The organism is Paenibacillus dauci (genome assembly GCF_000971985.1).
GTDB lineage: Bacteria > Bacillota > Bacilli > Paenibacillales > Paenibacillaceae > Saccharibacillus > Saccharibacillus dauci.
The window spans coordinates 1-57,671 of sequence record NZ_LAQQ01000008.1 but is presented as its reverse complement, the minus strand read 5'-3'; the positions used below and the strand labels follow the sequence as shown (position 1 = coordinate 57,671).

At 43.6% G+C, this 57,671-nt stretch carries 38 protein-coding genes (1 of these 38 running past the window's edge); 26 read left to right on the top strand and 12 right to left on the bottom strand.

Annotated elements, in window-relative coordinates:
• The 5 genes in view from dndC to WH46_RS20650 are tightly spaced (at most 21 nt apart) and all read left to right on the top strand, a layout consistent with a single transcriptional unit that may run on beyond the window.
• Window positions 1-658, top strand: partial view of a DNA phosphorothioation system sulfurtransferase DndC gene (gene dndC, locus WH46_RS20670; protein WP_046228174.1) — the final stretch only. It extends 830 nt beyond the left edge of the window; the window shows 658 of its 1,488 coding nt (coding positions 831-1,488); the start codon falls outside the window, past its left edge; its stop codon occupies window positions 656-658.
• An 18-nt stretch (window positions 659-676) separates the two neighbouring features.
• Entirely contained in the window at window positions 677-2,677 is a 2,001-nt protein-coding gene (gene dndD, locus WH46_RS20665) for a DNA sulfur modification protein DndD (protein WP_046228173.1), read from the top strand.
• The gene (gene dndE / locus WH46_RS20660) at window positions 2,674-3,051 is read left to right on the top strand and encodes a DNA sulfur modification protein DndE (RefSeq protein ID WP_046228172.1); all 378 of its coding nucleotides are present in this window, start codon (window positions 2,674-2,676) and stop codon (window positions 3,049-3,051) included. Before dndD ends, dndE begins: the two co-directional genes overlap by 4 nt.
• A 17-nt stretch (window positions 3,052-3,068) precedes the next feature.
• Window positions 3,069-4,202 carry a cysteine desulfurase family protein gene (locus WH46_RS20655; RefSeq protein ID WP_046228171.1) on the top strand — a complete coding sequence of 378 codons (1,134 nt, stop codon included), beginning with the start codon at window positions 3,069-3,071 and terminating at the stop codon, window positions 4,200-4,202.
• Between the two features lie 21 nt (window positions 4,203-4,223).
• On the top strand, window positions 4,224-5,477 hold the full coding sequence (locus WH46_RS20650; RefSeq protein ID WP_046228170.1) for an SIR2 family protein: 1,254 nt from the start codon (window positions 4,224-4,226) through the stop codon (window positions 5,475-5,477).
• Between the two features lie 97 nt (window positions 5,478-5,574).
• Here the strand turns inward: WH46_RS20650 and WH46_RS20645 are convergent, their stop codons facing one another.
• The 5 genes from WH46_RS20645 to dptF are packed head-to-tail and all read right to left on the bottom strand — an operon-like array spanning window position 5,575 to window position 16,735.
• Window positions 5,575-6,729, bottom strand: a complete 1,155-nt coding sequence (locus WH46_RS20645; protein WP_046228169.1) for a DGQHR domain-containing protein — start codon at window positions 6,727-6,729, stop codon at window positions 5,575-5,577.
• Between the two features lie 3 nt (window positions 6,730-6,732).
• Window positions 6,733-8,313, bottom strand: a complete 1,581-nt coding sequence (locus WH46_RS20640) for a nucleotidyltransferase family protein (protein WP_046228168.1) — start codon at window positions 8,311-8,313, stop codon at window positions 6,733-6,735.
• Between the two features lie 26 nt (window positions 8,314-8,339).
• Entirely contained in the window at window positions 8,340-13,538 is a 5,199-nt protein-coding gene (gene dptH, locus WH46_RS20635; RefSeq protein ID WP_046228167.1) for a DNA phosphorothioation-dependent restriction protein DptH, read from the bottom strand.
• Window positions 13,519-14,925: a DNA phosphorothioation-dependent restriction protein DptG gene (gene dptG / locus WH46_RS20630; protein ID WP_046228166.1), complete on the bottom strand. Its 1,407-nt coding sequence runs from the start codon at window positions 14,923-14,925 to the stop codon at window positions 13,519-13,521. The genes dptH and dptG overlap by 20 nt, the downstream gene beginning before the upstream one ends.
• 4 nt (window positions 14,926-14,929) lie before the next feature.
• On the bottom strand, window positions 14,930-16,735 hold the full coding sequence (gene dptF / locus WH46_RS20625) for a DNA phosphorothioation-dependent restriction protein DptF (protein WP_052714317.1): 1,806 nt from the start codon (window positions 16,733-16,735) through the stop codon (window positions 14,930-14,932).
• A 345-nt stretch (window positions 16,736-17,080) separates the two neighbouring features.
• On the opposite strand from dptF, the gene WH46_RS20620 reads away from it, so the two are divergent.
• Entirely contained in the window at window positions 17,081-19,435 is a 2,355-nt protein-coding gene (locus WH46_RS20620) for an MrcB family domain-containing protein (protein WP_046228165.1), read from the top strand.
• Window positions 19,436-19,457: 22 nt separating this feature from the next.
• Complete coding sequence (locus WH46_RS20615) at window positions 19,458-22,115, top strand: DUF2357 domain-containing protein (RefSeq protein WP_046228164.1); 2,658 nt, start codon at window positions 19,458-19,460, stop codon at window positions 22,113-22,115.
• Window positions 22,116-22,572: 457 nt separating this feature from the next.
• Here WH46_RS20615 and WH46_RS20605 read toward each other — a convergent pair whose 3' ends face one another.
• Complete coding sequence (locus tag WH46_RS20605; protein WP_046228163.1) at window positions 22,573-22,806, bottom strand: hypothetical protein; 234 nt, start codon at window positions 22,804-22,806, stop codon at window positions 22,573-22,575.
• Window positions 22,807-23,427: 621 nt separating this feature from the next.
• Here WH46_RS20605 and WH46_RS20600 point away from each other — a divergent pair.
• Both WH46_RS20600 and WH46_RS20590 read left to right on the top strand, forming a co-directional pair.
• The gene (locus tag WH46_RS20600; RefSeq protein ID WP_046228297.1) at window positions 23,428-25,566 is read left to right on the top strand and encodes a glycoside hydrolase family 6 protein; all 2,139 of its coding nucleotides are present in this window, start codon (window positions 23,428-23,430) and stop codon (window positions 25,564-25,566) included.
• Between the two features lie 1,139 nt (window positions 25,567-26,705).
• Window positions 26,706-28,322: a cellulase family glycosylhydrolase gene (locus WH46_RS20590; RefSeq protein ID WP_046228161.1), complete on the top strand. Its 1,617-nt coding sequence runs from the start codon at window positions 26,706-26,708 to the stop codon at window positions 28,320-28,322.
• Between the two features lie 525 nt (window positions 28,323-28,847).
• On the opposite strand, the gene WH46_RS20585 is transcribed toward WH46_RS20590, so the two are convergent.
• Entirely contained in the window at window positions 28,848-30,005 is a 1,158-nt protein-coding gene (locus tag WH46_RS20585; protein WP_046228160.1) for a hypothetical protein, read from the bottom strand.
• Window positions 30,006-30,653: 648 nt separating this feature from the next.
• Window positions 30,654-31,502, bottom strand: a complete 849-nt coding sequence (locus tag WH46_RS20580; protein ID WP_052714315.1) for an alpha/beta hydrolase — start codon at window positions 31,500-31,502, stop codon at window positions 30,654-30,656.
• Window positions 31,503-31,920: 418 nt separating this feature from the next.
• On the opposite strand from WH46_RS20580, the gene WH46_RS20575 reads away from it, so the two are divergent.
• The 5 genes from WH46_RS20575 to WH46_RS20555 all read left to right on the top strand — a co-directional run bounded on the left by WH46_RS20575 (window position 31,921) and on the right by WH46_RS20555 (window position 37,283).
• The gene (locus WH46_RS20575) at window positions 31,921-33,612 is read left to right on the top strand and encodes an AraC family transcriptional regulator (RefSeq protein ID WP_082208473.1); all 1,692 of its coding nucleotides are present in this window, start codon (window positions 31,921-31,923) and stop codon (window positions 33,610-33,612) included.
• Window positions 33,613-33,720: 108 nt separating this feature from the next.
• The gene (locus WH46_RS20570; protein WP_046228159.1) at window positions 33,721-34,716 is read left to right on the top strand and encodes an ABC transporter substrate-binding protein; all 996 of its coding nucleotides are present in this window, start codon (window positions 33,721-33,723) and stop codon (window positions 34,714-34,716) included.
• Window positions 34,716-35,729 (top strand): FecCD family ABC transporter permease, encoded by a 1,014-nt coding sequence (locus WH46_RS20565; protein WP_046228158.1) that lies wholly within the window; start codon window positions 34,716-34,718, stop codon window positions 35,727-35,729. The genes WH46_RS20570 and WH46_RS20565 overlap by 1 nt, the downstream gene beginning before the upstream one ends.
• Entirely contained in the window at window positions 35,719-36,741 is a 1,023-nt protein-coding gene (locus WH46_RS20560; RefSeq protein WP_046228157.1) for a FecCD family ABC transporter permease, read from the top strand. Before WH46_RS20565 ends, WH46_RS20560 begins: the two co-directional genes overlap by 11 nt.
• Before the next feature lie 62 nt (window positions 36,742-36,803).
• Window positions 36,804-37,283, top strand: coding sequence for a hypothetical protein (locus tag WH46_RS20555; protein ID WP_046228156.1), 480 nt, complete (start codon window positions 36,804-36,806; stop codon window positions 37,281-37,283).
• Between the two features lie 155 nt (window positions 37,284-37,438).
• Here the strand turns inward: WH46_RS20555 and WH46_RS20550 are convergent, their stop codons facing one another.
• Together WH46_RS20550 and WH46_RS20545 are read right to left on the bottom strand one after the other, a co-directional pair.
• The gene (locus WH46_RS20550) at window positions 37,439-38,224 is read right to left on the bottom strand and encodes a Cof-type HAD-IIB family hydrolase (RefSeq protein WP_046228155.1); all 786 of its coding nucleotides are present in this window, start codon (window positions 38,222-38,224) and stop codon (window positions 37,439-37,441) included.
• 208 nt (window positions 38,225-38,432) lie between these two features.
• Entirely contained in the window at window positions 38,433-39,779 is a 1,347-nt protein-coding gene (locus tag WH46_RS20545) for a nucleobase:cation symporter-2 family protein (protein WP_046228154.1), read from the bottom strand.
• Window positions 39,780-40,288: 509 nt separating this feature from the next.
• Between WH46_RS20545 and WH46_RS20540 the strand changes: the two genes are divergently transcribed.
• Together WH46_RS20540 and WH46_RS20535 are read left to right on the top strand one after the other, a co-directional pair.
• Entirely contained in the window at window positions 40,289-42,814 is a 2,526-nt protein-coding gene (locus WH46_RS20540) for a rhamnogalacturonan lyase (protein ID WP_156172323.1), read from the top strand.
• 435 nt (window positions 42,815-43,249) lie between these two features.
• Window positions 43,250-44,947 carry a methyl-accepting chemotaxis protein gene (locus WH46_RS20535; protein WP_046228153.1) on the top strand — a complete coding sequence of 566 codons (1,698 nt, stop codon included), beginning with the start codon at window positions 43,250-43,252 and terminating at the stop codon, window positions 44,945-44,947.
• Between the two features lie 174 nt (window positions 44,948-45,121).
• Here the strand turns inward: WH46_RS20535 and WH46_RS20530 are convergent, their stop codons facing one another.
• Entirely contained in the window at window positions 45,122-46,207 is a 1,086-nt protein-coding gene (locus WH46_RS20530; protein ID WP_046228152.1) for a glycoside hydrolase family 64 protein, read from the bottom strand.
• Between the two features lie 243 nt (window positions 46,208-46,450).
• On the opposite strand from WH46_RS20530, the gene WH46_RS20525 reads away from it, so the two are divergent.
• From WH46_RS20525 to WH46_RS20495, 7 genes are all read left to right on the top strand, one after another.
• Window positions 46,451-47,062: a hypothetical protein gene (locus tag WH46_RS20525; protein ID WP_046228151.1), complete on the top strand. Its 612-nt coding sequence runs from the start codon at window positions 46,451-46,453 to the stop codon at window positions 47,060-47,062.
• A 594-nt stretch (window positions 47,063-47,656) separates the two neighbouring features.
• Window positions 47,657-48,025, top strand: a complete 369-nt coding sequence (gene nrdI / locus WH46_RS20520) for a class Ib ribonucleoside-diphosphate reductase assembly flavoprotein NrdI (RefSeq protein ID WP_017811601.1) — start codon at window positions 47,657-47,659, stop codon at window positions 48,023-48,025.
• Window positions 48,012-50,096 (top strand): class 1b ribonucleoside-diphosphate reductase subunit alpha, encoded by a 2,085-nt coding sequence (gene nrdE, locus WH46_RS20515; RefSeq protein WP_017811600.1) that lies wholly within the window; start codon window positions 48,012-48,014, stop codon window positions 50,094-50,096. Before nrdI ends, nrdE begins: the two co-directional genes overlap by 14 nt.
• Before the next feature lie 74 nt (window positions 50,097-50,170).
• Window positions 50,171-50,635, top strand: a complete 465-nt coding sequence (locus tag WH46_RS20510) for a VOC family protein (RefSeq protein WP_046228150.1) — start codon at window positions 50,171-50,173, stop codon at window positions 50,633-50,635.
• A gap of 190 nt (window positions 50,636-50,825) precedes the next feature.
• Entirely contained in the window at window positions 50,826-51,794 is a 969-nt protein-coding gene (gene nrdF / locus WH46_RS20505) for a class 1b ribonucleoside-diphosphate reductase subunit beta (RefSeq protein WP_017811598.1), read from the top strand.
• A gap of 420 nt (window positions 51,795-52,214) precedes the next feature.
• Window positions 52,215-52,694: a hypothetical protein gene (locus tag WH46_RS20500; RefSeq protein ID WP_046228149.1), complete on the top strand. Its 480-nt coding sequence runs from the start codon at window positions 52,215-52,217 to the stop codon at window positions 52,692-52,694.
• A gap of 28 nt (window positions 52,695-52,722) precedes the next feature.
• On the top strand, window positions 52,723-53,049 hold the full coding sequence (locus tag WH46_RS20495; protein WP_046228148.1) for a thioredoxin family protein: 327 nt from the start codon (window positions 52,723-52,725) through the stop codon (window positions 53,047-53,049).
• Here the strand turns inward: WH46_RS20495 and WH46_RS20490 are convergent.
• On the bottom strand, window positions 53,025-53,474 hold the full coding sequence (locus tag WH46_RS20490; protein ID WP_197088300.1) for a GNAT family N-acetyltransferase: 450 nt from the start codon (window positions 53,472-53,474) through the stop codon (window positions 53,025-53,027). The genes WH46_RS20495 and WH46_RS20490 overlap by 25 nt on opposite strands.
• 717 nt (window positions 53,475-54,191) lie before the next feature.
• On the opposite strand from WH46_RS20490, the gene WH46_RS20485 reads away from it, so the two are divergent.
• The 3 genes from WH46_RS20485 to WH46_RS20475 are packed head-to-tail and all read left to right on the top strand — an operon-like array spanning window position 54,192 to window position 57,475.
• Window positions 54,192-54,581 carry a GntR family transcriptional regulator gene (locus tag WH46_RS20485; RefSeq protein ID WP_017811594.1) on the top strand — a complete coding sequence of 130 codons (390 nt, stop codon included), beginning with the start codon at window positions 54,192-54,194 and terminating at the stop codon, window positions 54,579-54,581.
• Entirely contained in the window at window positions 54,574-55,479 is a 906-nt protein-coding gene (locus WH46_RS20480) for an ABC transporter ATP-binding protein (protein ID WP_046228147.1), read from the top strand. Before WH46_RS20485 ends, WH46_RS20480 begins: the two co-directional genes overlap by 8 nt.
• Entirely contained in the window at window positions 55,454-57,475 is a 2,022-nt protein-coding gene (locus WH46_RS20475; protein WP_046228146.1) for an ABC-2 transporter permease, read from the top strand. The genes WH46_RS20480 and WH46_RS20475 overlap by 26 nt, the downstream gene beginning before the upstream one ends.
• Window positions 57,476-57,671: the final 196 nt, after the last annotated feature.

The following is a 57,671-nucleotide window of genomic DNA, read 5'->3' as shown; positions in this document are numbered from 1 at the left end:
CTGGCTTCGTCCATTATATGATTTTAGAAGTTTCTTAGTTCAGATTAGAGAAGATCACTCTAAAAGACAAAAACAACGGATGAATGGCGAAGTATATCTACTTCCTTATAATGATGAGCCTGAAGAAGGACAAGTAATTATAACTAAAGCTGAAATCAAGCAGTATTTAGATTCTAACAATATCAATCTAGCTACTGTAGAAGATCTGAATATATTAGTTGAAGAAGAAGATGGTTCACTCAAACGCTTTGGTGTGGGTCCATTTACTTTGAAAGCTCGTGAAGAGATTCTAAGACAGCTTCTCCGTACGCAGAAACAAGTTCGTGAATTGTATGATCCTAATGTTGAATTGATTACCGTTGAAGAACTCAAAGCTATTCGCAAGTACTGGCATGATGACTTACAGTGGGAAGATCGCTTGCCATTGATTGTAGAAGAAGAAACAGGTGAGACATATGATTGGAATCATAATGATCGTCCTGTATTCAAAGAAGATCAATTGACTGATTTAGAGACGCTTTGCCAAGAAGAAGGCGTGAATTTGAGTGTTCTCAAACAATTGATCTCGGTAGAAAAAGATTACTCTGGCGTAAAAGTCAGACGTGGTCTGTTCCAAGCATTCGATAAAACTCTGAAGCAAGACTTCTTGCATCTTTAAAAGGTGGATTAGCTTTTCATGCAGATTACTAAATTACTGCTCCGCAACATAGGAGCCTATCATGGACCACATCATTTTGATTTCAATACTACCCCGGAGAAGAATGTTATTCTAATCGGTGGTAAGAATGGTGCAGGTAAAACGACAATTCTAGAGTCTTTGCGGATTGTATTATTTGGCTCGTTAGCATATGGCTTTGTTAATGATAACGAACCTTATTTCCGCAAAATTCATTCGCTGCTTAATCGCTCTGCTGTACAGAGTAATAGCAACGAGTTTCAAATCAAGCTGGAGTATACGGCTACAGAAGAGTTTGAAACTGTCGATTATGTATTAGTACGAGAATGGCGTTTTAAAAATGAGAAAATTAGAGAGAGCTTTAGTGTATTGAAAAATGGTCAGTATCTAACTACGCAAAAGCAATCTGATTTTCAAAATAGATTACGTGAAGAAATGCCTCCTCGTCTTTTTGAGCTTTGTCTTTTTGATGGAGAAGATATTTCAAGAATTGTTTCCGACGAAAAGATCCCAGAGTATTTGAATGATTCGGGTAAGATTTTGTTCAATTTAGATCTTTTTATGAATCTAGAAAAAGATTTGCAGGCTTATCGAATGCAATATGCTCAAAAAAATGCTAGTGCAGCTAAAGAGATTGCTGAGCAAGAAAGTCTGATTAATCAAATAAATGAATTACAGGTATTTATTGAGGAAAAACAATCTCTTATTTCACTAAGCGAAGATGAAACATTACGTTTGAACGATGAAATAAAACAGCATAAAAAAGACTTTGATGAACATGGCGGTTTGCTGCGTGATGAGAGACAACAGCTGTTAGCCAAAGTTAATACAATTGAGAATAAGAGAAAAGCAAATACAGAGCAAATTCGCTCATTTATAACTTCATTAATGCCTTTTTATATCACTAGAGATTTATTAGGCAGAGTAGTGAAGCAACTTGATTTAGAGAAAGAGAATGAATCTTTTGAATACGTAGCCTCTGCTTTAGATAAGAAAAAGCTAAATGATCTGATTCATGAGCTTCAACATACAGTTGGTCAAACGAATGTGACATACGATATTGATCATTTGCATAGAGGTATTCTAGCCATTATGCAGCCAGAGAACATTAAATTGATTCATAGAGCATCATTCGCGCAACGTAGCGAGATTCAAAACCTATTCAATCAGATTCAAAAGATTGATGCTCAAGAGTATATTAAGCTTTTTGACCAGAATGCAACGATGCTTGCAGAATCTCAAACCTTGCGCAAATCGATCGAGAATAATGATCAATCCAGTGAGTTCAAAGAAATTTTAGAACAAATTGAAACAAAAACGAAGCGTATCGAACAATTACGTTTGCTGATCGAGCAATATAATAAAGAGATCCAAGAAGCCAACGAGACAATTCGTTTGCATACTTTATCTTCTAACAAAATTACAGATAAAATCCGTGAATATCATAAAGCGGAGAATTCTTTTGTTATGACCGAAAAATTGCTGTTGGTTAGTCAACGTTTTAGAGAGCGCCAATGGCGTAAGAAGTTAGACGACGTAGCAAACGAAGCAACTAAAATGGTTAATATTCTTTTCCGCAAAAAGGAATATATTGATCGAATTCATATCAATCACTTAACTTTTGAATTGAATTTGTATAATCGTGAGCAGCATCATATTACCAAAGAACGTCTTTCTGCAGGCGAAAAAGAAATGCTTATGTTAACGATCATCTGGGCGATGTTTAAAGTATCAGGATGGAAGCTGCCGTTTGTTTTCGATACATTAATGGGACGTCTAGACCAAGATCATAAACGGGCACTTATTCAGCATTTTATTCCAAGATGCGGTGAGCAAGTATTGATGTTCACAACCGATTCTGAAGTTGGAGCAGAACAATTTGCTCTACTCAAAGACGTGGCAGCAAAATGTTACACACTAGAATTTAATCAAAGTACGCATAGCGCCGAAATTGTGAAAGGTCGCTACTTTACGATCAGTGAGGAGAGCAGCCAATCATGAACTTTACTCTAAGAACATCGAAATATGCGAAAGACAATCTAACTCAATTACATGCGTCGACAGGCATTACACCTAATATTTTAATTCGTTACGCGGTTAGCCTCTCCCTACGAAATAGTATTCTGGATGGAACGGTAGAGCCGGTAACCAAAGATTTTACAGATGGTCTAGTACTCAATCGGAACACAGTAACAGGGGAATACGATTATGTATTCAAAGCGTTAATTACCCAAGTGGCAGGTAAAGAATTGTCGGATGAAGAGTATTTCCCTGGTTATTTTAATGCTCACTTGGAACGTGGGATTCGTTCACTGGCTTCGGAATACAAGAGCGCGGGTAACTTCGAACGATTTGTCCGTGCCTTATTACTCTAAGAAAGTAGGGACTTGGTATGCTGTATTTAGACAATAGTGCAACGACTAAAATTCATCCAGAAGTATTAGAAGCGATGATGCCTTACCTTCAAGAAGAGTACGGTAATCCATCCAGCAAATTTTACTCACTAGCTGAAAATGCTAAAAAAGCAGTCGCCAAAGCCAGAGAACAGGTAGCTACTTTGCTAGGATGTGATCCGGATGAAGTCGTTTTCACCAGTGGTGCTACAGAAAGTAATAATATGATTATTAAAGGGATTGCGGACTATTATGGTCGTGATGAAGGAGCGAATAATAAGCTCTTAACCACTAAAGTTGAGCATCCCTCTGTCATTGAAACGTTTAACTTTCTTGGAGAGCGCGGCTATGACGTGTCTTTCTTGGACGTGGATCAGTATGCACGAGTAGGAGTAGAGCAAGTAAAAGAAGTGACTGCACGGATGCAGCCACTTCTAACTTCTATTATGTGGGGAAATAATGAGATTGGATCGCTTAACCCGATTGAAGAATTATCAAAGGTATTTGAAGAGAATGGGCAGTTCTTCCATACGGATGCAACGCAAGTGATTGGTAAAGTATCAGTAGATATGAGAAAAATGCCAGGGCTTCGTTTTCTTTCGATGTCTGGGCATAAGATTGGTGGTCCGAAAGGTATTGGGGCAGCTATTATTCGGAAGCAATCGAAAGAGATCTATACTCGCTTGACTCCACTTATGCATGGTGGAGGGCAAGAGAATAACTATCGTAGTGGTACGTTGGCTGTGCATAATATTGTTGGGTTAGGCAAAGCAGCTGAGCTTGCAGCGAGCAATTTAGAAAAGAATGCAGAAAAGCTTAAGGAGCTAGAAAAGTATTTATTAGGTATTTTTAAAACTAACTTGGAAGGAAAGATTATTTTTAATAATGATGAAGAGAACAAGATCCCTGGATTAATTAGCTTGCAATTTATCGGTGTTAATAATGAATTATTACTGAAAAAACTTTCTGCATATGCTGCACTTTCTTCTGGATCTGCTTGTAGTTCTAGCAAGCCTAGTCATGTATTAAATGCGTGTGGAAAAACTTTGGAAGAAGTAAGACAAACTATCAGGATTACTTTAAGTAGTCAAATAGACAAAAATGAACTGGGATTATTTGAGCAGATAAAATAATAATATATTTGGAGGTATACTTTGAAGATTTATGATGCTGCAATTTTAGCGCTTAAAGAGCTTAATAAACCCTCAAGTATAAATGAAATCTTGAAAGTCATTAAAAAAAATCACTGGTTTGTTTTTAATACTACAAATGAAATTGGTGTTTTAAGTTTAGCAATTAAGCGTAGAACGGAAGGATATGCAATATCTCAAGCTGTTAAAATAAAAAGCTTTCGAATAAGTAATAACTTGGTATCTCTAATAGAAGATCGAGAAATTGTGGACAACATGAATCAAATAATAGAAATAGCAGAATGGAAAGTTCGTAGAACTCATCATCTTCAAAAAATAAAACAAGATTTGAGATCAAACAAGCTAGCGCTCTTTTTGGGTGCAGGAGTTTCCAGATCTGCAGGAATACCTACTTGGGATATACTTTTGGAAAAAATTAATGCTTCTGTTTATCAAGAAATGAGAAAAAGTGAAGGTAAGCTTAAAAACTTTAAAACTACTCAAGAAGAAGATAAAATTTTAACAGACTTGCTAAGTCAATTAGGCGATGATTCTCCAATTATTAATGCTTCTTTTCTAGAATCAAATTTAGGAGCTATGTCCTTACCAAAGGAAGTTCATAAAGCTTTATATGGACGTACTAGAAAAAAGTTCACTTCTCCAACTTTAAAATGGTTGGCTAAGTTGTGTAATCATAGAGGAATATACCAAGTGCAGAATGTAATCACTTTTAATTATGATGATTTATTAGAGCAACATCTAAAAGATATACCTGTAACTTGTAAATCTATTTCTAAAGAAGAAGATGAAGTAGATAGCAATTGCCTACCTGTATATCATGTACATGGTTATTTACCTCAATTTAATAAGACTAATGAGTTGAATCCGATAGTTCTTACTGAAAAATCCTATCATGATATGTATACTAATTCATTTTCATGGTCTAATATTACACAATTAAGTATTTTAAAAGGAAATACTTGTTTATTTATTGGTCTTTCAATGAGTGATCCAAATATGAGAAGAATATTAGATATAGCTGCTAGTAAAAATCATAATAAGCTAAAGCACTTTGCTCTGATGCAAAGATTAGAACTAGAAATTGAAGAAAATCAATATGAGCAATTATTTCGTGATAACTCTTCTGAGTTATTAGAAGCATTTTTAGAATCATTTCATTTATCGAGAGAAAGGCACTATGCACAATTAGGTATTCAAATTGTATGGTTCGAGGATTTAGCAGAAATTCCACAATTAATAAAATCTTTAGTAGATTAAATTATGTAATTTATATTTCTCTGAAGAGTAAAACGACCTAACTTTTAACAAAGCTAAGTCGTTTTATTTATATTATTAATAAATTAGCTGAACAAATTTAGAAATCATATAAATTTATCTCATTTTTGATAAATGAAGCTATGTTTTTAAACCCTGCACGTGAATTGTATGACGACAGTATGCCACCAACTTTCCAATCTGTATATTCTACATGACTTTGATGGATCACTTCTTTAAAGTGATTTAGTGCAGCACTAAAATCAGTAGAACAGTATGCTAGTGATTCATAACCTAATTGGTGTATTGGATAAACTCCAATACCTTTTTGAATATTGAATTGAGGATTGTGTTTTACCAATTCGTAATAATTAAAACATTCAGGCCATTTTTGAGTGATTAATTTCCAAATATTTATTATATAAGGGGAGATATCATCTGCAACGCCAGACACGTTTACTTGTGTGTTGTCGATACAGTTAGTCTGCAAGTATAAAGATATTATTTCTTTTAATGATTGATTAAATGCATTGATACTAATAGGTTTCCCTTTATCGTCACTTCCGCCAGCCATTTTTATTAAGTTATACCATATAGACTCGATAGATTGATCTAATTTTTTGACAATAGCTGTCGCTATAGCTTCTTGAAATTCTTTATCATCTAGATGGTTTTTGTGCTCATTAAATTCTTCTTCTCTAATTCTATCACGTAATAAGATAGCTAGGTCAGTGCTTACTTTTTTTCCTTTACTATTTATATTGACGAATGTATTGACTTCATGAATCTTTTGTTTGTCTTTTATAATCATTAATATTACAGGGAATTCATAATTTTTGATTTGAGCATAAACTTCAGGATTATTATCTTTCAGATATTTTAATCCTCGAATTCTATGTTGCCCATCTACAATGCGTATAACTCGATTCAACTTTATGATATTTATTTTTATTTCAACGTCATCTGGATCTGTAGCTGCCAAAATAGCAGGTGGCAGTATCGGATCATTACCAAAAATGATTTCCTCTTCTATATATTTAGAAATTTTTCTATAATGATTAGTTATTAATTGCCGTTGATATCCTTTATTACTCATATCATTTTTAAAATAATGAACCGCTGTGTAGTGTATTAATTCATCTGCGGTAAATGATAACATGAACATTTCATAGTTCCCTTGACTCACACGTATGAATTGCTTTTCTAAGAAAATCTTTCTTTGTAAAGCTAGTTCATAGTCCATTTTAGAATCCATATTTTATTCCTCCTCTCTATTACTCTCTTTTACAAAAATAGTATTTAAATCATCAAATGAAAAACTTTGATGTTTTTTATTTATCGTTTTTTCAAATTCTTCTATATCGAATAATTCTCCACTAATTTCCTTATCATGAATTTCATTATAAATAGATTGCAGCTGCTCTAAGCTTATAGTTGTTTTTATAGTAAGTAAGATATGAATTGTGAATGCAGACTTTATTACTTCTAAGATAGTGCTTCTCTCATGCTTTTTTATTTCTTCAGAATTAAGAGAGAGAAAACGACTCTTTATATCTAGTAAATAGTCAGATACATTTATAAATATATTTTTTTGATGTACATTAATTAAAAAGAAATCTAACTTTTGATAAGCTTTAAAAGCATCAATTATACCTAATTCAATGCCTTCTTTAATAATTTTCTTTCCATCCTTACCCTCATCTTCTATATCGAAAAATTCATCAAATCCATTATAGAACGACATTAGATCATTGACCATACTGTCAATAACTTCAGTATTTGAGTCTTTATTTACAAAAAATTTATATATTCCTATAAATGCTTTCCAAAACACATCGGCACTTTTATATAAGTTGTCTAAAATAATTCCTAATTCTTTTCGTTCTTCGCGTAAAATTGTTTTATCCGGTTCATAGATCTCATAATCAAATAAATCTTTACGAAATTGAGTATCATTATAAGCATGATTTATAATTTTGCTCATAACATTTTGTCCCCTAGAAAGACTAGAGACATTTTTAAATTCAATTTGTATCATTAAACTGTATACTTCACGGAGATCCACTTCTATATTGATCAAATTTTGTTGAAATTTCTCAGAAAACATAGTATACATAAATTTTGTAAACATTTCTTTAATTTCATCTAATTGTTGCTCTTTAGATTTTTTAGAAAGTTGTTGACTCATTAGCTGCAATTGAGCATCTAAAGCAACTAGACTTTTAAATATGGTATCCATCATTCCAACATAAAAATGTGATCCAATCATATAACTATAATTTTTATAAAATAACATATGCTCAATTTCTCCCCAAAATACATTAATCAAAGATTTTATCTGTAATTCGACATTTATTTCATTAAAATTATCATCGATCCATATACAACTGATACGATAAATATTTTTATCGTTTTTTTGTTTTTCTGGTTGCTTAGCATGGCTAATTAGAAGCGTGTTTTTTAATTCAACCAATTCAGAAATGCTATAATATTCCTTTTTTACGTGTATACAGAAGATAGATTTAATAAAATTAAATAGCTTTTCTTCCTGTTCTATTAGCATACATACTAAACGTATACCAATAATATCCGGTAACTCATCTATAAAATTATTGGCATTCTTTTTGTATTTATCCGCATATCTTTTTCTTATAATTTTTTCGGAGAGACTAGAAGCTCCTTTCACTCTTCCTTGGAACATTACATTTTTAAAATGATCCTGTTCATAAAGATTTTTTTCTAAAAAAGTTAAAATCTTGATCTTCTCATTTTCTAAACTAACTTGTTTTTCATTTAATTGTTTTTCTGACATACTTATAAATTCTAATAATTCATCCATTAAAGTGACTCCTTTAAGCAATATATTTAATTATTATTTAGTTCCCAAAACGCCTTATCCCTCATCCAAACAGGCTGTCCAGTCCCAGTTTTCACAATACTATAGTGCTTCTGAAGAGACTTGATCCGATTCATAATACTCTCTTCTTCAGCTTTACTCTGAGTACTAAATACCATCCGAATCTCTTTAGCCGACATCTCAGCTACACTATGCACAATCCAGGTAAGGATATAATTCGCATAGTCATTATCTGAAGTCGAGAAGTGATTCATAAATTGAGTGGACAGAATCGTACCAACGCCATACTCCCGGCCTTCTTTCAAAATCTTCTTAATTGATGTGAAATCTTTACTTAAGAAGTTATCTGCTTCATCAACTAAAATCATTTTGGTAATTTCGCGGTAGGTGCCTTCAATAGCACTGTGTCCTTGCATCTGCATTTGGTTATAGAACACATCTAGCGTAATAGATACTACCAAGTTTTGGATGCTCTCATTAAAGCCAGACAGATTAATTACAGTAATACCATCAATCATGTCGAATAAAGAAATCGTTTTAGTAGCATCTGGCTCAAATACTTCTGTCTCATACAGTTCTTGCAGCGCAGCATACAGACTATCTACTTTGGTATCTTCTTTGCTTACAAAGAGATCATAAACATCACTTAGTGTAGGAGCAGGTTGATTCCAGGTAGAAGCATCATTTTTGATAATGCCTTTTTTAGCGTAAGCTTCCATAATAGTACCTTTAAGAATAATAGACTGTACCTGTCCAAGGCCAAATGATTTGGCAACCGTATCGGTAAGTGAGCTGCTCGTATGGACAGGTAATAGTGGCTTGATCGGCTGCGTTACATAGAGAGATAATGGATTGTACGGAAGGTGGTACAAGTCATATACTTTGGCATTTGTAGCTTCTGTAAATTCTGGTTTGATATAGTCCCCTTTGTAGTCAAAGATCAGAATACCAATCGGTGTGCTATTTACGTTATCCTGACTATTCCGAGATAACTGGGTAATGAGCGACTTGGTAAACTGAGTCTTTCCTGTCCCCATTGTTCCAATGATGCCTGTATTAGTATGCATTACTTTATCTGTAGTAGTAGGGTACCATTTTATTTCTTCATTATTTTGAACATTATGACCGAATAATACTTCCAACGGTTTGCGAACCGGTTCATCGATGTCGATATTAGAAGAAGCATCTTCTATAATTTTTTTTAATTCTAATTCGCTTTTCGATAGTACAGCTGACATGATTTTTTCTTTAGAAGATATTTCCTCATCCATATCATTTGTTTGTTGAATTAAACTGTCGGATGAATATAAGTTACACAATAACTGCTCTGTAGGAATGTCACCATAAGCACTTTGAAGATGGTTTTTGATATCTTCAATACTTTTAATGATAAAGTCATAGCCGCTTCTCTCTGGATAGTTAAAGATCATCACTTGTTCATTGTGCTTAATTTCATTAAATACCGTATCTTTTTTGAAAGAAATCACAGATCCGTCACCAATATAATTTTGCAAATGGGTTGAGATCGTATAATCATCATTAAGCAGACGGCCTCTTAACTCACTATTCGTAATATTCTCCCAATACTGTTCTGGCCAGATATTATACAAATTCATTTTTTCCGCACTTGCAATCGCAAGCTGGATAAAGAAGTTGCGATAAAGTTTAGCGGTGAAGCTGTCTTCATCAGTCAAGAATTCAATCAGTAGTTGCTGGGTCTGTTTAACTTGACTGATTGCTTTTTCATATACAGCGTTAGGATTGTTGCCGATCTTCACTTCAATTGGATAGTAATGAACGTAAATTTGTTCTTCTTTTTGTTCAATCCCAATGAGTAAGAGATCGTCACTATATGATCCGAATTTGCCCAGATTTTTGGCTGAAAACAATCCATCTGCTTGTCGTAACCCTGTTCCTCCAGATATACGAAGAATCTCTTCCATCGATATTGGAATCCATATAATATCTCGATGGGCAAAGGCAGCCAGTGCCAATTTCACCGCAGATAAAATACTGATTTTTTCTCTAGGGAATTGATTTTTTTGCGCCAATAAACGTAGTAGCCAGTTACCATTAATTGCGTTGAAGAAATTAATGATCGGAGGGAGCTGTTCAGCACTCACATCAATTTGATGAGAACGAAGGAACTCGTCTATTAAGCGCTGATATTGATCAGAGCGTCTAGTTACAGTGATAGCATCAAATCCACTTGAAGATGTGTATTGATCACTGTAATGAATAACAAGCAGCTCTTTTTGTAGATCGTTGTTTTTGAAGAAGCTTAAATCTACTTTAGGCTCGATAAAGGTAACCCAATGTGCAGAATCATATACAAGATCGAGCTTTTGTTTATGTGTAGCCGAGATTGCCGTTACGATATTCATATCTTCTTGGTAGTTATCCAGAGTACGAGCAACACGCAACAAGGAATTTAGCTTAGGAACTATTTTTAGTAAGGGTGTATCTGCTGCTTGATAATATTTGGTTCCGAAACCTGTCTTATAGTCTTCGTTGATGAAAACAGAGGGAATACCGGATACGAGCCCAAACAACGATACACCTGTAATAATCTCAGAAGCATTACTTGTAGCGATCTGCTCAATTTTATTCATTTGATAAAAAGTAATATGACTATACTCATATTGACTGGAATTAATATCTTGAGAATAAAATTTAACTTGGTCACGGAAAATATTAAGCAATTCTTCTGGATGATAGCCTTCCAACTCTAATTTTAAGTTGAAGTTTTTGGCGATATCTTCAGCATTGGAATATTGAGACATCTCTTCAAAAGCATTATTGATTCCTTTTTCAGCATAAATATGAAGTTCCATAGGCAGCAGCTCTGTTTTTTCCACATTTTTGCGTAGTTGCCGCTTATAGTATTCAAATAAGCCTTGGAGAATCTCTTGGCAATCTCCCATATTCATCGTGTTGATCTTCAGTGGTGCTCTATAGTCTAGATCAAATAAGTATGAGAAATGCTCTGTAAACTCCTCAATCTTTTCCTGAACCAACTTGCTTACAAAAAGCTTCGAAGACTCAAAACGTGGAAGACTTTGATCAATGTAAGTTGTCCATTCAAAAGAATCATTTTGTTCAATCGCTTTATAAAGTTTAGAATTATTAAAAGATACATAAGGCAGCAGATTAGTCGGACGCAATGAGCGAAGTAGCTCATCATTGATCGATTCTGAATCAATAAGCTCATTAAGCTGTAGTTGATAAGCTAGATTGAGTGGATGTAAAGGTGTATACAGCCATTCTGATTCTTTAAGTCCTTTTCGTATGGTTCCGATCAGTACTAAATCACGCTGAGTCTGATCCAGGGACTGACCATTATTCAATTGCTCCAATTCCTGCAAATAAGCGGTAACATAGTTTTGAGCTAAAGCGGTATATTCTTCATCGAAATAAGCTAAACTCGGTAAAAGTTGATTAGTTCTAAAATAGCGAAGCAAATCTAAATAAGCTTCACGCACATTTTCTTTCACTGCAATCGGTTCAGAAGTAAGCTCTCCAGCTTCTTCTATAAAGTACAAGTGATTATCTTCAATCAATTTTAATTCACGTTCTAAATTCTTTTTGAACTCTCCTTGAGCATAGGTTTCACGAGTTCCTTGAATGATTTTCATCTTATCGTTCTCAATGCGATATACAAAATGTTCTTGTTTTTCGCGTTTTAATTTCCATACGCTAAAGCCACCAATAGGCACAGGTCTGTCGACTACATCTTGAACTGCAAAAGGAATCTCTGTATGAGGAAGTTTAATAGAGAATGGAATGAGATCTTCTTCACCCGTATTCTCTGCATTTTTGCTGATCACTAACTCTTCAAACTCATTCATCTCAAATACGTTAGTTGTTCCGTCAACCTGAAGTGCTGCTTGTGCAACTTCTTCTGCACCCTTGTTAAAAATCCATTGCTCATCATCTGAATTAATTAAGATATATGAGTTTTTCGTTTTAGAGAGATTGATGGTATAAGAAGTTTGTATAGCCTGAATGAGTTTTTCGTATGCTTCTATAACTACAATTTTAAATTCATAGGCAGGGGATACGTCGGTTTTATACTTAACTCCATAAAAGCATGATTGTCCAGCTTCATATGGTAACTGAACCTTTAATTTCTTGCCTGCTGCGTCCGCTATGAATTTATGCTTGATTTCATTTTTTGAAATATATTGATTTTTGACGAAATCATTAAAAGGTAACTCGATTGTAACAGTGCTAAGTCCTTCAGGATTGAATACAATAATATTCCTTTTGCGTTGTTTACTCTTTGTTTCCCCATCTGGACGCTCCCAATATAGTAACCCTTCTAATGTAGATTTTTTGGTTGGCTCAAGATACTCTAATCCTTTGCCTTCAAGTTTTTTCTCATTCGAACGACGAACCATGCCAAAATCGGTATCCTGCCAATCAGAAGCAGCAAGCGTTCTCGCCCCTGTATCATCAAAATGTCTTTCCAGACTGATATCAACTGGACCATACTGATGAGCCATCTCGACATCGTTGAATAAAGATTGATTTTGTTTTAGGCGTTCTTTGATTTGCTTAGTAGTCATAGCTGTATTAAGTAACTCAGAATCATAGAACAAGCCTAAGTCTTTATAATCGGAAGGGGCTAAATTTTGATTATTCAGCACAGTTAGAATTTTTTCATAATCAAATAAAGTGACTTGTTCATGAAGGCCTTGTTGAGCTTTGTTCGAAGACATGCTGAATTCTAAGATTTGCTTTTCTTCTTTAGAAAGATAGGAAGCTTTCATTGATTCTTGAAGATTGCTTTCAATTTCTTGAATATGAAATGGCATACCCTCTTTGGCAAATGAAGTCATTCCTTGGACTAGACTGTCCAAGTTAGAATTATGGATTAATAGCATTGCTTTGTCTGTGAAAGGATCTTCCTGTGTGCCCACTTTGTTACGAAGTGTGGTTAAGAAGTCAGGTGTAATATCATCTGTATTCGATGCGATCAGCACCTTGGCTGAACCATTGTTTAAACATATAGATTGATAAAAGCCATCTGGAGTTGTCATAGAGAAAGGTTCAATGTTTGGAAGATTCTTTACTTCATTTACCAGATCGGTGACTTGTTCAGCACGTTCAAATTGAATGTGATATTTTTCGCCGGGTTGCACACTAATATGATTAAAAAATTGCTGAATTTGTTGTGCTAAGTAACTATAAAAATGCTTTGACATATATAGCATCCCCACTATCGCTTTTTTTCTCTAGCAAATTTAATTTTTCGAAGTAATCTACAATTGCTGTTTGAGTATCTCGATCAAACACCATTCCTCTAGCTTCAAGCTCTGAGAATAGATTTTTTAATCGGATTTTAGGTTCGTTTTTAATCATAAGTTTAGTTAAAAAAAGCAGGTAATCTGTATCTAAAATAAGCATCTTACCAGATCTACCACGTGATTTTAAAAATGTTTTTTGACAAAAATGTACAAACCATTGTTTGAATTCATTGTATGGTTTAGAACGACTACTTTGATTGAATTGGTAATCAATCATATGAAAGAGAGAGTCTAATTTTTGTAGAGCAGGCACATTCGATGATGATTTGAATGTACCAAGTTGTTCCCATTTAATATCACCAGATAATTTTTCTTTATATTCTTCAATTAAAGTATCCACTTGTTGTTCTAATTCTGTTTGTTCTTCTGGTGACATTATTTGGACTTGTTCTGCAATTTGCTCATAGGATAATAATTTGCTGTTTTCCGAATGAGTGTAGCTAGATTCAGTAAAATTAATCATTTTGAGAAAGTTTACATGAGCGAATGTTTGGTTGATCGCACGTTCAATACTTTTCCAGCCAAACTCATAGCTGACTCTCGTTTTGGAAAGGCGTTCTTCACCTTCAAATGTAAAATAAACTGGTTGAATTTCTTGATTATTGGCTTTAAATAACATTTCATTTTTACGTGCGAGTTGAGTAACATAGAGAAAGTAATAGTAGGATATTACTTTCTCAACTTGGCTTGTAAACAATTCGCTTTTGGTAGCCAGCCATTTGAAATCTTTAATAAATAAATCAGATACTATGGGAATAAGGTTGCTGTAATTTTTAGGATCTTTTGTGTTGTCGCTTAATTGTGGTAAGGATTTAAATAATAATGCGCTCATCAAATCGGAATGATCATCCGTATTATTTGACATACTCCAGGGTTGTTCATTCATCCAGAGTATGTTGTATAAAAAGGTAGCCAGCTTCTTATTTTCATTATCCACCGTGTTTATGTAGTACAACGTTTGTGGATGAAAAAGATACAATTGGTTGTGTTCATCTATGAATAATGTTTTGATCATTTGCTTAAATTCACTACGTTGATTTACTTCTTCAAAATCGATCGAATCCAAGACTTTATTAAGAAGTTTTTCTGTATTGACGATTTCGTTTAATTGCTTTTGTCCAATTAAACGAATGAATTCCCCAGTAACTTCTCTGAAATTGTATTGAGTGTCTTTAAATTTAGTGTTGTAAGGAAGGATTTCTAATTCGATTTTAGGATTATGGCGAATAGAAGAAGTAAATTTGAACTTTTCTCGAATCGCATCTAAGTTTAATTTATAAATCATAATTTCACGTCTCCATAAATGAATATTGATCAAATGTAGCATCGTATTTCAAGCGGTATTTAGTTGATTTGCCGAATTGTTTACTTTCAAATACGATTTCTTCGCTTTGATTGCCTGCATTACTAAGCCTATCAATAAATTCTACAAACTTAATAAATTGGAACTTATCTTTCTTATTTGGTCGATATCCATTTTTAATTTGGATCAAAAGCGAATAAAGAGAAAAATCGATATCAATAGATGGAATTGTATTATCATCTACATAGCTAACATTACGGACTTTGAACTGTAATGTCATCATAGTTAAAAATTTATACAGCTCATTCTCTGTAACAGGAGTAGTACGTGTAACATGAGGCTCAATTTCTAGCTTCTGTAATGCATAATATTGAGTTTGTGGCTGGCCAATTTGTACATAAATGAGATCGGAGTTTCCTTCTCCATTCCACTTATATATAGCGTCTCTAACATCTTCTCGATATAGTTTAGAAAGTTTGCTAATTTCTTTCTTATTCCAATAAAATAAATTACGCATAAATTCTTCATATACTTGATCTCGAAAAGAATTGTGGGCTGATTTAGGAATTAGATAATACAGATATACAAATAGTTTAGTAAGTATTCTTTTAAAATTTTGATTCTTTTCTTCTGGATTCCTCCAAGGTGAGTTGGGGATAAGACCTCTAGCAAAATAAGATAATTGATTGATATCAATATATTGAGCGAATAAATAAGCTCCATCTTTGCGCGATTTAAAACCAATAAGGTGTTGATCCAAAGTCTCTGTTCGGATTCTTGTTGGATTAATGCGATCAATTGCCTGATGAATAGCAGATGCATCTACTTTTTCAAATAATTGAAATGGTAGAAGAGATTTAGTGTAAGCTTCAAAATCTTGCACATGTACGATCTCTTGAATTTGTTGATGATTTGAATTTTCCATATTAGAAGGAACCAAAATATTATAAATAAAATCCAAAAGAGCTCTTGTAGAAATGAGAAGTTTCTCTTTTACCATAGCTTGAATCAGTAGGTCGATAATTTGGCGTTGTACGACTTCTTGCTGCAATAACTCATAGTTTTGAAAAATAGGATTTTTAGCAGCTAATTCGCTATCTTCAGATAGATCTCTTAAATACGCTTGGTAAAAAGGGTTATCTTCTGTTTTTTGAGTAATCTTATTCAGAATACCTTCAATGTAGCTAGATTTTGGACCTTGGTCCGTCAATTGATACATGTGGTAATCACTGAAATTCACATATTGGAAAATATGATCATCTTCACTGGACTCATCTGTAATAACGGACTCTAAAATTTTCTTTTGATATACATACTCGCGTAGTCTTGTAAAAGCTTTTCCATGTTCTGAGTCAATAAAGTTATTCAGAGCACCAAGGTTAATAGCTAAAACAATATTTTGTGTATTTTGTTGTTGCAATCCTTCATCTGAAAAATTGTCTAGCACAGAAGCTAGAGTTTCAATTGAAGTTTTATGTGGAGAAAAGCTTTCTGTAGCATCATTGTGTAAGTAGAAATAAGTATCATCATTTAAAAAAATGTATTTGTTTTTTAAGTAAGAAAGGATATGAGACTTACCATCTCCCACACCACCACAGACTAAAATTAAGCGGGCATTAGGAGAAGCATAAGCTTCATTAATATGCTTTTCTAGTTCAGCTTCGACGGGTCTTTGAATATGCATATATGTTTTGAAGCTACTAAAGCTTTCTAGATTTTCAACGGCTTCTTTCGAAGATTGTTTACACCTTTTAAGTACATCAATAAAATGCTCTGGAGCAGTAAGGTTCATTATAGTTCCTCCGATAACTTGGAAATAATCGAATTTGCTTATTTTACTATACATAGTATGAATGTTTATATTACTTATCTAGGAAAGGATTAATAAGAAAAGACTATATACCTAATACTTATAGGTCGCTGGTTACAGTTAACTTACTTTATTGTATCTCTTTTGTCTTAAAATGGGAATCTAGTTTTCTATTATTTTTCCATTCTGTATATTAATTGTGAATTTGGCTTCCTTATCTTGCTTGTAAAGTAGCAAGTATATGTACAGCATTGCGTGTAGTAGTATAGAGAATAAGTTTAATAATAGAAGATAGTAATATTAGCTGATGAATGAAGGAGGACATACATGCCCTTACCAATAGAACTACAAAATATATTTATACACAAACAGAAATCATATAAGATGGTCCTCATTCTCGTACTAATTGATGAAATGCGTGCTAGTCGAGATCGTGAAGTATCGATCACTCGAATAAGAGAACGATTCCTGGTCTACTATCAACAGCGTGAAGCCAGAAGCGAACCGGTAGATGCTCCTCCATCTCGCATGGCTTTTCGCTGGGCAGATCTACCTGCGAATCGAATTCAATATATTATCGATCCTATTATTGAGTCTCTAGTGCATATATTGGACTACCCCAACTCTGGCTACACGATCGGCTTCAAACCGGAGATCTATGATCAGCTCAATCGGGCTGTCCTGGATGAACTGTATCACTTCACCCTCGATGAACTGGATGCTTACTATGCACCACCAGAATCAGACTTTTCCCTGCGCGAAGACCTGATGAACATCACGCGCAATTACTCGCAGGCCAAGGCGCAGCCGCTGTCCGGGCATCCGCTGGCGGAATATGTACGGCGGGATATACCCGAACATCTGAAGTCGCTACCATTTATCCATAACCATTTCAAAGTCCAGGGATCGGTGGGACGTGGCAACTGGGCGACCATTCCATGGATTGCGGTGATGTATCCGCAGATCACAGATACGATCCAGCGCGGGGTATATGTGGCGTATCTGTTCTCTGCAGACATGAAGCGGATCTATCTGACACTGAACCAGGGATTGGGTGAGGCACGCAGTCAGTTGGGACGTGGAGAGGGAATGGCTTATCTGCAGGAACGTACACAGGAGATTCGTTCCCGGCTGCCGGCTAGCCGGATGAAGATGTCGGATGATATTGAGCTGGGCGATGGGCGGCTCGGGGATGATTACCAGATGTCGACGATTGCCTATTTCCACTACGAGACCGATCATCTGCCGGATAATGAGCAGCTGATCACGGATCTATGGGATGCGATGGACAGCTATATGTTCTATATCGAGAGCACGGCGATTACACCGAATACCGTATGGAGCAGCCAGATCCGCGAAGAGAGCAGCGCAGAGTCCTATTCGCCACGTATCCGCGATCGCGATGTGAAAGAGACGCTGCATCATATCCAGCAGTATGTCTCGCAGCGCGGATTTTATTTCCCGGAGCAGCTGACGCATAACTTTTACCTATCGCTGAAGACGCGGCCATTTGTGATTCTGGCAGGGATCTCGGGTACGGGCAAGACACGGCTGGTGAGATTATTCGCAGAAGCTGTTGGAGCTACGGCAGATAACGGGCAGTTTCGCCTGATTCCGGTACGTCCGGATTGGAGCGATCCGGCAGATCTGATCGGGTACAAGGATCTGTCGGGTGTATTTAAGCCTGGACCACTGACCATGGTGATTGCTGAAGCTTCCCGGCGGGAGAACCGGAAGAAGCCTTACTTTGTCTGTCTGGATGAGATGAATCTGGCGCGAGTAGAGCATTATTTTAGCGATATGATGAGTCTTCTGGAGACGCAGCACTGGATAGAAGAGGGAGTGCTTGCAGCAGAGAATGGACGGGAATATGCTGGGCGAACAGGCAATACAGCTCAGCAGCATGGAACTGGTGATGCTAGGCAGGCACATACAGGGAGTTCAGTGCAGGAGCGGCATATTGCGACCGATCCGCTAATTCCGGATGGTGCACTGGATACCGAAGAAGACCAATCTCGCTACGGCAACCTTGGCATCCCTGAGAATGTCTACATTGTCGGTACGGTCAACATGGACGAGACGACCTACCCATTCAGCAAGCGGGTGCTGGACCGGGCGAATACGATTGAGTTCAATGCCATCGACCTGATGCAGCTGCCGCGGATCACTGAAGACAGCCAGCAGCTGGTAGAGGTAGTGCCCGTCGAGCAGTCGTTCCTCCGCAGCGACTATCTCCAGCTGATCGATTCACTTGGCGATTACGAAGATCTTATTCGCCGCACGACCGAACAGCTGGTACAGGTGAATCACATTCTGGAAGACATCCATGCGCATGTAGGATTCCGGATTCGGGATGCGGTGTGCTTTTATCTGGTGTACAACGAACGCTTCAATCTGATGACTGAGGAAGCGGCTTTCGATCTGCAGCTACTGCAGAAGATTCTGCCACGCATTCAGGGGAGCCAGTCCGGTGTACGCCGTGTGCTGGTGGATCTACTCAAGCTATGTCTGACAGGCAATACACGCATCCCGTCACCGCTCGAAGACGATGACGCATTCTGGAGACAGTGGAGCCGGGGCGGTACTCCCCCAGCAGCACGCTATCCGGAGAGTGCGCGCAAGCTGGTGTATATGATCCGGCGGCTGGATGAGGACGGGTTCACCTCGTACTGGGTGTCCTAGATGATCTCTACAGGAGGTGCCCATGAATCTGAATAAAAGCGTGAATCTATTGGAGATCCAGACGAGCATAGGGAGCATCTATCTGCAGGGCAAGCCTTACCATCCGGCAGTAGAGACGCTACAGCTGCACCGGGAAAAGGGACAATGGGTCGATGCCCATCTCAAGTGTACGTCGCTGACATCGGATATTGAGGTGCAGTCGGTGCAGATATTCTCTCCGGTAGAGGGGGAATTGGTAGCGTGGAATGTTGGAGCAGATGTACTGCCCTGCTTTTACGAGCAGCAGAATTATGAGTTCGTGTATGAACGGGCAGAGGATACGAGTCTGCCGGTCACCTTTTACCATGAGAACCATTATCTACGGGAAGCGGTCACGCCCAAGGGCAAGCGGCTGCTGTCGGGGATGCTTAACTTCCGTAACGAAGTAGGCTTTACCGAGCTGGAGCTACGGGCAAGCGGACAGCGTCTGCTGTCGATCGAGCTGGAGATTTTCCCGTCCAAGCTGGATTACAAGCAGGACTACGTAGCCCTGCTGCGCGAAGTGAACGAGCAGGTGTATAATCTGTCGTTCGACTTTCTCAAGCGTACGTACCAGTCGGTCTCGCTAAGGGACAGTGAACACCAGAGCCTGAGCGAGTTTTTCTCAATTATTTCGCATCTATTTGGTCAAATGGAAAAGGCGATGGAGCGAATATCCATCCAGCCGCATCACCAGATGAACCGCGAGCAGGAACTGCGTAATGCCGCTCTGGTGAAAAGAGCCAGTCGGCGCAACAATACCTATCTGGCTCGTCATCCGCAGCATCTGGAGAAATTGCAGCGTCCATCTCTGGAGAGGGAAAATGGACTGGGCATAGATAGCAGACCTCAGGATGAACATTTGCAAGCCGATCCTTCCCGCCGGGGAGCGCTATCTATTAACGGAGAAGATTACCGTCCGCTTCGACTGCTCGATACGGTCAAGCATCTCTCGTATGATACGGCAGAGAACCGGATGCTGCGCTGGATGCTGGAGCGTATCCTCTCCAGACTGCATCGTCTGCGTGACCAGTATTCCCAGCTGAACCGGCCGCAGAATTACCGCAGCCGCACATATGACGAGCAGTTCGTTCGCCGGGTAGATGGGATGATCTCGCGTATGGAGCGAATGCTGTCTGCCAACTGGCTGCAGCAGCTGTCCCCGATGCGCAGCATGAGTCTCAGTCTGGTTATGCAGATGGCGCCGGGCTACCGGGAGATGTACCGATATTATCTGACACTGCTCAAAGGATTATCGATCCAGAGCGATCTGCTGCGCCTGTCCATGAAGGAAATCTCGGAGCTGTACGAATACTGGTGCTTCCTCAAGCTGAATGAACTGCTCAGCCGCAAATACCAGTTGGTTCGCCAGAATGTGATTCGGCTGAATCACTCCGGTCTATTCGTAACGCTGGATCGGGGGCAGCGCTCGCGGATGGAGTATGTGAATCCGCGCAGCGGCGAGACATTTGTGCTGTATTACAATAGTGCGCCGGATAGACAGGGCACGCCGACACTGCCGCAGCGACCGGATAATGTACTTTCGTTGCGGAAAGTGGACGCCGGACAGGAGAAGGAATACAGCTTTATTTTCGATGCCAAATACAAATTGAATGTAGCCGAAGAAGGATCTGCCTACCGGTCAAGCTATGGCCAGCCGGGACCGCAGGAAGAAGACATCAACACGATGCACCGCTACCGGGATGCGATTGTGCATGGAGTGAACGAGCAGGATTCATCTGCAATTGATCCAGTGACAGCTACAGAGCAGGGCGCAGCTGAACAGGAGCCGAAGACTTCATTTTCCAATAAAGATAAGTCAGAGCATGATCTTCAAGCAACCATTAGCGATCTTGGAGAAGATACTATATCTCCCCGTATCCGCTATGAACGCAGCATGTACGGCGCCTATGTGCTGTTCCCGTACGGTAACGAAGAAGAGTACCGCCAGCACCACTTTTACAAAAGTGTACGGCGGATCAATGTAGGTGCGCTTCCTTTCCTGCCGAATGCGACAACGCTGGTAGAGGAATTCCTGGATGAGCTCATTCAGGATAGCCCGGAAAAGGCATACGAACGATCCACCACGCCGCGGGGGACAGAAGAGTACTATGCCAACAAGCTCGTCACCCGCAATATGATCGTCGGATCGGTACGTGGACCGGAGCAGGTAGAGCTGGCATTAGCACATGGATTCTACCATGTCCCGCTCAAGAACTTTGCCAATTCCCAGGTCATTACCCAGCTCGAATATGTCGCTATGTACCAATCCAAACGCAAGTTTGGCGCACTCGGTCAAGCCGGTATCCACTATTACGGACACATCACCGGCTGGCAGATTATGCAGCGCCGGGACATTACCGAGATTCCGTCAGACGAGCGACGAGATGACCAATTGTATGTAAAATTCACTGTAGAGCGCTGGCAAGAACGCAGCGAGCCGATTACACTCGGCGGACAGGGCATCTATACACTGCTGTATACGAGCAAGTACATCTTCGACCGCGCCCATGAACTAGCCGAACTGCGCCTCGAATCCGACGAAGACCTGAGACAATGGCGCGAGAAACGCAGACAGGGTCAGGTGAAAGTAGTACTGGATAACGAGTATGTGGATCTGGCACAGCGTGTAATAGACGTATCCGTAGAAGAGCAGAAGTAGCAAGAGAAAAAAATAGCCGTAATATGGACCATGCTATTGACATGGTAACGCCCATAAAGCGGATAATCTTTGTAGTGCTTGTAGTGCTTGTAGTGCTTGTAGTGCTTGTAGTGCTTGTAGTGCTTGTAGTGCTTGTAGTGCTTGTAGTGCTTGTAGTGCTTGTAGTGCTTGTAGTGCTTGTAGTGCTTGTAGTGCTTGTAGTGCTTGTAATGTTAATTAAACTAAACCCTTCCACAGATAAATCCAAGCACAGAGCGGAGCAAAGGGAATAGAGGCAAAGGACGACATTTAAGCCTGGAGATCCACCTTTACATGTTAACCATTCAGATCTCCAGGCTTAACCGGAGGACGTGCCTCTATCCCTTTGCAAAGCGTATGAACATCAAAGAGTCGTCTCTTTTCCAAGCACATGCCCCCAACATCGAAGCAACTTCTGCAAAATAAATACACGCCCATCCTACCACTTCCAAATCACCCAAAGCAACAGCCCCAGCACAACAAACGCTATCACCGGATTCATAAACTTGGTCAACCAGATCGCCATAGTAAATGTTGCAATAGTCAGATACCCCAGCCACTCCTGATGTTGGAACTTTTTGCGATGATACAGCAGATGCACATAGCCGATCGGCGGAGTCACGAGACAGAGTACGCAGAGAAATCCCGGGCGCAGATACCATTTTGTTTTCATATGTATATACCTCCAAATACTTGTTCACATAAGCGGTGATGCCAGAATTCAGCTTCTCGCTACTATTACCCATCATAATATGGAAATAACACCCATATCAAATCGACCCGGTTCGTGCATTTATACACGTAGCCGGGCTTTTTTATGCATAAATGATAGTGTAATCGGGAACCAGCAGCCTTCTGTAACATCCTGTTATATCGTTTTTCGGGCATGATCTCATCCTATGCTTTAGTCTGTGAAAGTGTCTGGTGATCTATCGACTATTGGACTTTATCTGTCCGACTGCTTCGTTTCGCCAAATTTCTTGCTAATTAGCGCGTTTGCTGGAATAGCAGAGGATAATAAGATACTTTCATGCGGATATAAAAATAAAGGCGCAATAAGAATACTCTTCATTAGGTTTTCTAATTATAATCCATATTTTACAATATACTCCACTCATTGAGTGTCCTATAATCAACGCTGAGGAGGTGATTCGAAAGGGGAAGCAGTACAGAATACATCAAAATAGAAAACGCTTACCGGAAAGGTTGGGCTCGACTCCACACAAATTTCCCAGAAAGAAAGGTGAATGGATTGAAGTCTAAAAAAGGATTCTGGCAAGGTTTCAAGTATACGATGGCTGCGTCACTGCTGGCAGGAAGTTTATTGCCGACGATGTATGGACCGACAGCTTATGCAGAGGCTCATGTGGATAATCCGTTTATTGGAGCGACCGGATACGTGAATCCGGATTACGCCAAAGAAGTTGACGGTTCGATCGCCAGAGTTAGTGATCCTGCGCTCAAGGGTAAAATGCAGACGGTCAAATCCTATCCAACTGCCGTATGGCTGGACCGGATTGATGCGATCGAAGGTGGAGCGGCCAATGCCGGACGTCTCAGCCTTGAACAGCATCTGGATGCCGCACTGGCTCAAAAGAAAGGCAATACCCCGATTACAGCAAGCTTTGTCATCTATGATCTGCCGGGACGGGATTGCCATGCACTGGCATCTAACGGTGAGCTTCCTTTGACCCAGGAGGCACTGCAGCGCTACAAAACTGAATATATTGATGTAATCGCCGAGACTTTTGCGAATCCCAAGTACCAGGATATTCGCATCGTCAACGTGATTGAACCGGACAGTCTGCCGAATCTGGTTACCAACCTGAGTGATGCCCGCTGCGCAGCAGCCAACTCCAGCGGTATCTATGTCGAAGGCGTACAGTATGCGCTGAATAAGCTTCATGCGATCCCTAATACCTACAATTATCTGGATATCGGTCACTCGGGCTGGCTGGGTTGGGATAACAACCGGTCAGCGACAATCACATTGTTCACCAATGTGGTTCGTAATACAACAGCCGGATTGTCCAGCATTGACGGCTTCATTACCAATACAGCGAATACAACACCGCTGAATGAGCCGAATCTGCCGAACCCGGATCTGAATATCGGCGGACAGCCGATCAAGTCATCCAAGTACTATGAATGGAATCCGTACTTTGACGAGTCGGACTTCACTGCAGCATTGTACTCCGAGTTCGTTCGTGCCGGATTCCCGAGTGGTATCGGCATGCTGATCGATACTGGACGTAATGGCTGGGGTGGACCGAATCGTCCGGCAATGGCATCGGGCAGCGACATCAATACGTATGTCAATTCCGGCCGTGTCGACCGCCGCGCTCACCGGGGCAACTGGTGTAACAACAGCGGAGCGGGTCTGGGTACACCGCCGACTGCTGCACCTGCCGCTCATCTGGATGCCTATGTATGGGTCAAACCTCCGGGTGAATCCGATGGCTCCAGCTCCCTGATTCCGAATAATGAAGGTAAAGGCTTTGACCGTATGTGTGATCCAACCTACACTACAGCAGACGGCGTACTGACTGGCGCACTGCCAAATGCTCCGATCTCCGGTGCATGGTTCCATGACCAGTTTGTGATGCTGATCAATAATGCTTATCCTGCACTAGGTGCATCCACACCGGTAACACCTCCAGTTGTAACTGTGCCGACTGTACCAACAGGGCTGAAAGCAGCTGCCGCTGATACACAGGTGAAGCTGAACTGGTCATCCGTAACAGGAGCCGATCACTATGTAGTCAAAAGAGCCACCAGCGAGAGCGGTCCCTTTACTACCGTAGGCAGCAAAGTTACGACCACGTTGTACACTGACAAAGCAGTAACCAATGGCACTACCTATTATTACAAAGTGAGCGCCGTAAACACTGCAGGTACCAGCGCTGACTCTGCAGCCGTAAGTGCCAAACCGGTCGCTGTTGTTGTGGTGCCACCTGTTGATCCGGAACCCAATCCGAACCCGAACCCTACACCAACTCCGACAGGCAGCTTGAGCGTACAGTATCGTGCAGCAGATACGAATGCATCGGATATGCAGATGAAGCCGTTTTTCAATATCAAGAATAACGGTACGACACCTGTGAATCTGAGCGATCTGAAGCTGCGTTACTACTTTACCCCCGAAGGTTCCCAGGAGATGAGTTCCTGGATCGACTGGGCCAAGGTAGGACAGGATAATATCACGCGTACTTTTGGTAATGGATATGTAGAGCTGAGCTTCAGCAGCGCAGCCGGTACATTACAGCCGGGTGGTGAGAGCGGAGAGATTCAGCTGCGCATGGCCAAATCCGACTGGTCCGTGATGGATGAAAGTAACGATTATTCCTTTGATGCATCCAAGACGAGCTATACCGACTGGAACAAAGTCACTCTATATCAGAGCGGTAAACTGGTCTGGGGTATGGAGCCTTAAAATTGAGGTGATAGAGGGTAAGATGAATAGCGATAGAAATATGCATAATGAGCAGAGAGTATAGCGAGAATGATAAATAAAGATTGGAGGCTTGAGATGCTGTTTGATTTCAAGCCTCTTTTCGTACTTCCGAGTGACTGTGTTAAAATAGTAACCGAATATGATCGGATCGTCCGCTAGCTGCCTGAGCAAAGGGAAGTAAGCAGGGACACGCACATATTCATTTACTATATAGGAAAGGAGCATATATCAATGGAATTTGTATATGCTGTCCTGCAGGGACTCGGTATGATCTTTATTGTGCTCGCTGTATTTGTGGCCGTCACCTTGTTTCGCCTTTGGCACAGGAAAAATAGATCCTGATCATTGAGCGGCTAAAAAATGTTGTTATTCATGGTCATGGACTATCCTGTTCGTTCAATAGTATGCAGCTATAAAATCTTGCATACATTATAATAGAAGAAACACATTCCAATCTGCCTATTCTCCCCCTCCAAACGCCGCTGAAAGGAGCCATTCGGTCGAATGGTTCTTCTCATATAACGCCTGCATATGGACGATATTAAATTATCTGCTGTCCAATTCTCTGCTTGCACCTGCATTCTTGCAATTATCAGGATACTTCATCGAATCCAAGCCTGCTTTCGGCTTGCTGATTCAGTCGGGTAGATAGGATCATCAGGGACTTTTTTACCTGAGCCGCCACCCACATTATCGATAACTTGCCTGATTCTGAACAAGTGCTTCACAACTTTGTCCCAATAACCCCCTTCCTTGTTCCTAAGTTACCGCTCCATAGCATTAGAAGAAAAAGAGAGTTGTGCATAAAGAACAAATTTAAAGTATTCGAATCGGGACTATTCAGTCCATAATCCGCTGAGTTAAGCGTTATTAGCCGAACTTCGATTCCTCTGTCCCTTGTTATTTGTAATTTATGACCAAAATCGACCATTAGTTTCCTGCTTCACAACACCTATGCTTCTAGAACTTTATATTCATTTATTGTCAGAAATATATTATTTTGGTTTTGGGATGTATATACTGACGTAGGCAGCAAGGTCTGACCTCTTACTTTTCAAAATCAGTGTGTTTCGCATACTGAAATCCAAGTGAGCAACACCAAAAGGAGACTCTGGAATATGTGGATGAAAACAGTCAAGAAATTCTCTTCCGGCATTCTGGCAGCAACGCTTACCGTAACGCTAGCCGTATCAGCAGGAGGTACGTCTGCCGAAGCAGCAACGACTCCAGTACAGCAGCATGGTCAGCTATCGATCAAGAATGGACGTCTGGTTGATACAAAAGGAACACCGGTACAGCTGAAAGGGATCAGCTCGCACGGTATCCAATGGTTCGGTAACTATGTGAATAAAGACACGATGAAATGGCTGCGCGACGATTGGGGCATCTCGGTGTTCCGTGTAGCGATGTATACGAACGAAGGCGGTTACATTTCCAATCCGTCGGTTGCCAATAAAGTCAAAGAAGCGGTAGCCGCAGCCAAGGATCTGGGCGTTTATGTGATTATCGACTGGCATATTCTGTCCGATGGCGATCCGAATACGTACAAAACACAGGCAAAAACTTTCTTCAATGAAATGTCTGCCCAATACGGTACACTGCCAAACGTAATCTATGAGATTGCCAATGAGCCGAATGGCGGCGTGAACTGGAACAACCAGATCCGTCCGTATGCAGTCGATGTGACCAAGTCTATCCGTGCCAATGACCCGGATAACATCATCATCGTCGGTACAGGCACATGGAGTCAGGACGTACAGGATGCAGCAGACAACCAGCTGCCGGATGCCAATACGATGTACGCGGTGCATTTCTATGCCGGTACCCATGGTCAATTCCTGCGTGATCGCATTGACTATGCTCTGAGCAAAAAGGCACCTGTATTCGTAACCGAGTGGGGCACAAGTGATGCTTCCGGTAACGGTGGTCCTTTCCTGACTGAATCCAAGACATGGGTCGACTTTCTGAATAGCCGCGGAGTAAGCTGGGTAAACTGGTCTCTGTCCGACAAGAGTGAAGCTTCTGCCGCACTGGCACCAGGAGCAAGCTCGACTGGCGGATGGTCCCAGGCCAACCTGTCTACTTCTGGTAAATTCGTCAGAGAGCAGACACGCGCAGGTTCTACAACGGTAGGTGGAGGTACCACAACTCCAACACCTACGCAGCCGACGACTCCTACAACACCAGGTAATGGTGGTAATACAGGCGGTGGCACAACGACTCCGACTCCAGGTACAGGTAGCGGCACTCCAGGCACAGGTACAACAGCACCGGCTAAAGGTGCGCTCTCCCTGCAGTTCCGCAGCGGCGATAATAACCCGTCGGATAACGCTATGCGTCCGGTATTCAATATCAAGAACAATGGAAGCACACCGGTTAAGCTGAGCGATCTGAAAGTGCGTTACTACTTCAATAACGATGGCAAATCCGGTGACCAGACGTATATCGACTGGGCTCAAGTTGGTGCAGCGAATGTAACAACTACATCCAAAGCACTGTCCAGCAGCAAATCGACAGCCAATCGCTATGTAGAATTCTCTTTCACTAATGCAGCCGGTTCCATCCCTGCAGGCGGCCAAAGCGGTGAAGTCCAGGCACGTATTCACCCGTCCGACTGGAGCAACTTTAACGAGACCAATGACTACTCCTACAATAACGGTAACACGACCTTCGCCACTTATAACAAAGTAACCATCTATAACCAGGACAAACTGGTATGGGGCGTCACTCCGTAAGTTTGGATCAAGGTAAGCGTTATGCAGCCTATGGAATACATTAGTACACAACGAGCAATTAGGCGTATTCGTTAAGTCTAATTAAATGCAAAAAAGGACATGCACTTATACACGTGCATGTCCTTTTTTTGATGTTGCCCGCTGAATCAGAAGCAGCCATACTTGCCAACGTAATGCGTAATGCGTAATGCGTAATGCGTAATGCGTAATGCGTAATGCGTAATGCGTAATGCGTAATGCGTAATGCGTAATGTAAATACAAATGACGTACAAGCACATAACGCAGGAAAGGAAATAAGAGCAAAGGACGACATTTAAGCCTGGAGATCCTCATCTATTCCAACTCATAAAGGATCTCCAGGCTTAACCGGAGGACGTGCTCTTATTCCTTTCCGAAGTGGGTGAAGGAAGAACGCCTATCATCTTTATTCTTTTCCGAAGTGGATGAAGGAAGAACGTCTATCAGCCTTATTCCTTTCCAAAGCAAATGAACCCAGTACACCAAGCAGAACACAACACTGCCACCTACAAGTTCTGCGCCGAACTCAACTTCCCATTCCAAAAGTAAAGATACTGATTATGATTGTAAATCCACTGTTCATACGTAATCGATCCCGACTGATAGGTGTTGGCGTCTATAGGCAGCCCCCACGACATAACCACCTGCTCACGGGACATACCGGAAGTAACGCGGTTCTGACTGATCGTATTCCATACGCTATTGCTCCACTTATAGACTGAACGCGGATTTTTGGTAAATAGATATTCTAATGCCATTTTGGTCGCATCCTGATCAGCCGCCACATTGATTCCGAGCAGCTTGCCTTTGGCATTGCGCACAACAATACTAAAATTGTTATCGTCATCTACCTGAAATGACACAAACGTCAGTTTCTCCAGATGCTTAACCCCCGAACCGTTAAAGTTGCGGTTATCAAACCAGACGTTTTGGCCGCGTAGCCAATTCTGTACGGTCAGCAGATCACTTTCCAGTACAAAATCAAGTGCAGGCGCATTGGCGTTGATCTGAATCTCTTCACCGCCGGAATTGATGGCGGTGTTGTAGTATACCGTGCTGCCCGGATCGTAAGAAATATCCGTAATCCAGTAAGCACCCGAATATTGGAAAGGATAAATCTTTTGGCCGATTTTTTTGCCAACACCTGCAGGAAGCTGGCTGATATTGGTCAGAATTTTGCTGGATTCAGCTTTGCCTTTATCACCATCCCAGATAAATAAAGCCAGTGCACTGGAGGCAAATTTGCTCTCCAGATCGCTGATTGCCAGCAATGATTTGAATTGTACATACGTGACTCCTGTATACTGAAAAGAGTTGGAATTGTTGATTGTGACACTGCCTTTGCTGCCCGTCAGACTGAGCGGACTGCCATAATTGATGGTGATGCCTGGAATACGATCCATAATTTTTACAGGGATGTAGAGGGTATTCCCATTTACCAGCTGCGAACGCTGTACTGTGATTTGCAGATTGCCGTTAACATATAGGGCCACCTGCTGATAGGTACTGTTTTTGGCTGGAGCCGCTTGAACCGATGAAGCTGCCGGACCTGCGGCTGCGAACCAGAGGACGGCAACCAACAGCAGAAGCAGCATGCTTTTTACGCCTTTCCCAAAGCGCTTGGCCGACTGCTGTGGCAGATGATACGTTGAATGATGTTGCATATGAAATACCCCTTTTCCCTAATCGATCATCCTGTGGATGTCCGGATGAATCTTCTCATCCATGGGAGCTGATCCATTCAGCTGTATGAGCGCATCGGCTCTATATATGTATAACATGCTGGCAGAACAGTCCCAGACTAATATCGGAAAATAAACCGAAAATCTGAAGCCGTTCCAATAAGCTCTAAAGGGTTTGGGATTGTGGTGACATTAGGGGAATTGCTTCATTCACTCCAGAAAGGAATAAGGACCTGTCCTCCAGTTAAGCCTGAAGATCCTGAATTAGTATTAGAAAAGAAGATCTCCAGGCTTAAAGGTCGTCCTGGTCCTTATTTCCTTTCTTCCGTTACGTGATCAATCATCATTTAAGCCTGATTACAAAAACTGGAAAGAAGTACACACTGACATAAAAGATCAACTGTTGAGAATAAGAAAAGAAGCTATATGTACATAACGCAGGAAAGGAAATAAGAGCAAAGGACGACATTTAAGCCTGGAGATCCTCATTTACTCCAACCAACAAAGGATCTCCAGGCTTAACCGGAGGACGTGCTCTTATTCCTTTCCGAAGTGAATGAACTCAGCACACCAACCGCTCTTATTCCTTCTCGAAGTCATAACCCATCATTAAGCAGTAGCCAATTGATCCTACAACGCCGCAGTACGAAGTGCCGTGCTTACCGCCGTCGGAACCACCGATCCGTGATTTTCACCTGCATACTCACGGAATTGTACATTCAGTCCATGTGCCTGCAGCGGAGCAAGCCGTTCCGCCAGTGCACAGGCATTTTGCAGCATATGAAATGGAGCATCACTCTCCAGTTCACCTGCCGCAATCAGCAGATGATGCTTTCGGGCTTCGGTACGCAGTCGCGCGGCAAACTGCTGCTCTTCTTCGGCGATTTGCGGCTGTCCCCAGTGCAATGAGGGACTGATAGAGACATAATTGCGAAAAGATTCCGGCGAGCTGAACAGCACATGTAGTGTGAATAATCCGCCAAAGGAATGCCCAAACAGCGTCTGATGATCCGTATTAACCGGCAGCAGACTTTCAACCTTGGGCTTCAATACCTGATTGATAAAGCGCAAAAAGTAATCCGCTCCGCCATATTCCGGCCAGGGCAGTCCATCACGGGAAGGTGGCAGATTATCGACGGGTACAGGTAGAGTATAGTCGTAATGCCGCTCCGAGGAGGTGGGTAGTTCAGACGGGTAGCCGATGCCGACGATAATAGAAGGGGTCACGCGGGTCTTCTCCTTGCGGCGGCATTGGGCACGTTCGGCCTCCAGCAGGGTAGAGAAAATAGCATGGCCGTCCAAAGCATAGACGACTGGATAACCTTCTTGCGGTGCTTCCAGATCCGGGATGGACACCATGATTCGGTAATCCCGTCCTTCGGCAGAGCGCAGATCGAACTGCATCGTTCCACGCAGTCGGACTTCCGGATGTATAGGATGATTCGAAGAATAGATAGAGTAAGCAGATTGTTCAGACATTAAATAATACGCCTCCTGTTCATACGGATGGATGATTGCTGTATAGCTGCAGCAGCCGCAGAATGATCTGTATATTCTACCGGCAGTTATATAGCGAAATAAGCATAGTCCCCAGTATAAAAGACCATTTCATCCTCTTCCATGAACAATATTCCGGCAGAACATGGATAATCATCACCTTGAGCCCCTGTATCCATTGACGTGCCGGAGAGAAAAGGGTACATTGATCATATGCTTAATTGAGAATTATTATCAATAGAAAGTCGGATAAAGAAACGTCAAACAAGAACCCATCAAATAAGAGCCATTTTCGCCTGATGAACAGACATACCACATCTCTATAATATTGGAGCTCGATAGAACCGTTACCATAAAATAAAATGACCCTACCAATAAACATCAACCAAAGGAGGAACTTATGATGAACCGTATGCTGGATACCCGTTTGGTTCCTTCATTAGAGAGGGATCAGCATAGTTATCGTCCGTCTGTTCTCGCCAAGCTGGATGAGCTGTCATTTCGACTGCGAGATGTGGAGAAAATACGCCGCAGCAGTGCATTTCATCTTCCCCAGCAGTATACAACTACCTATATAATGATCGTGATCATGGAAGGAGAGGGCGTCCTCACCGATGAGCAGGGCAAGCGTAAAGTGCAGGCGCAGAGCGTACACTGGTTGGCTCCAGGAACCACGCTCGGTCTACGTTCTTCAGGTCGCAAAGGAATCAGTCTGCTGCTGATCCGCTTTGACAGTTATATGGAACAGCAAGATGAGCTGCAGCGGCTGGACCAATCTACCCAAGGCGAAAAAGACGATAGTTACTTCGCCTGCAATGTATCCGGTTCATGGTTGCTGCCTCTGTGTGAATCGCTGTACAAACAATGGACAGCGGGCAAATCCGGCAGCCGGGCACGGGCAGGCAGTCTGTTCGTTCAGATGCTCTGTGATCTGCAGGAGCAGGAATCGGCTGCCGAAGGCGATATTCATATCCAGCTGCAGCGTACATATGCCTACATCGGACGGCATTACCGCGAACCCCTGACCCTGGATCAATTAGCCGATATGGCAGGGATTAGCCGCAATTACTACGTAAGCCTGTTCAAGAAATATTACGGGGAAAGTGTGATCCATTATATTACCCGGCTACGGATGGAAGAGGCACGCAGGTTGATGACCAATCCGGAACTGCGATTGCGGGATATTGCGCATCAGATTGGTTATAATGACGAGTTTTATTTTAGCCGCAAATTCAAGCAGGAGACAGGCGTTACGCCATCTGCCTACATACGCAATCATCAGCGCAAGATTGCTTCTTATGATCCGGTCGTTACCGGTTATCTGCTGGCGATGGGCATTATTCCTTATGCAGCGCCACTGCATCCCAAGTGGACTGGTCATGACAAGCGGCAGTATGCAGCAGACATTCCGGTACATCTAAAAGTACAACGTGCCAATACACAGTGGCGGGAAAATATCAGCATATTAACCAGCTGTCAGCCAGAGCTGATCATTGCACCGAATCATATCAGTCTGCAGGAGAAGCAGCTGCTGGAAAATATCGCTCCTGTGCACTATATGGATGCCTGGTCGACAGAATGGCAGGATCAGCTGCTGCAGTTGGCACGGCAGCTGGGAGAAGAGCAGCAGGCACAGCGCTGGCTGGATCGTTATCACGAGCAGAACGGGCAGATTCGGGGACAACTGTCAGAGCAGGGATTACCGGGACAAGTATTATTTGTTCGTTACTGGAAAGGTCACTTCTATTCCTGCCGACTAACCGAAGCAGGACGTATGCTGCGCGAGGATCTGCAGTTGAATCTGCTCTCATTAACCGGGAATGATGATGAAGAGCATGAAGATCTTCCTTTTACACTGGAACAGATTACCCGCGCCGACGCAGACCGTATACTGCTGCTGATCTGTCAGGAGAGCGAGACCCTGCTGCACTGGAAAGAACTGATCCAACAGCCGAGCTGGCAATCCATGCAGGCGGTCAGACAGGAACATGTTCATATCCTGAGCTCCGATCCATGGCGGGACTGCTCACCGGAAGCATACAAACGGATGGCACAGCAGGCGTTGGCAGTATTCACAGACAATCGTCCATGAGTTTTGTGAAGATTGTCCATGTTCCTGCCGGACAATCCATACTATGATTTCTATTGAGAATCATTATCATCAATTGATATCAATGTCCAAAAGGAGTGCATATACCCAATGAATTCAAGTTTCTCTACACATCGCAAGACGGGCAGATGGTCTGTCCTGATTATACTGCTACTCACCGCTCTACTCGTATCCGCTTGCGGCAGCAGCCAGGCAACTTCTACATCAGCAGCCGGCACAGCTACCAGCGAGAATAGTTCCGGAGAGCAGCGTACTATCACTTACCTGGGCAAAGAATATACGGTTCCTGCAACGGCAGAACGTATCGTCATTACCGGCTCCATGGAAGCGATGGAAGATGCACTACTGCTGGATGTGCATCCGGTGGGTGCGATTACCTATAGCGGCAAGTTCCCGGAGAAATTCGCTTCGATCACCGACCAAGCGGAATCAATCGGGGAGAAGACCGAGCCGAACTTTGAGACGATTCTGTCCCTCAAGCCCGATGTGATCCTCGGTACTACCAAATTCGACGCACCAGTTGTGGAGCAGCTAAACAAGATTGCCCCAACGATTCAGGTATCGCATATCTCTGATAACTGGCAGGATAATCTGAAGCTGATGGGTGAGCTGACCGGCAAGTCCAAAGAAGCCCAGACCGCGATCACCACTTACCAGCAGGATGTAGCCACTGCCAAAGCCGAGTTGAAAGACAAAATGAAAGACAAAACCGTACTGGCTGTCCGTATCCGTCAGGGTTCTGTCTGTGTATATCCATCCAATGTATTTGTAAATGCTGCGCTGTATGAAGATGTAGGTCTGAATGTACCGGATATTATCCAGCAGACCAAAGCCCAGCAGGAAATTTCAATCGAGCAGTTTGCCCAGATCAATCCGGACTATCTGTTTATCCAGTTCTCTACAGATGAGAACCCAGATACCCCGGGAGCACTGGAAGACCTGAAGAAGAACCCAATCCTGAGCAAAACGAAAGCTTTCCAGGAAGGACATGTCTATGTCAATGTCATTGATCCGCTGTCCGAAGGCGGTCCAGCATGGAGCCGTGATCAATTCCTCAAAGCAGCTGTGAAGGAACTGAGTCAATAATGAGCGGCATCCGCAAGTGGTATCCGCTGATCCTGATAGTGAGCGCTCCCCTCCTGGTGGCGCTCACTATTTCCATTTCTATCTTGTATGGTGCCAAGGATATGGATGCTCAGACGATTATCCAGGCATTATTTCATTTTGATCCGAATCAAATCGATCATCAGATCATTATGCAGTCCCGACTGCCGCGTGCGATTGGTACGATGCTGATCGGTGCCTTTTTGGCCGTCTCGGGAGCATTGATGCAGGGTATGACACGCAATTATCTGGCTTCACCATCGATCATGGGTGTCTCGGATGGATCGGTCCTGATGATTACACTGTGCATGATTCTACTGCCTGGCGCTTCTTCGCTAACGATGATCGTGTATTCGCTTATCGGATCGGCGATAGGAGCCGGTATTGTGTTCGGGCTGGCATGGCTACTGCCGAACGGTACATCACCGGTACGGATGGCCATACTGGGTACGATTATCGGTACATTTATGAGCGGAGTGGCGGAAGCGGCTGCAACGTATTTTCAGGTGTCCCAATCGGTGAGCTTCTGGTATAACGCCCGACTAGATCAGATCGATCCGGTGATGATTCGGATGATTATTCCGTTTGCTATCGCCGGTCTGCTGCTGGCGTTGATATTGGCTCGTTCGATTACCGTGCTATCCATGGGTGACGAGATCGCGGCGGGGCTGGGTCAGCGAACCGGTCTGATCAAAGGATTATCCATGCTTGCTGTAGTGCTGCTGACCGGCGTATCTGTAGCACTGGCAGGCAAGATTGCCTTTGTCGGTCTGCTCGTGCCGCATATGACCCGTTATCTGGTCGGTGTGGATTATCGCCGGGTCATCCCATGCTGTGCGCTGTTTGGAGGGATTTTCCTCGGCTGGTGCGATATTTTGAGCCGCTGGGTCAATGCTCCGTTCGAGACGCCGATTGGCGTTATTACCGCTTTGTTTGGTGTACCATTCTTCCTTTACCTGATTCGCCGGAAAGGAGGAAAAACCAATGAAAACTGATTCCATGCGGCGTCTGCTGCTGGTTGTATGTGGTCTGCTACTGCTCATCCTGACGACATTTTATATCAGTCTGACCAATGGTACATTCGATTTGTCGGTTGGGGATATTGTAAAGACGCTGCTGCGTGTGGATCCAGTGGCAGCACACGATCTGGTAATCTTTGATTTCCGGCTGCCCCGAATCGTGCTGGCGATGTTGATCGGACTGGGGCTTGGTATTGCAGGAGCAGTTATTCAGGGCGTGACCCGTAACGGACTGGCCGATCCGGGAATGCTCGGTATCAATGCCGGAGCGAGTATGGCCGTGGTATTGTTTATGCTGATCTTTAAGCAGTCGTTAGAGCTTACCGGTTGGCTCGCTTTTATGGCGATGCCGCTGTTTGGATTATGCGGAGGAGTCGCGGCGGTGATCCTGATCTTCTGGTTTGCCCGGAGTAATGGTCGTTTGGAGCCGCAGCAGTTGATTCTGGTCGGAATAGCCGTCAGTTCGGGATTCTCGGCAGTCACGTTATATCTGTCTCTACGCATGAACCCGGATGACTTTGAAGCGGCAGCCGTCTGGCTGGCAGGGAGTCTGCATAGTGCCAACTGGCAGTATATTACTGCGATGCTGCCCTGGCTATTGATTCTGATTCCGTACATCTGGCGCAAGTCAATGCTGCTCGATGTGATGCAGCTGCATGATGAGACGGCACTCAGTCTGGGGGTACCTCTCACTGCCCAGCGTCAGCGACTGATACTCGCTGCTGTCGGTCTGGTAGCCGCCTGTGTATCCGTATCCGGTGGGATCGGATTTGTCGGTTTGATCGCTCCGCATATTGCGAGACGACTCGTCGGACTACATCATTCCCGGCTGCTGCCGATTAGCGGACTGGTCGGCATGCTGATGGTCGTGCTCGGTGATCTGATTGGCAAGACGATCTTTGCGCCGGCTCAGCTGGCAGCAGGGATTGTAATCTCGATTATTGGCGTGCCCTATTTTGTGTATTTGCTGTTCCGCAGCCGGACATAAATATAGTACGATCTAATTTTGTTATTATAGATGACAGATATTAAATGAGAAGGAGCATACGAATGTACACCATTACAATAAATCCATTAGTGGGTATAGGTTCTATTCAGCTGGGGATGACTGAAATGCAAGTTCAACAAGAACTCCAGAATGCCCCATGGATTAACAACGAAGAATTGTTCCAGACGTTTGAATATGACTCCAATAATCGGCTAAAATTCATAGAGATAAATAACCCTTTTGACTCAGCCGGGTTCAAACTACTATACAAGGATTTGGATCTTTTCAATACCACAGCTGAGGATATCGTAAGCACTATTCGTATCCATACATCATTTGTAAATAATATGGAAGCCGAGCTGGGATATACTTTCTTTTTCAGAGAAATTGGACTTTCCTTGTGGAGGGCTAATGTTATGACAGACGCCATCATTAACTCGCCGGAATTTCTTGCAGAAGTACTTCCAGAAAATTTGGAAGATGAGAAGAGAAATTTATATTTTGCCACTATTGCTGTTACCATACCTTCTTATTACGATTAATGATGCCACACAAGAAAATGAAGAAAAGCCACCGATTGCAGGGTTGATACCCCGGTCCGGTGGCTTTTTGGTATAGAGATTATTTATAAATGATCTCGCTTTATGTGCTTCTGTTATCATTACTGATTTGAGGTATGGAAAGTATTTCTTATTCCTTAATCCAGCAGTCCAACCATTTGCAGACCATGTAGAATGCCATCTTCATCTACATTTTTGGTGACATGTCTGGCAGCTGCTTTGGCTTCCTCTTCACCGTTACCCATGGCAACACTGTTATAGATCTGCTTGAGCATCTCTACATCGTTCAGCCCATCACCGAATGCATACTGGCGTTCCCGCGGGAATCCCAGCTTGTCGGTGATTTTGGAAATGCCGTTGGCTTTGGAACCGCCGGAAGGCAATACATCGACCGACATCGGATGCCAGCGGATAAAGTCAAAGTCGTTGAAATCCGCTTCATACTGCTGCTCGGCACCTTCCAAGCAGAACAGCAGGCACTGGTAAATGTCACGATTTTGATAATACGAAGGGTCAAAGCTCGGGAATTTGCCGACCTGTAGTGTCTTGATGCTGGTCGTAATATATTCATGATCTTCCGGTACATTGGAATGCATATCGTCCGCATCCATATATACGATCGGATTTTCCTTTTCAATCGCTGTTTCGGTCAGCGTCTTCAGCGCGTCAGGATTCAGCGGATTGGTATAAATAACTTCACCGCGCAGTACAACATACTGTCCGTTGTAGCTGACATACGTATCAATTTCCAGCTCTTTGCGAATATCTTCAAACATAAAAGGCGCGCGTCCGGTAGCAATGGCTACTTCGTGTCCGCGTTCACGCAGATCGAAGATGGCCTTTTTGGTGGAAGCGGGAATTTCTTTGTTATGATCCAGCAGGGTTCCGTCAATATCGAAGAAAATAATGCTCTGTTCAGACATGGGCAGCTCCTATCCACTTATCTATATTTGTCATACGAAGAGGGTATTCCGCAGAATACCCACATATATTCCCATTATAGCAAGGAGAGAGTGTGCTTGTCCCGTTATTGAAGGAATTGATTCGGTGATTGATCCTAACACGCAGATAGAACTACTGGATAGTCCGTCAGGTAATCTATCCAGTATAAATTTGGCAGCTCCACATCGATTAACCAGATATCTGTTCCCGAATGACGTTTGTCTCTACCGGTTCGACGGTCTTCGCAGCAGTTGCCGAACGGCCAAAGCGGGAAGAGGCCTGGAAAAACAGATTCAGCAGTATCGCCGACAGACTGCCGGTAATGGTGCCGTCACTGACAATAATGCGCAGCGCAGAGGGGAGCCCGGCGAACAGCTCCGGCACTACGGTTGCACCGATACCAAGTGAGATCGAGCAGGCCACGACGAGCAGATTGCGCTGATCCTGAAAATTCACTTCGGTCAGCATACGGATACCAGAAGCGACGACCATACCGAACAGTACGACAGTAGCTCCGCCCAGCACTGCCGCCGGAATCACGGTTGCCAGTGCTGCGATCTTGGGCACCAGACCAAGTACGACCAGAATACCGGAAGCCATCACAATTACATTACGCGTTTTGACCCGGGACAGCTCGACCAGACCAACATTCTGAGCAAATGTATTATATGGAAAAGCATTGAACAATCCGCCCAGCACAATCGCGATACCTTCTGTACGATAACCGCGGGTCATGTCCTGAGGGGTGAGTTTCTGATCACAGACACGTCCAAGAGCGAGGAATACGCCGGTCGATTCAACGATAATGACCATGCAGACGATAATCATGGTCAGAATAGGAGCAATCCGAAACTCTGGCATGCCAAAGGCGAAAAACTGCGGCAGATGGAACCAGGACGCTTCGCTGACCGCTGCCAGGTTTACTTTTCCCATCAGGGCAGCGACTATCGTACCTGCTACAATCCCGATCAATACCGACAGTGAGCGCATAAATCCGGTGAAGAATCGATTGATGATCAGAATGAGTGCCAGTACGCCAAAGGAAAGCAGCAAATTGTGCAGACTGCCGAATTCGGGGCTGGTGGCTCCGCCTGCCATATTTTTGATGCCGGTGGGGATCAGCGAGAGACCGATGACTACAACGACTGTACCGGTCACAACCGGCGGGAACAATTTGATCATTTTCCCGAACCATCCGGCAAAGACGGCTACAAACAAACCGGCTGCTATAATCGCACCATAGATCGCGCCCAGACCGTACTGGTTACCGATACCAATCATGGGCGTAATAGCGACAAAGGAGCTGCCCAGCATTACCGGCAGCCCAATACCCAGATACCGGGTCTTCCATGCCTGCAGCAGCGTGGCGATCCCGCAGGTCAGCAGATCGATAGCTACCAGATAGGACAGCTGCTCTCCCGTCAGATTAAGCGCTCGTCCAACGAGCAGGGGTACCAGAATCGCTCCGGCGTACATCGCCAGTACATGCTGCAGTCCGAGTGAGAAAATTCTTCCTCCAAGCACCTTGTTCTCCATCATATCCGCCCCTTTTGTAGAAAATTAAATTCCATGTCAACAAAGTTAATCTGAATAATTTCTGATTTAACGTTATCTTAGAGGTTGTGTGAGGATTTGAAGAGATAGTTTTGATTATTTTGGAAATAAATATAACTTAACAGGATTAGACTATGCATAAATGTAACTATTATGTTAATTAATATTACATGTAAGATATATGATGATTTTTGCATTGATCAATAAACAGATTATCTAGTGTACGCGTCGGCAAAGCTGGAAAATAAAGGCTCTGTTATTTAAACAGATAAACCGGATTTGTGAACAGCGTCTGTAACCGCAGAATTCTATAATAGAAACAACCTGCTGAAATAAGCCCCATTGCTTATCTGACAGGAAACAGCCTAGTGAACAAGCGCAATCCAGCAGAGAAGGAGGATGGTCGTTGTAACAATGGACAATATCAGTTGCACCTACTATTGTAAGCGTTATCATATTACCCACTACTATTCGAGGAGAGTGAATAACGTATGAGAGAAAGGCAGCATTCATGGGCAGTGAAGACACTGGCAGTAGCACTGGGTATTGCACTGGTGCTTCCGACTGGGGGATTATCCGCCGCCGATCCGGTGAGCGTGCAGAGTAGCAGTCATTCGCAGCGAGGAGTACAACTGGAGAGTCTGGATCGCGGATTGGTCGCAGCCAAGACCAGCGATGGAATATTTATTAGCTGGCGTCTGCTCGGCAATGAAGTCAGTGGTTATTCCAAAACTGGGCTGACGGGTACAGACTTTGCTTTGTATCGCAACGGCAAGTTCGTCACCGTTGTAAAAGACAGTACCAATTATCTGGATCGCCAGGGTTCTGTCAAAGACAGTTATCGTGTCCTGCCTCTGTCTGCACGGGGTTCCGGTAGTAATAACAGCAGTGCTTCGCTGACAACAGATGCTACCGCAGATCAGGTAAGTGATGATGTCTACCAGCAAGAGGCTATGCAGCAGGCAAGTGCAGATCAGGGCGGAGATGCGGCTACATATCGTGCACAGACCGATGAAGGCTCTGCCCAGCTGAAGCAGTATGCTGCCGACTATGGCATCAGTGCTGCGAGTCTGAGCCGACCGAATAAGCAAAAGTGGAGCCCTCCGGCAACAGTATGGAATGATACCTATTATGATCTGCCGCTGCAGAAACCGGCGGATGGCGTAACTCCGACAGGTGAAGCTTATACGTATTCAGCCAACGATATGAGTGTAGGTGATGTAGATGGTGACGGAGAGTATGAATATTTCGTCAAATGGTATCCGTCCAATGCCAAGGATGTCTCTCAAAAAGGATACACCGGCAATACGTACATTGATGCGTATCGACTCGATGGAACCCTGCTGTACCGGATTGATCTGGGAGTGAATATCCGCTCGGGAGCGCATTATACCCAGTTCCTTGTTTATGACTTTGACGGGAATGGCAAAGCCGAACTGATGATGAAGACCGCACCGGGAACAAAGATTACCCGTTATGGCAAACGCGGCAATGTCGTCTCCGAGCAGTACATTTCCCTTCCCAAGGAAGATGGTCAAGCCGGATACTCCAATAGTGATGACTACCGGATGAGCAGTACGGATTATTATGATCATGTGGTGCAGATGTTCCAGAACTGGAGCGAGCATCCTGAAGTGAAAAATGGTCACTGGCCGAAGACACTGGAAGAATGCTTTGGCATCGCACCGAAGTATCAGTATCCGTTGTCCCTCCAAGATGCCAAAGCGCTGACCGATTACTTTATGGATGTCTATGCTCCTGCCCGCAGTACGCGCAACAATCTGCGCGATTTTGAAGGCTTTATCGTAAAGGGTCCGGAATACATGACTGTATTCGAAGGACGCAGCGGCAAGGAAGAAGACACGGTTCGTTACGAGCCGGAGCGCACAGATGATGGACTGATGTGGGGAGATTATGCAATGGCTCGCATTGAGCCGGGCAACCGTGTAGACCGTTTCCTCGCGACTGTCGCCTATGTTAATGGCAAGACCCCATCTGCTGTATTCGCACGCGGTTATTATACCCGTGCAGCACTTGTCTCCTACAACTGGGATGGCAAGAAAATTGGCAAGGACTGGACAGCCGATAGCGGCTGGGCGATCATGAGCAACCCGTTCAATGATGGACCGCATGGTCGTGACGGTACCGATCCGGATCTGGGACCGCTGGCTGGGCAAGGTGCCCACTCGCTGACCGCAGCGGATGTGGATGGTGACGGCAAAGATGAGATCGTCTATGGTTCCGGTACAGTAGACAATGACGGCAGCCTGCTGTACAGCTCGACAGACGTGATGCCGGCAGGCAGTGCCATACCTGGACAGATTGCCAAGCTGGGTCATGGCGATGCACTGCATGTGTCCGATCTGGACCCATCGCATCCAGGCATGGAGATCTATATGGTACATGAAGGCGGAACGTATGCACCGTATGGTTATGCCATGCGCGATGCAGCGACCGGCAAAGTGCTGTTCGGTGCCTATAGTGGCAAGGATACCGGTCGCGGCATGGTCGGCGATATCGATCCTACCCGCCCAGGTCTGGAAGCATGGGCGACCGATCTGCGTACAGCCAGTGGTGAGCTGATTGGCCGGAGCGCACCGGGTACGAATATGAATATCAAATGGAGCGCAGATATGACGACCCAGGTCGTAGATGGTGCACTGGAAGTAACGCCAAGTATCCAGAACTGGCAAAAGGGACCGGTGCTCGTAGCCAATGGTACTCTGACGAATAACGGCACCAAAGGCAATCCGTCGCTGGTCGCGGACATTTTCGGAGACTGGCGTGAAGAGCTGCTGCTGCGCACGGCAGACAGTTCGGCGATCCGTATCTATCTCAGTACCGAAGTGACCAACCACAAACTGTACACCCTGATGCATGATACCCAGTATCGCACAGGCATTGCACGCCAGAATACAGCCTACAACCAGCCAAGTTATACCAGCTTCTATCTGGCTTCCGATACAGACTGGTCACGGGTACCGAAGCCGGACTTTTATACACCGGGTCGCAAGTAAACGGGAATTCGCGAGATACACTTACTCCAGCAGTAGGATCGATCGTTTCGAATTCGGTAGATGTTTCCCGGCAATCAACTATAATATGCAATTGTAAATAGAAGTGCTGCATATTTGCAGGATAATCACGCAGTTACTAAACCCGATTACCCATATCGTATTGTGCCCTGTACAACGGTCTGCTGAATTCATAAAGCAGCTGATTGTACAGGGCTTTTTTTGTATCTTTTTCCGGACGCCTCGCATCATCTTTTTTTATACTTGATGAGGAAGGTTTATCGGTCAACAACCGTACATAGCACAAGCTCACAAAATTATTTTCAGAAAATAGGTAATGAAAACGTCTATTTATGTCGAAATGAATAGTATATGAAAAGTTGTAGTAACAACTAATAATTGAGAATTAGGAACGATGGAGGAACAAGAACTGTGAGAATGACTGTACGTGCCAAATTATTAAGTGGATTTGCCGGTATGATGGTGTTGATACTGATTCTGGGCGTACTCGTATCGATGCGACTGGATTCGATAGGAGACAATGCTACAGATATCCGAAGCAACAGCATCCCCAGTCTGGTATCCCTGTATCAGATCAATGATGAAGTAACCGATGTAGAGAATCTCGTGCTGCGCAGTATTATTGAGCAAGACGATACAGCCATGCAGCAGATTAATTCGGAGATCAACAGCACAAGCGCCAGTATTGCCAAGAATATGCAGCTGTATGAGGCGGATCTGTCCGATGATCAGGAGATCCAGATGTATAATTCCTTTAAGAAAAGCTGGACCAGTTATACGGCTACCATTCCGCAGATTACAGCTGCTTCTGATGCCAATAACGATACACTGGCTATGAGTCTGCAGCAGGATGCGTCACCGATGCTGGAATCCATGAATGAAGTACTAAGCAAACTGGTCGATCATAATGTAAATGATGTGACAGGTTCAGCAGATGAACAACTGAGCGAGTTTAATCTGGCCCGCTTGATAACATGGGCTGCGGTGATTGCAGCGATCGTAATTGGAAGCATACTTGCTTTGGTGATTTCGCGCATGATCATTCGTCCACTGCACCAGATGCTGGATCAGGTCAACTATATTGCCGAAGGCGATCTGACCCGCACGTCTGAACTTCCGGTTGATGTAAAGGATGAACTCGGCGATCTCGCCAAAGGACTGCAGCATATGGGACATTCCCTGAACAGAGTCATTACCGAAGTAAATGAAACGTCCCAGCGGCTTAACGGCTCTGCCGAAGAACTGACTGCTATTGCCGAGGAAAATGCTTCAACTTCCGCCCATACGACCGAGTCACTGGTCTCCATGGCTGACCGTTCTGCCGATCAGGCGAGCCAATCGGAGCAGGGAGCCATACTGGTACAGGAAATCTCCGCCAATATTCAGGAGATCGATAACCGGATGGAACAGGTGAGCCAGTCTGCCCAGACAGCTGCCGACCATTCGATTAACGGAACAGGCGTGGTCACCGAAGCAGCCGGACGAATGGAGACGGCCCAGGCACGAATGAATGAAATGAACGGTGTAGTCAATGAGCTGAGAAGCCGTTCACAGGAGATCGGCAGTATCGTCGGGATTATTACCGGGATCGCCGGACAGACCAATCTGCTCGCTCTGAATGCCGCTATCGAAGCCGCGCGAGCTGGAGAACATGGCAAAGGATTCGCGGTTGTTGCCGCCGAAGTGCAGAAGCTGGCCGAGCAGTCCTCCACGTCTGCCGGGCAGATCGTCAGCATGATCGAATCGATCCAGCAGGATACGGATCGTCTTCATCAAGCCATGGATATGACAGCCGAGCAGATTCTGAGTGGTACCGAATCCATGAGAACGACCGGCGCTTTATTTGAAGATATCAAACAATCTGTCAATGAAGTAGCTATGCAGAGCCGTGAAGCGGCACAGCTGTCGGGCAGCGTTAACCGAAGTGCTGCAGCAATGGAACAATCTATCACCGGCATTGTTCAAAGTGTAGAATATTCCTCAGATGAGATTCAGAAAATCTCAGCCGCTTCGGAGCAGCAGTCTGCATCCATGCACGAACTGTCTTCCAGTGCTTCGGCTTTGTCCGAGATGGCTGAAGAGATGAATCGGATTGTAGATCGATTCAAGCTATAATCGAAGCTTCTATTGTTCATTTTGAATTCATATAAAAGCAATATAAAAAAGTCCTGCAGCCAGCAGATGTATTCTGCCGGTTATGCAGGGCTTTTTGTGTTGGGACTGACTAGAATGGTTTCACTTCAGAATGATAATGATAGCAGCAAAATCTCATACAATGGTGATGATGAATTACCAGCCTACCCGTACAATCAATCCTTTTGGATCACCGACTTCCAGATAGGCAGCCTGCTGATTATAATCATCATAGGCGAATCCATAAGCAAGGCGGCCGATACTGTGATCATGCCAGAACTTGGCATAATAGTTGGCAGGCGCTGCCTGGTAATAGGCAGATACATTATTCCAGTTCGCCTGATTCTCATAGACATGGCGGTTGATCGCAGAACAGATACCAGGCGATTCCTGCAGTCTGCCATTGCAGAGTAGAATCTCCTGCGTGTTATAGCCGCCGCCGTAGCTGCCAAAGTAATTGGCATTCGCACCACCAGCTTTGAACGAGCCATGAATCGGCGCTACGATGCGATAAGGTGCCTGCACATCGGCCAATCCTTTGAACGCTGTCGGCACTTCACTGCGATACTTACTGAAGATACTCGCGCGTGTCTCGGACTCCAGTTCGCCCACTGTACGGTCATAGTTGCCTGCACGATTCACCAGACGATGTTGCAATGGGAATCCGAATCCATCAACACGAGTCGTATTGCCATGGTAACCGGTGTTATCTACTGTAAATTCTACAAAGTCAAAATAAACATCCAGATTCGGATCGGTTGGGTTGTTGATATCCGGTCCAGCAAATCCATCATTGAAAGTCTTAATATAACAAGGCGAACCCACACAAATAAACATGCGTCCGGAATCCATTTTCGGTAGGCTTACCCATTCGGCCTGGCTGATGGTACTATAGATATTGGCATAGTTGACGCCGTTTTTGGTCAGATGTCCGGGAGCGTCATTCAACGCTGCGGAGATAGGCTGCAGTTGGCCTGTGCTGGTCAGGTAGCTCCACTGCTTGGTCTCGGGATTAATGCCCAGGATGCCCCAATAGACACGATTGTCCGGATAGGCTCCATTGGTGGCATTCATGACTTTGAACGTCATGACGCCCTTGCCGGAAGGCGCAGGGATGGAGGAAGCCGGTATGGAACCGACCGAAGGTGCAGCAGCAGAGACAGAAGTGGTAGAGAGCGGAGACAATCCGCACACCATGATCAGAACAGCGAGCAATACATACTTGAAGACCGAATTTCTCATAAACTACCTCCTTATTTTGTATACGCTTTCAGATGCATGTTTAATTATTACAATATATGGAATTGGATTCAATCAAAAACCGTGTGCATTTCTCAGGAAAGCATGTGCATTTTTCAGTCTCCTGCTTCTGCTCTGAAGGAGAGCGAAGTTTCCAGCCGGTTGTTGCTACAGAAAGAGAAAGTTATACTTGAGAATCAAGATCTATCATGAAATGAGATTTCCCCAAAAAAGGAGGAGCAATTGATGAAACGTTTTGTCGATCCTTTGTTTGAGCCTTACTCTGTTCCCTATGTACTGGCCCGAAAGGGCAGTATCGTAGTGAAATGTCCCAAATGCCAAAGTGCTGCCTATATCGGAGCCGATTCCAATAGAGAGAACATCGAACTTTTTTGTCATTCCTGCTTTTACCGGAAGCTGGCGGAGCCCGATTATACGTATTCTGCTGCAGCGATCTGCACGGCCTGCGAATGCTGGTTCAACGAACCGGTCAAAGATGAACGTCAATTTACCCAAAAACATGTACATATTATTTGTCCGGCATGCCATACGGATAATATCGTAGAGCTCCACAAACGAGAAAGTTCCGTCTGGACAGGATCGGACATACGTAATGGGCGCGATCCCTTTTTCGATCAGGAATTGTATTTCCTTGATTATTATCGCGGCAAGATGGTCTGGGCGGTTAACCGGGAGCATCTTACCTATCTAATCGACTATATTGCAGCAAGTTTACGCGAAAGACCGAATTCTAGCCATGTACGTACCGCTTCCTACCGGCTGCCCAAGTATATGAAAGAGGCCAAAAATCGCAATGACTTGATTCGTCTGCTGCAGCGTATGCAGCGAAAAAAATGAGTGTCTCTGACCAACGGACAGACTGCCTTCCAGGATAAACCGCTATCATGGAGCGCTACAAATGACAGGTCAAAAAAATCTATATTTTTATATAAGTTTCATTTGCTTTTTCATGTTGAAAGCAGTAAAATTTTAAACTTGAGTGTCTATCGTGATGACTGTCTAACTTCATTTCATAATCTGGAAATGATAGTAAAGATGGTTTGAAAAAACACACTAGATATAGTGTGTCAAGTGAATTATTTTTTTGAATAGTTTTCACCAGATAGGTAGCGTTCAAATAAGCCGGAATACATGGAGATTTTACTTGTTATCTGCTTTTTACGGCTATTTTGGATGCTGCTTTCTCGCTGGTTGGTCCTATTGACAACACTATATATAGCGTTTAAAGTTTAGAACAGCTCCTACATATTGCGTTACGGAATGTTTTAACGTGCGGTATATGGGTAATGCTTGTTAAGAGAAATTAAGCTGGAGTAGCAAGGGTTTTCAGTACTTTGTTGCTTCGGAAACGCGTGTGTCGCTGACGGTTCTTTATAAATAAAGAACCGTCAGCGACACTATATATTGAGTGAGAAGGAGATGTCATCCCACATGCTGATTGCATATGATTCCAAGACAGGCAACGTCAAACGGTTTATCGGAAAATTGAAAAATGCATCGGTGCAGGCCGTACAGATTGAAGAGGCGCTGCAGCTGAATGAACCATTCGTATTGGTCACCTACACAACCGGCTTCGGTCAGGTTCCCGAGAAGGTGACTCATTTTCTGGAAAAAAACCATGGCCGTCTGCTTGGCGTAGCAGCCAGCGGCAACCGTAACTGGGGCGAGAACTTCGGCAAGAGTGCAGATTTGATATCGGAGCGCTACGGCGTTCCGGTCGTATATAAATTTGAACTATCCGGCACTACAGGAGACGCACAACGATTCGTACAGGAGGTAGAGAAAATTGCGGCATATTGAATTGAACAACCTATTGATGCAGCGTGATGATAACGGATTTTTCCGTTTGGATAAAGATAAAGAAGCAGTACAGGAATACATGAAGGAAGTGGATGAGAAGAGTATCCATTTCGCGGACACTTCGTCCAAAGTGCGTTACATGATCGACAACGATTACTATGAGGACATGTACCAGCATTACAATGAGCAGGCCGTGGAAGAAGTATATGCGATTACACACAGCTATAACTTCCAGTTCCCTTCCTATATGGCAGCTTCCAAGTTCTACAAGGACTACGCGGTAAAAACAAATGACCGTGCGAAGTACCTGGAGCACTATCCGGATCGTGTAGCCGTTGTAGCACTGCATCTCGGACGCGGTAATGCCGAAAATGCCAAGACGCTGGCACGTTCCATGATGGAACAGCGTCTGCAGCCGGCAACACCGACATTCCTGAATGCCGGCAAGAGTCGCCGTGGAGAGATGGTATCCTGTTTCCTGTTGGAAATGGATGATTCCCTGAACTCGATCAACTATGTACTGAATACCTGCATGCAGCTGTCCAAAATCGGCGGCGGTGTAGCGGTTAACCTGTCCAAGCTTCGTGGACGCGGCGAGCCAATCAAAGGCGTCGAAGGCGCAGCCAAAGGCATCATGCCTGTTCTGAAGCTGATGGAGGATGCTTTCTCCTATGCCGACCAAATGGGTCAACGTAAAGGTTCCGGCGCAGCGTACTACAATATCTTCGGCTGGGATATCCTGGAGTTCCTGGACAGCAAGAAGATCAATGCGGACGAGCGTACTCGCCTGAAAACACTGTCGATCGGTCTGATCGTGCCTAACCGCTTCTACAAGCTGGCAGCCGATAACGAGCTGCTGCACGTATTTGCACCATATAGTGTATACAAAGCATACGGCAAGCACCTCGACGATCTGAACATCGACGAAATGTACGATACGCTGATGGCGGATGACCGTGTCAAGAAAAAGCCAATCATGAGCGCACGTGATATGCTGACCAAGATTGCCAGCATCCAGCTGGAATCCGGCTATCCTTATATTATGAACAAAAGTAACGCCAACAAATTCCATGCCCTCAATGGCATCGGTTCGGTAAAAATGTCCAACCTGTGCACGGAGATTTTCCAGCTGCAGGAAACAACAGAAATCATGGACTATGGCGTAGATGATATTATCCGCCGCGATATCAGCTGTAACCTCGGTTCCCTGAATATCGTTAATGTTATGGAACTCGGCAAAATCCGTGAATCCGTACATGAAGGCATTATGGGTCTGACTTCGGTAAGTGATATGACCAATATTGCTAATGCACCGGGTGTAGCCAAAGCCAACCGTGAGATGCATTCTGTAGGTCTGGGCGTTATGAACCTGCACGGCTATCTGTCCAAAAACAAAATTGCCTACGAGAGCGAAGATGCAATCGACTTCGTACGTACTTTCTTCATGATGATGAACTATTACTCGTTGGAGAAGAGCATGGAGATTGCACGCGAGACTGGCAAAACATTCATGGACTTTGATAAATCCGACTATGCAAGTGGTGTGTACTTTGACCGTTATCTGGCGACCGACTATCGTCCGTCCAAGCCACGTGTACAAGAACTATTTGGCAGCATGTACATCCCGACACCGGCAGACTGGCAGAACCTCAAAGCCGATGTAATGAAAAATGGTCTGTACCATGCCTACCGTCTGGCGATTGCGCCGACAGCAAGCATTTCCTATATCCAGAATGCAACATCCAGCGTAATGCCGATTGTAGAGCAGATCGAGACACGTACGTATGCGAACTCGACCACATACTATCCAATGCCGTACATGCAGCAGGATAACTATTTCTACTACAAATCCGCTTATACTATGGATCAGTTCAAAGTTCTGGATCTGATCGCCGAGATCCAGCAGCACGTCGATCAAGGGATCTCTACAGTCCTGCATGTAAGCAGTGATGTAACGACCCGTCAATTGGCTCGCTACTATCTGTACGCAGCACACAAAGGCCTGAAGTCCCTGTATTACACTCGTACCAAGCGTCTGACAGTTGAAGAGTGCATTAGCTGCTCCGTATAATATTCATTTATACGATTTGATCTGCTTGATTCAGACCGCTATCCGCCGCTTGAACAAAGTAAAGGATGAACGCAATGATTAAAGGCATTTTTGAAACGCATATTAATGTGAGTGATGTCGAGCGGTCCGCTGCTTTTTATGAGCGTCTGCCCGGCATTACACTCCTTCATGAAGACACGGCTCGCAAAAGCCGATTCTACTCGGTCGGCGCACCTGGTGTGAGTATGCTCGGGATTCGCGAAAATTATCCAACGCCACTTGTACAGCGTCAGCATTTTGCTTTTCGTGTAGAGCTGGAGGATTTGAGATCTGCCCGTGAAGAATTGTCTCGTCTTGGAATATCGACAGAGAACTTTCATGGTGAAGATGCAGCGCAGTTAATGGTATTCCCATTTATGCCTGCCGTCTCGATTTACTTTGACGATCCGGATGGACATTCTATTGAATATCTGGCGATGCTGGACGATGAGCCGAGACCCGATCTGCCGATTATGTCCTGGCAAGAATGGGATCAGCTGCACAATCGTACAGAATCGTAAACTCTATCTATTGTGAATTAACATTCAAAACTATCTAACCCGCCACTGGCGTAAATATAAATATGGATCTTTACCTTGCAGTATGCATCAGAAGCGAACGACCCTTCTTCTTGCATACTGTAGTCTTGTTATGATAAAAACAGCTACTGTTTCACTACATAACGACAGGTAAGAGAAAGGGGCACAACACATGAGTGAGCCAATCAAAGCAGTCAACTGGAACCGTCCGGATGACGATTTTTCCCTGATGTTCTGGAACCAGAACATTATGCAGTTCTGGACAGACGACGAAATCCCGCTGTCCGATGACAAAATGTCCTGGATTCAGCTGAGCGATCTGGAACGTCAAACCTATATGAAAGTCCTCGGTGGACTGACCCTGCTGGATACGATTCAGGGTGGCATTGGTATGCCGCAAATCCTGGAGCATGTTGACGGCTTGCAGCGCAAAGCGGTACTGGGCTTTATGGCAATGATGGAGCAGATCCATGCCAAGTCCTATAGCAGTATTTTTACAACGCTATCTTCAACGGAAGAGATCGACGAGATCTTCAAATGGGTCGAAGAGCATCCACGTCTGCAGACCAAAGCGGAGACGATCCGTCAGTATTACACCAACATTAATTCTCCAAAGGAACTGTTCCTGGCAATGGCTGCGTCTGTACTGCTGGAGAGCTATCTGTTCTATAGTGGTTTCTTCTATCCGCTGTACCTCGCGGGTCAAGGCAAAATGACCTGCAGTGGCGAGATCATTGACCTGATCCTGCGTGACGAGAGTATCCATGGTGTATACGTGGGTGTACTGGCACAGGAAATCTACAACGAGCTGGACGAATACGAGCAAAAAGACGCTTACGAGACACTGGAAGGCCTGTTCCGTTATCTGCATGAGAACGAAGAAGGCTATACAGCCGAGATTTACGATGCGATCGGCCTGACAGATGAAGTAAATGTGTTCCTGCGTTACAATGCCAACAAAGCATTCATGAATCTGGGCTTTGATCCGCTGTTCCCGGAAGAAGAAGTCAACCCGATTGTCTTCAACGGAATCAGTACACACACCAAGCAACATGACTTTTTCTCCAAAAAAGGAAATGGTTATGTACGTGCAATGAATGTAGAGCGTCTGACTGACGAGGATTTCAAATTCGATTTTTAATATAAACAAAGCCGATATAAAAACAGAGGACTTTCGTTTATTTTAGATATATACAGATAGAGATGATTTTCCAGAGATAAAAGGGTTAGTTACAGAGCAAAGCTTGACCATGCCATGCATACCGCATAGATAAAGAGAGACATAGAACAACGGATGTATGGTATCGGAGGTATTTAAAAGGGGATAAGAGAAGGCTGTCTTGCTGCATATGATGCAGACAAGGCAGCCTTCTTACGTATGAACGCAAGTAAGACATGAGCGATCGCAGGCTTCTTCGATAATAGTCATACAGCATAGAGATAGTGGGAAGGAATAGCGATTATACATACATGTACATATGAATAAAATGGATGTTTTGTAATCGTTCCCGGAAGCTTATACAATGAGTAACAACACTATTATTCACAGGGGGTAATGAGCATGGGAATGACAGGAATCTATTATGTAGAAAAAGAGAATTTGCAGACCGTTCTGGCTGGTGACCCCAGTCGGCCCGACCTGGATATCGATAAAACATGGAGTCTGATCGCGGATATGTTTCCGGATATTCCATTTGTGCCGGTACAGGATCAGTATAAGATCGACAGCCAATTGACCGAGTTTGGTACTTTCTATCTGCCACCGCATCAGGTCGCCCAGATGGCTGAATCGATTCCAGTCGTACGCCAGCGTGAAGCACTGGAGCAGCGTATCGATTTTGACCGCTGGAAAGCCAGTAACCAGCAGAGTCCAGATGATGTGGAAGACCATGCGATGATGATCTTTTTCTTTGCGATCAATGAAAACGATACGTATGAGGAGATCGTAGAAGACTATCTGATGCCGTATCTGAATCAGGTCTTTGATCTGTATCTGGATGCAGCCAGCAAAGGTCAAGGCATCGTGTTTGCTATTTTCTAGGGTAGTTTGGAAAGGGGATCGACAAGCAATGAAATCATTAAACAGCGTAGAGCAGGTGAGAGAAGAGATTCAAAGCAACCGCCTGCAACTGCTTCTGCTCAAAATGCATAACTGCAGTGTCTGCGAGGCTGTTCAGCCCCAGACCGCAAAACTGCTGGAGGATTACCCACAGATTGCCGGTGCCTATATCTATGTAGAAGAGGCACCAGAGCTGGCTTCCGAGTATCTAATCTTTACTTCACCGGTACTCATACTGTTTTATGAAGGCAAGGAAGTATACAGGGCAGCACGCTTTATCCGTTTTACCGAGCTGGAGCAGCAGCTGGAAGGCTATGCTTCACTGCTGGAATCATGATGTGAAGTGCTGGAAGAAGCGGCATAGACGCGTTCCATAATCACATAGCTTTTGCCACCGCGAACAAAAGAATCGACGGTAGGACGAAGACCGAATTTGCTATAGAATCCGGTCTTTTCGGTGCGCGCATTACAGTAAATACGCCGTACACCGGCTTGCTCGGCCTGCTGCATCACATACGCGAGCAGCTGGCTGCCGTAGCCCTGCCCCTGCTGGTGCGCCAGTGTAGCGAATTTGCGGAACTGGGCTTCATTGTTATCGATAAACAGAGAGAGCACCGATACGAGCTGACGATCCACAAACAATCCATAATGCGCACCCTGATCATCATTTTTCAATTGTACATAATCCAGCTCGCGATTCGGCCACATGACTTCATGACGAAGCTGCCAGGCTTGTTCTTTGCTAATCTGTTGAATGGGCATTAGAGATTCTCCTTTATTGGTAGGTAGATGTACGCATAGATATAGATATAGATCTGCTTGAGCGCTATATGCATCTATCGCTGCGGGAAGGGAATTCTGCCGGCGACCTCCGGTTAAGAATGGATATTTGGAATGACCGCTTGCAGCGGACAATATCCATTCTTAAATGTCGGTCTTCTGGCAGAATTCCCTTCCCTTCGCTATATGCTGTTGCATCATGATAGTGACGTTTCAAAGCGAATCTGAAGAGCGATAACATGGATAGACTGTTCTTTTTGGATGAGATATCTGGTATTTCGCAACTAGTGTCTCGTGTATTGTATCCGGTACCTCGTATTTCATATTCGTATTTCGTTATTCTGTATCATCGATTGTATTTCCTTCAAGCACAGAGCGGAGAAAAGAGAATTATACCAGCGCCCGACATTTAAAAATGAAGATCAACCGATATCATCGGTCATTCAGGATCTCCATTTTTAACCGGAGAAAGCGGTAGAATCTCTTTGCGCCGCGGATTGACCTTCAATGTACCCCTTCATCTTTTCAAAAATATAGTAACTCCACACATCCAATTTTTCTATAAATCCAGCCCACTCTTGCTGTATAGTTCATCTCATTTCATCTTATCCTAATAAAAAGTAAATCCCAGTCATTGACAATTACCTTCAACTGTATTAATAATAGTAGTACAGTTAATACAGTGAAAGGGGGAAGCCCATGTTTGAACTGGATGTACGCAGTCGCAAGCCCATTTACGAACAGTTAATGGATAAAATCAAGGAAATGATTCTGTATGGCATTCTCAAGCCGGATGAACAGCTGCCTTCGGTACGCACATTGTCGGCACAGCTGACCGTCAATCCCAATACCATCCAGAAAGCGTACCGGGAGCTGGAAAGAGAAGGCTATATTTACTCCCAGGCAGGCAAAGGAAGCTTTGTGTCACCGACCCGGCAGCAGCCGAATAACGAACAGCTGACAGAGATGAAAGAGCGGCTGCTCAAGCTTTTTGCTGAAGCGATCTATCTTGGCTTTACCAAATCAGATATTGAAAAGCTGTATCAACAGACCATGGAAGAACAGGAGAGGGGGAAAAGCAGTGATTGAGATCAAGCAGTTGAGCAAGATTTTTGAAGGAGAACATGCTGTAGAAGAAGTATCTCTCACCGTACATAAAGGTTCGATTTTCGGATTGCTCGGTTCAAATGGTGCCGGCAAGACGACACTGCTCAAGACGGTAGCAGGTATTTACCGGGCAGACCGGGGACAAGTGCTGCTGGAAGGCCAGCCGATATATGAACATCCCGAGAGCAAGCAGCGAATGATTTTTTTGGCGGATCAACCTTATTTTTTTGCACAGACATCGATTCAGCAAATGGCGGTATTTTACCGGGCGATGTATCCCAATTGGGATGAACAGCGTTTTCGGCAGCTCGCTCAGGCGTTCAAGACCATTCCGCTCAAGCGTAAATTGCATCGTCTGTCCAAAGGTATGCAGCGTCAAGCTTCGTTATGGCTGGCACTCAGCTGCAAGCCGGACGTGCTTATTCTGGACGAACCGATCGACGGACTTGATCCGGTGATGCGCAGACAGGTCAAGAATCTGATATTCCAGGAAGTAGCTGACCGTGAACTGACTGTGATCATCTCTTCGCACAATCTACGGGAAATCGAGGATATGTGCGATCATGTAGGGATTATGCATCAGGGACGTCTATTGATTGAAAAAGAACTGGACGATCTCAAAGCCGCCAGCCACAAAATCCAGATCGCTTTCCGTGATCCAAGACATGAGCAGGCGATCTCCGGACTATTGGATATCCTGCATAAGGAAGAACGGGGTAGCGTAGGCACCTATATTATCAAAGGTACGGTCGAGCGCATTACCGAGGTTGTGCAAGCCTATCAGCCTTATGTATTCGACGTACTACCGATGACACTGGAAGAGATATTTATATACGAAATGGGGGATGCCGGTTATGACGTTCAACCACTACTTCTTTAACCGGGGATTATGGATGCATGCCTGGCGGCAAGGCGGCTGGATCGGGGTTATCTATTTGCTGCTGCTGATCTTTGCCGGACCGATGCAGCTGTTATCATCGAATTCAGCTTATGAATATCAAAAAGATACTCGAATCGTGAATTATCTGTTCCAAGAAGACGGAGAGATGGCAATTCTATTTGCTTTCATCATGTGCATATTGATGGCCGTTTTCTTGATGAGATTTATACAATCCAAGCGAGCGGCTGAGATGTTCCATAGTTTGCCTGTACGCAGAGATCAGCTACTTACGGTCTCACTGGTATCTGGACTTGGCATGTTGATTGTTCCAATATGGGTTACGGCTATTATTACTGGATCAATGGCAGGCAATCTGAATCATGTTGTTTTTACGGTTGATCAGGTAATCGACTGGGCTGTGTCTCTGACAGTTATTAGTTTATTTATCTTTACATTTACGTTATTTGTAGGAATGTGTATTGGTCAGTCCATCCTACAGATCATTGTTACAATTATATTATTTCTGCTTCCTAGTGGATTGAGTTTTCTTTATGTTCGATATTTTTCCAGATATCTTTATGGATATTATGATGGAGAACCTCGTTCGACTTTTATGACTGGTTGGTCTCCTATTGAAAAATTAATGAATGTATCTACAAATGGATTTAGTCAGCGAATTGGCTGGATATACCTTGTTATTTCCTTCGTACTAATTGGTCTAAGCTACTTGCTGTATAAGTTGCGTCCAACGGAGAAATCCACCCAGCCTATCGTATTCCGTTACTTTAATCCATTATTCCGTGTTGGAGTTACACTGTGCAGTGCATTATTAATCGGATTATATGGAATAACTTTTTTTGAAAAATGGGATGTTGTATGGTGCATAATCGGCGGAGTAATCGGTTATGTAGCAGCCGAAATGGTGCTTCGCAAAACCCGGCACGTATTTGATCGCAAATTGTGGTTGGGAATGGTCTTTTACGGAGTGATAGTTGCATTGTTCATCTATATCCCAGTGTCTCCACTGACTGGATACGAAACAAAAGTACCTGCACCAAATGATGTGAAATCTATATATATAGGCAATGATATTAGAAATGATCTATCTAATTACCCGACACATGGAATAGACATCGAGAAACCCAATCCTGATATGCTCTCTTCTAATCCTGATTATATTCAAAGTGTGATTCGGTTACATTCTCAGGTAGTAAAAGATAAACCTGATCCTGGAAGTAGAAACGATTATAACTATTATAACGTCAATGAACAAATACAAATAGCTTATATTATGAAGGATGGAAGTCATCTTTTAAGATCTTATATGATACCTAAGAGTGAAGAATACCAGCCATATCTTCAGCAAATTCAGCAATCCAAAGAATATAAAATGGCATTTTATAATCTCAGAGCGTTGGAGAAATCCGAAAGTGCAATAAAGATCAGAAACCCGGATAATCCAAAGCGTAAAATAGATATTATGGATCCGACTGAAATTCAACAGTTGAATCAGCTAATTATAAAAGAAAAGCTGGCAGTGAAAAACCCAAGAAACAATCCGATATACGGTAATACGTTAAATATGGTAATACAAATTTATAAAGACCCTTATTTTGGTAGAGAGTATTATTACAGCTGGAGTCCTCAATTCAAGCCGACTGAGGAGTGGCTGAAAGAAAAAGGATACTGGAATCTGCTGATTACCAAGGTGGAAGATATTTCTGCTATTGTTATTATTCCGGATGAGCGGAATCAAAAAGAAATTGCAGTGGTCAATTATGCTGATTTATTCAAAAAATATCGTGGAACTTCTAAGCAGGTCGTAATCAGCAACAAAAACCAGATCAATGAATTGTTGAATCGAAGCGAGTCTGACGGTGGAAATGCAGGGCAGAGCTATATAATCAAGCTCAGATTCAAAGATGGAACAGGGGCATATCGCGTTCTAAACAAAGAAAGTATTACCCCGGAGATTTACAACATTCTCCCCAAGTAACATGTATCACTAAATATATATTTAAAATAGCAGTCATGTATTTTATGAATACACACTCTTTGACAGTTTTTTCAATCAAGAGAATATAATCTAGCACAGTAAAAGAAGAGGATCGCATTTACTAAACTGTACCCTACAAGATGGACACTTTGAAAAAAAGTCATCTTGTAGGGTCTTTTTGTGTACAATAAAGAAA

What these genes read in the sequence shown, in the direction of transcription:
- WH46_RS20655 (WP_046228171.1), top strand. Translation starts at nt 3,069, where the DNA reads ATGCTGTATTTAGACAATAGTGCAACGACTAAAATTCATCCAGAAGTA.
- WH46_RS20620 (WP_046228165.1), top strand. Translation starts at nt 17,081, where the DNA reads ATGCCCTTACCAATAGAACTACAAAATATATTTATACACAAACAGAAA.
- WH46_RS20500 (WP_046228149.1), top strand. Translation starts at nt 52,215, where the DNA reads ATGGGAATGACAGGAATCTATTATGTAGAAAAAGAGAATTTGCAGACC.
- nrdI (WP_017811601.1), top strand. Translation starts at nt 47,657, where the DNA reads ATGCTGATTGCATATGATTCCAAGACAGGCAACGTCAAACGGTTTATC.
- WH46_RS20495 (WP_046228148.1), top strand. Translation starts at nt 52,723, where the DNA reads ATGAAATCATTAAACAGCGTAGAGCAGGTGAGAGAAGAGATTCAAAGC.
- WH46_RS20575 (WP_082208473.1), top strand. Translation starts at nt 31,921, where the DNA reads ATGATGAACCGTATGCTGGATACCCGTTTGGTTCCTTCATTAGAGAGG.
- WH46_RS20565 (WP_046228158.1), top strand. Translation starts at nt 34,716, where the DNA reads ATGAGCGGCATCCGCAAGTGGTATCCGCTGATCCTGATAGTGAGCGCT.
- WH46_RS20490 (WP_197088300.1), bottom strand. Translation starts at nt 53,474, where the DNA reads ATGCCCATTCAACAGATTAGCAAAGAACAAGCCTGGCAGCTTCGTCAT.
- WH46_RS20530 (WP_046228152.1), bottom strand. Translation starts at nt 46,207, where the DNA reads ATGAGAAATTCGGTCTTCAAGTATGTATTGCTCGCTGTTCTGATCATG.
- WH46_RS20645 (WP_046228169.1), bottom strand. Translation starts at nt 6,729, where the DNA reads ATGGATTCTAAAATGGACTATGAACTAGCTTTACAAAGAAAGATTTTC.
- dndE (WP_046228172.1), top strand. Translation starts at nt 2,674, where the DNA reads ATGAACTTTACTCTAAGAACATCGAAATATGCGAAAGACAATCTAACT.
- WH46_RS20600 (WP_046228297.1), top strand. Translation starts at nt 23,428, where the DNA reads ATGGCTGCGTCACTGCTGGCAGGAAGTTTATTGCCGACGATGTATGGA.
- WH46_RS20510 (WP_046228150.1), top strand. Translation starts at nt 50,171, where the DNA reads ATGATTAAAGGCATTTTTGAAACGCATATTAATGTGAGTGATGTCGAG.
- WH46_RS20585 (WP_046228160.1), bottom strand. Translation starts at nt 30,005, where the DNA reads ATGCAACATCATTCAACGTATCATCTGCCACAGCAGTCGGCCAAGCGC.
- WH46_RS20545 (WP_046228154.1), bottom strand. Translation starts at nt 39,779, where the DNA reads ATGGAGAACAAGGTGCTTGGAGGAAGAATTTTCTCACTCGGACTGCAG.
- dptG (WP_046228166.1), bottom strand. Translation starts at nt 14,925, where the DNA reads ATGATTTATAAATTAAACTTAGATGCGATTCGAGAAAAGTTCAAATTT.
- WH46_RS20560 (WP_046228157.1), top strand. Translation starts at nt 35,719, where the DNA reads ATGAAAACTGATTCCATGCGGCGTCTGCTGCTGGTTGTATGTGGTCTG.
- WH46_RS20555 (WP_046228156.1), top strand. Translation starts at nt 36,804, where the DNA reads ATGTACACCATTACAATAAATCCATTAGTGGGTATAGGTTCTATTCAG.
- nrdF (WP_017811598.1), top strand. Translation starts at nt 50,826, where the DNA reads ATGAGTGAGCCAATCAAAGCAGTCAACTGGAACCGTCCGGATGACGAT.
- WH46_RS20615 (WP_046228164.1), top strand. Translation starts at nt 19,458, where the DNA reads ATGAATCTGAATAAAAGCGTGAATCTATTGGAGATCCAGACGAGCATA.
- WH46_RS20550 (WP_046228155.1), bottom strand. Translation starts at nt 38,224, where the DNA reads ATGTCTGAACAGAGCATTATTTTCTTCGATATTGACGGAACCCTGCTG.
- WH46_RS20605 (WP_046228163.1), bottom strand. Translation starts at nt 22,806, where the DNA reads ATGAAAACAAAATGGTATCTGCGCCCGGGATTTCTCTGCGTACTCTGT.
- WH46_RS20485 (WP_017811594.1), top strand. Translation starts at nt 54,192, where the DNA reads ATGTTTGAACTGGATGTACGCAGTCGCAAGCCCATTTACGAACAGTTA.
- WH46_RS20640 (WP_046228168.1), bottom strand. Translation starts at nt 8,313, where the DNA reads ATGGATGAATTATTAGAATTTATAAGTATGTCAGAAAAACAATTAAAT.
- WH46_RS20590 (WP_046228161.1), top strand. Translation starts at nt 26,706, where the DNA reads ATGTGGATGAAAACAGTCAAGAAATTCTCTTCCGGCATTCTGGCAGCA.
- WH46_RS20475 (WP_046228146.1), top strand. Translation starts at nt 55,454, where the DNA reads ATGACGTTCAACCACTACTTCTTTAACCGGGGATTATGGATGCATGCC.
- dndD (WP_046228173.1), top strand. Translation starts at nt 677, where the DNA reads ATGCAGATTACTAAATTACTGCTCCGCAACATAGGAGCCTATCATGGA.
- dptH (WP_046228167.1), bottom strand. Translation starts at nt 13,538, where the DNA reads ATGTCAAAGCATTTTTATAGTTACTTAGCACAACAAATTCAGCAATTT.
- WH46_RS20525 (WP_046228151.1), top strand. Translation starts at nt 46,451, where the DNA reads ATGAAACGTTTTGTCGATCCTTTGTTTGAGCCTTACTCTGTTCCCTAT.
- dptF (WP_052714317.1), bottom strand. Translation starts at nt 16,735, where the DNA reads ATGAACCTTACTGCTCCAGAGCATTTTATTGATGTACTTAAAAGGTGT.
- WH46_RS20535 (WP_046228153.1), top strand. Translation starts at nt 43,250, where the DNA reads ATGACTGTACGTGCCAAATTATTAAGTGGATTTGCCGGTATGATGGTG.
- WH46_RS20570 (WP_046228159.1), top strand. Translation starts at nt 33,721, where the DNA reads ATGAATTCAAGTTTCTCTACACATCGCAAGACGGGCAGATGGTCTGTC.
- WH46_RS20540 (WP_156172323.1), top strand. Translation starts at nt 40,289, where the DNA reads ATGAGAGAAAGGCAGCATTCATGGGCAGTGAAGACACTGGCAGTAGCA.
- WH46_RS20580 (WP_052714315.1), bottom strand. Translation starts at nt 31,502, where the DNA reads ATGTCTGAACAATCTGCTTACTCTATCTATTCTTCGAATCATCCTATA.